Raw genomic sequence first — 54,964 nt, 5'->3', positions numbered from 1 at the left:
GCGCGGCCTGGGCCTCGCCCCTGGCCGTGCGCCGCATGGTGGACAACCTGATCGACAACGCCGCCCGCTACGGCGGCGCGGTGACGGTCGACGCCCGTCCCCTTGGCCGCCGCGTCGAGATCATGGTGTTGGACCACGGGCCGGGCCTCCCGATCGAGATGCTGGAGACGATCACCGCCCCGTTCGAACGCGGCGAGGCCTCGCGCAACCGGCGCACCGGCGGTGCGGGCCTAGGCCTCTCGATAGTCCAGGCCTTGGCCAAGGGCCAGGGCGGCCGCCTGACCCTGGCCAACCGTCCCGAGGGCGGCCTTGCGGCCACGATCGAGCTGCCCTGCGGTCCACCTAGCTCATAAGGGACAAGACGCGCCAGTTGCGGACCTTGACGCGTATGCAGAAAGACGACCTCAAGCGCCGGACTGCTAATTGTTGACCGCCCAGTATTCTGACGTGATTACGACGAGATAGCGCCCGTGGCGTGCGCCCGACCGATCAACGCGTCCAAGGACCAGTCACCGCCTCCGCGGGCGATGAGAGGCACGAGGATCGCCGCCCAGCTGAGATGGGTGGGCCAGGCGTCGGGATAGACGAAGATCTCGATGACCAGGGTCATGCCGAGCAGAGCCGCAGCGGACAGGCGAGTAAACAGCCCTACGACCAGCAGCAGCGAAAAGACGTGTTCGGACACGGTCGCCGCCACGGCGGCCACGGCGGGCGGAACCAGCGGCAGTGCGTATTCGGTCTGGAAGAGCGCGTACGTCCCGTCGGTGATGTGGAAGATACCGTCGACCTTGGTGCGGCCCGAGGTGAAGAAGACGGCGGCCGCGCCCAGGCGGGCGAGCAGCAGGAGCAAGGCGTCGGGCGCCAGCCTGGCGGCGACGCGCGCCAGACGGTCATGGACCGCGATTAGAGAAACCATCGAGAATCTCCGAAAGTGGCGCGACCAGAGCCCGCAGGCTCCGGCCGCCGCAGATCGAGCCGTAGGGTAAGGCTTGCGGGATCAAACCTTGGGCGTCAGGGAGCCGGCGCCTTTGGGCGTCTTGATCTTGGTGCAGGTTCCCGCCTTCACCAGCTTCCAGGCGTCGCCCTGGTAGTTGGCCTTGGCGGTGCCCGCACAGCTGGTGCCAGCGCCGGCCTTGCAATCGTTCTTGCCCGCCAGCGCCACGCCGTAGCACTTCTCCATCGCGGGCTTTGCGTCGGTCGCGGCAGCCTGAGACACGGCGGCGGCGAGGGCGAGGGTGGCGGCCAGGACCGCAGGGGTGGTGCGCATCGGTTTTTCCTTGCGAAGGCCTCGACGCGGGCTCGACGGCGAAGCGTCGGGTCCGGCGTCGACCCGGAACGAGGCTGGAGAAGCCCGGGTCTCACCGTCAGTTCGAAGGAACCGGCCGTCGCGTTACAGCGATCGTAAAATATAGGATCATGCCGCTGTAACTTTCCGATCAGCTTCGCCGAACTCTTGTCGAGGAGCATGAATGCGGGCGGACGAGGACGTTTTGCGCAGCCTGATGATCGATGGGCTGGACGGCGACGCCGCCGCCCACGCCGCGCTGCTGCGCCTGCTCGTTCCCCTGCTGCGAGGCTTCTATCGGCGCCGCGCTCGCGGATCCGAAGACGATATCGAGGACCTTGTGCAGGAAACCCTGATCGCGACGCACACGCGGCGCGCCAGCTACGATCGCAACCGGCCCTTCACCGCCTGGCTGTTCGCCATCGCACGCTACAAGATGATCGATCATTTCCGGCGCGCCGGCCGGCTGCGGCCGATCGAAGGGCTGGAGGAAACACTGCTGGCCGAAGACAGCGAGGACGGCGTGAACGCCCAATTGGACATCGAACGCCTGCTCGCGTTGCTGCCGCCCAAGCAGGCGCGCATGATCCGCGCCACGCGCATCGACGGGCTCAGCATCGCCGAGGCGGCTGCGGCCGACGGCATCGGCGAGTCCGACGCCAAGGTGTCGGTGCACCGGGGCCTGAAGGCCCTGATGGCGCGCATCGTGGGAGATGCGCGGTGAAGACCGACGACCTCATCAACAGCCTCTCCGGAGACGTGCGCCCCGTCCGCCCCGGCGCCATCGGTCGCCGCCTTCTGATCGGGCTTGTCCTGGGCGCGCTTGTTTCGGGCGGCCTGCTGGCGATCTGGAGCGGCCTGCGCCCCGACCTTGGCGCGGCGATGGGCGGCTTCACGTTCTGGATGAAGTGGGGCTACACGCTGTCGCTGTCGGCGGCGGCTCTGGTCCTGACGGCGCAGCTGGCCCGCCCCGACAGCGTCAGGCTGCGCGGACTTTGGCTGCTGGCGATCCCGGTGCTACTGCTGGCGGGCGTAAGCGCCTTCGACATGCTGCGCACGCCACCCGGCGATTGGCTGGCCATGTGGCTGGGCCACAGTTGGAAGAGTTGCCCTTGGCGTGTCCTGGCGCTGTCCGCGCCGATCTTCGCGGGCCTGCTTTGGTCGTTCCGGCGCCTGGCGCCGACGCGGCTGCGCGCGGCGGGCGCGGCGGCCGGGCTTTCGGCCGGCGCCTTCGCCGCCGCCGTCTACTGCCTGCACTGCCCCGAAACCTCGGCGATCTTCGTGCTGACCTGGTACTCGCTTGGCATCCTGCTGACGACGCTCGCAGGCGCCGTCCTGGGGCCGCGCCTGCTGCGCTGGTAATTTCGAGCGTCCTGTAACCGACGCTCCCGCTGCGCCGAATGGATAGGGCCAGCCTGGCTGAACCCTCCATCGGAGACCTCACATGACCATCGCCTACACCGGCCTGAGCCTTGCCGCCGCTGCTGCCGTGGTGGCCGTCGCCGCCGCCTCGACCCCCGTCTTCGCCACCGAGGCGGGCGCCAAGGCCGAAGTCGTGCACTGCTACGGCATCAACAGCTGCAAGGGCACGTCCGACTGCAAGACAGCCAAGAACGACTGCAAGGGCAAGAACACCTGCAAGGGCCAGGGCTTCAAGGCCATGACGCTCAAGGCCTGCAAGGCGGCGGGCGGCGACACCACCGAACCGAAGTGATCGCCCCCGGCCCGGCGCGCCGTCGCCGGGCCGTTCTTCTTTCCGGAGAGCGCCCTGATGTCTGTTGTTCCGTTCGCCGGCTTCGGGCTTGGCCTGCGCAAGCCGCACTATGCCGAGTTCCTGGAGCGCCAGGTCCCCGTCGACTTCGTCGAGGTGATCTCGGAGAACTTCATGGTCGAGGGCGGGCGCCCCAAGCGGATCCTGCGCCAGGTGCGCGCCCGCTATCCGGTGGCGCTGCACGGCGTATCGATGTCGCTCGGATCGGCTGATGGATTGGACCCGTATTATCTGGAGCGCCTGCGGGCTCTTATCGACGAAATCGATCCTCTGTTCGTCTCCGATCACCTGAGCTGGTCGCGTATCGAGGGATTCAATTCCCACGACCTTCTGCCCCTGCCCTATACGCGCGAGGCGCTCGACATCGTCTGCGCCAACATCGATCACGCCCAGGCGGTTCTGGGCCGCGCCCTGCTGATCGAAAACCCGTCGACCTATGTCGACCTGCAGCCGGCCGACATGACCGAGTGGCAGTTCCTGGAGGCGATGTGCGCCCGCTGCGACTGCCAGTTGCTGCTCGACGTCAACAACGTGTTCGTCAGCGCCAGCAACCACGGCTTCGATCCGATCGCCTATCTCGACGGACTGCCGCTCGACAGGGTCCGCCAGATCCACCTGGCCGGCCATAGCCGCGGCCAGGCGATGCTGATCGACACCCACGACCAGCCGGTGCCGGACTCGGTGTGGCGGCTCTACGCGCATGTGGCGCGCAAGCTTGGTCCGGTGGCGACGATGATCGAGCGCGACGACGACATCCCCCCGCTCGCCGAGCTGCTGGCCGAGGTGGAAACCGCGCGGGCGATCGCCGCGGGCGAGATCGTGAGGGCCGCATGAGCCTCCTGGCCCTGCAGCGCGACATGCGCGCCTGGCTCGCGTCCGACGACGAAACGGCCGCCGGCCGGATCGGCCAGGAGGCCGTACGAGGCCTGCAGGTCTATCAGAACAACTATCGCAGCCAGCTGCTGGCTTGCCTGGAAACAACCTTCGCCAAGACCCTCGCCTGGATCGGAGCCGAGGCGTTCACGGCCGCGGCGGCGGCCCATGTCGAGCGCGCCCCGCCCTTGAGCTGGACCCTCGACGCCTATGGACAGGACTTCCCGCAGACCCTGGCCGCCCTCTTCCCCGATGACCCCGAGGTTGCGGAGTTGGCCTGGATCGAACAGGCCCTCGACCGCGCCTTCATCGCGCCCGACAGAGCCGCGCTGTCCGCGACGGATCTGACCAACATCGATTGGGACCACGTCGTGCTGCGCCTGACCCCAAGCCTGGACCTGGCCTTCCCGACGACCAACGCAGCGGCGATCTGGTTCGCCCTGACCGACCAGGCCCAGCCGCCGGCGGTCGAACGCGTGGTCGAGGCCGACGCGACCCTGATCTGGCGACAGGGCGAGGTCCCACGCATGCGGACGATCGACCGGCACGAGCAGCATGCCCTGGCCGCCGCCCGTTCGGGCGTGACCTTCGCAGCGCTGTGCCAGGAGGCAGAGGCCCGCTTCGGAGACGACGGCGTCAACCGCGTCGGAGGCTGGCTGGGCGCATGGATCCGCGACGGCCTGATCGTCGGCGTGACAGCGACCAACGTCAGGCATGATGCCTGACGGCGCTACTCGCGATGAATCTTGCTGGCCTGCCCGGGAGCAGCGGAAACCGCCGCCGACAATTTCCATGCCTGTCGCATAGGCGTCCTAGGACGATCGCCCTAGACATCTAGGTCGCTTGACCTATGGTGACGTTTGATGATGGAGGCTCGGATGTCGGCCGCTGATACGCGTAAACAGATTGTGGAGGCGGCCGATCGCTTGTTTTACGAGCGCGGTTTTGAAGCCACCTCGTTTGGCGACATTGCATCCGCCACAGGCCTTTCGAGAGGCAATTTCTATTATCACTTCAGAACCAAGGACGAGATCCTCGATGCGGTGATCGCGCTACGCTTGATCAACACCTCGGCAATGCTCCAGGCCTGGGAAGGCCAAAGTGCGCACCCCGCCGATCGTATCCGAAGCTTCATTGCGATCCTCGTCGTCAACCAGACCAAGATCATGGCGCACGGTTGTCCCGTCGGTGCGCTTTGCGTTGAGCTTTCCAAGCTGGATCACTCGGCCCTGCCGGCTAGCGCGGGCCTCTTCAGACTCTTTCGGGATTGGCTGAAGCTGCAGTTTGAAGCCCTCGGACAAGCGCAAGAGGCGGACGCGCTAGCCATGCACGTGCTGATGCGCAGCCAAGGCGTGGCCACGCTCGCCACGGCCTTCAAGGACGAGGCCTTCATCCGCCTCGAGGTCGCCAATCTGAACGCCTGGCTCGACGCGCGGATTTCCGCCCCCGTCCAACCTCCTCCCCTTTGCGTGTAGGAAACACGATGTTCGTGATCACTCTGCGTTTCGCCGACAAAAGCCGCGCGCCATCTCTGATGGATAGTCATAACGCCTGGATCAGGCAGGGCTTCGAAGATGGAGTTTTCGTGCTGGTCGGAAGCCTGCAGGCCGGCGTCGGTGGTATGATCCTCGCCCATGGCGCGACGCGGGATGAGGTCGATAGGCGCGTCCAGGAGGACCCGTTCGTTATGGAAGGCGTCGTGACCGCAGAGGTCGTGGAGGTCGTCCCGGCCAGGACGGACGAGCGCCTGACTTTCCTGAAATCACCGCCCGGCTGAGACGCTTCGGTTTGGTCGCCACAATGATGTTGTTCATAGGCGGCGTCCTCACCGCCCAGGCCCGCGAGATTTCGCGGATGAAGGCGCTGGTCGGTGATCTGAAGGATCATCCCAAGCCACGCTCCGGCAAGAATCTGTCGCCTGCCTCAGCCCCGTAAGCTGCGGCTCGCACGGCGGAGCCGGTGCGGCCTGCCCGCGTGTTTTGCCTTTCGCCTTTAAACGGCGATAGCCGGCCGTCAGCAGCAAGGCGACAGCTATCAGGGCGATCACCCCGCTGAGCGCGCCCGTGGCGTGCCCGACGATGAGCCAGGCGTCATGTGTGAGGATGCTGACGGCGAGTCCGCCGATCACGAGCAGCGCGCTGACCGACAGCAGGCGGCGCGCCAGGTCGAGGATCCTCACCGTCCGGGCCCCGGAACCTCGGGCGTTGGTTGCGCCCCCACGCGCCGGCGCGGACGGGTCCAGGCCCTGGCCAGGGCGTGATAGAGCGGCGTTGGTGAAATCGCCTCCGAGCATCGGCGTGCGACGAGGGTGCAAAGCAGCAGCGGGCCAACCAGACCCGGATCGCGTGTCATCTCCATCAGGATCACCGCGCTGGTCAAAGGCGCCTGAACCACGCCGGCCAGATAGCCGGCCATGCCCAGGGTGACGGCCTCACGGCCACCCGCCCACGGCGCCAGGTGCGCAAAAAGCGCGCCCAGGCCCGCGCCGGTCGCCAGAGACGGCGCAAAGACCCCGCCCGGCGCGCCACTGGCCGCGGCGGCCAGGGTCGCCACCCACTTGCCCGCAGCCAGGGTCCCGCCGGACGCAAACCCGCCAAACAGCAGCGACTTGGCCTCACTGTACCCAGCGCCATAGGTCGCCCCGCCGCTGGCCAAGGCCGCCCCCGCCGCCGCCAAGCCGCAAAGCGCGGCGAAACCGACAGGCCTCGCATCCTTCCAGCGTCGTACCGGATTGTCTCCGACCAGCACGGCGGCCATCAGCCGGGAAAAAAGGCCGCCCACCAGGCCCGAGGCCACGCCGATCAGAGCCGCGCTGATCCACGCGTTCCAGCCTGCCGAACCCGACATATTGCCGAAATAGGCATAGTTTCCCCCCAAGGCGAAGGCGGCCACGCCCGCGGAGACCACGGCCAGGATGACGACGGTGTTGGCGCGCTTGTCGAAGCCGCGCGCCAATTCCTCGACGGCGAAGACGATGCCGGCGATGGGGGTGTTGAAGGCGGCCGAGACGCCCGCCGCGCCGCCGGCGATCAGCAAGGTCCGTCGCCCCGGCCCGCCCCGCAGCCATCCGGTCAGGAACACCATCACCGCGGCGACGACCTGCACGGTGGGGCCCTCTCGGCCGATCGAGCCGCCGCAAACCAGCAGCAGGGCGGCCAGGGCGACCTTGACCAGGGCGGTGCGAAGCGAGACCCGGGAGTCGTGGATCTTCTCGCCGTCCAGGCCTCGGCCGCGCCCGATCTCGCCGGCCGCGATCACCTGCGGGATGCCGCTGCCGGCCGCCGCTGGCGCCAGACGGCGCATCAACGCCACGCACAGCGGCAAGCCGACGACGAGCAGGACCGGCCCCAGCCAGGCCCGGCCGGCGATCAGCCGCGCATGGACGTCCATCGCCTCGTCGCAAAGCTTGGCGAACGCCACCGCCGCGCCGCCGGCGACGACGGCGGCGGCGACGACCGCGCCGGTGCGCAGCGAGCGGCGGGCGCGCAGACGCACCAGCTTGCGTTGGCGCTCGAGACGTTCCAGCGGCGAGGACATGGACAGGCGTTCCGTCGGCGGGCGCGAACTGAAGCGAAGGTTCAAATTACATCGTGCCACGATGTATGTTCGCCTACCGGATCGGCCGCCGGTTGGTCAAGCGTCAGGCGCTGCCTCCCCCGGTCCGACGTTGACCGCGTCGATCCCGGCGCTCACGTGCTAGCATCGCTAGGCCGCAAGCCGCGCGGCGCCGGATCGTACGCCTTGCCCGCATCCCCTCTGCCCCACGCTGAAGCCCTTGCCGCCTCCCTTGCGGACGAGGCGGCCCTGCAGCCGCAGGACTATCGAGCCCTGGCGGAGTTTCGCCAGGCGATCCGGCAGTTCCTGGCGTTCAGCGAGGACGGCGCGCGAGCCCACGGCCTGTCGAGCCAGCAGCATCAGGCCCTGCTGGCGATCAAGGCCCACCCAGGTCCGGAGCCGATCTCGATAGGGCAGTTGGCTCAGAGCCTGTTGATCAAGAACCACAGCACTGTCGAGCTCGTGGCCCGGCTCGTCGAGCAAGACCTCGTGACGCGGCGTAGCGCCGAGGCCGATCGCCGCCGCGTGGTGCTGGAACTGCGGCCCCGCGGCGCGCAGATCCTGGAGACCATTTCGCGGCGCAATCTGGCCCGGCTCGACGACGGGGCCGACATCCTGGCCGAAATCATCGCCACGGCGCGACGAGCCGGCGCCCGCCCGGCCTGACGGCTCGCGCTATCCGGCGCTTTATTGGCCGGCCGATCGGGCCGATGCGGCGGACCGACGCCGGGCGACCCAGGTCAGGATGGCCATTCCCGCCAGGGACGAGGCCAGGGATCCGGCCAGCACGCCGATCTTGGTCTCATCGACCAGACGCGGATCCTGGAACGCCAGGCCGCCGATGAACAGGCTCATGGTGAACCCGACGCCGCAGAGCACCGCCACGCCGTAGAGCTGGGCCAGCGAGGCGCCACGTGGCAGGCGGGCCCAGCCCAGCTTGATCAGGCCGAAGGCGACACCGAACACCCCCAGTTGCTTGCCGACGAAGAGGCCCAGGGCCACGCCCAGCGGCACGGGATCGAGCAGAGCTGCAAATCCGACCCCAGCGAACGACAGGCCGGCGTTGGCGAAGCCGAAGATTGGCGTGACTCCGAAGGCGACGGGCTTGTGCAGGGCGTGCTCCAGCCGGTGCAGCGGCGAAGCCTTGCCGCCGCGCAGCGGCAGGGTCAGGGCCAGGGCGACGCCAGCCAGGGTGGCGTGGATTCCCGACTTGAGCACCAGGAACCAGAGGACCGCGCCCAGCAGCAGGTAGGGCCAAAGGCTCATCACCTTCAAGCGGTTGAGCCCGATCAGCGCCACCAGGACGCCGCCCGCCCCGGCCAGGGCCAGCAGGTGCAGTTGGGCGGTGTAGAACAGGGCGATGATCACGATGGCCGCTAGATCGTCCATGATAGCGATGGCGGTCAGGAAGATCTTCAGCGAGGTGGGGACACGCGGCCCCAGCAGGGCCAGGACCCCGAGGGCGAAGGCGATATCCGTGGCCGACGGAATGGCCCATCCGGCAGCGCTGGCGGGGTGCTTGAAATTGAAGGCCAGATAGATCGCGGCCGGCAAGACGACGCCGCCCAGGGCGGCGGCGCCCGGCAAGAGCACATCGGCGGGACGCGACAACTGCCCATCGAGGACCTCACGCTTGATCTCCAGCCCGACGAGCAGGAAGAACAGGGCCATAAGGCCGTCGTTGATCCAGTGCAGGAGGCTCTCCTCCAGACGCACGGGGCCAAGGCCGAAGCCCAGGTGCAGGTCGAGCGCGCGAAAATAGCCGCCAGCCAGCGGCGAGTTGGCCACGACCAGGGCCAGGGCCGCGGCGGCCATCAGTACATACCCGCCGGCGGCCTCATTGGCGATGAACGCCTTGAAACCGGCGAGCGAACGTCGGGCGAACTTGTGGATCATGGCCAGTCCTCGTGACGGCCGAGCCAGGCATGGCGGATGTCGTCGACCGAGATCCGCCGCGCCCCTCGGGGGTTGCGACGCGGCGTCCGGTTATCGACGGACGCCTGACTGGGTTCGCCCGACGGCGCCAGCCCGGCCGCGGCGCGGCCCGATCTCTGCCTTCGAGATAGCAAAACCTCGGACCAAGACAAACCCCTCGCCCGTCTCGGGACGCGAAGACCTCATCGCCCCACGAACGGCCACACCCAGGCGATGAGGCTGGGCGCCGCCAGCAGGATCAGGACGGTCAGCGGCGCGCCGAGCCTGGCGTAGTCGCCGAACCGATAGCCGCCCGGACCCAGCACCAGGGTGTTGCACTGATGGCCGACGGGCGTGAGGAAATCACAGCCGGCCCCCACCGCCACGGCCATCAGGAAGGGATCGGGGCTGAGGCCCAGGTGCTTAGCCAGGCCCAGGCCGATCGGCGCGACAATCAGCACGGTGGCGGCATTGTTCAGGAACGGTGTAGCGGCCATGGCCACCGCCATCATCGCTGTCAAGGTGAGAAGCGGCGGAAGACCGTGGAACGCGCCCGACAGCCAGCCGGCGATCAGGTCAGTGCCGCCGCTGGCCTGCACGGTGTCGCTGACCGGGATCAGGGCGGCGACCAGCACCAGCACCGGCGCATCCAGAGCCGCATAGGCCTCGCGCATCCGCAGCGCGCCGGTGGCGACCACCAGCACGGCGGCGGCGAAGAAGCCGCCGGCCACCGGCAGGACGCCGAACGCCACCAGCAGCATGGCCACGGTCAGGATGGCGGTCGGCAACAGGGCGTGGCGAAAGCCGCCCAGGCGGACCTCGCGTTCGGCCAGGGGCAAGCAGCCCAGCGCCTGCAAGGCCGTCGGCAGCAGCTGTTCGGCGCCCTGCAGCACCAGGATGTCGCCGGCCTTCATCTTCACAGTCGCCAGGCGCCCGGCCATGCGATAGCCCGCCCGGCTGACGCCGAGCAGGTTCACGCCATAGGTGTCGTTGAGGGTCAGTCCCCGGGCGCTCTGGCCGATCAGATCGGACTCCGCCCCGATGACCGCCTCGACCACTCGAACCTCGTCGGTGGGCTCGTCCATGACGACCGGGCGGTCGGCGTCGCTGAGCTTGAGCCTGGCCTTGACGATCAGTTCGTTCAGCGCCTGTTGCTGACCCTCCAGCAACAACACATCGCCGGGCAAGACTTTGCGATTGGGATGGGGAGATGCAATGCGTTTGCGGCCGCGAAGCAGGGCCACGACGACGACCGCCTCCCCCGCCGCCCTCTGCAGGTCGCCCACCCGCGAGCGCTCGAAGCTCCAGCCTTCAGGGATTTCCACCTCGGTGACATAGGCGTTGGCGGCCAGGGCCGCGTCGATGTCGATGGCCGCGGTCCGTCCCTTGGGCAGCAGGCGATAAGCGAAGGCCAGATAGACAATGGCCAGAACCGCCAGGGTCCCGCCCACAGGCATGAAGTCGAACATCCTGAACGGCTTGCCCAGCGCCTCCTGCCGCACCTCAGAGACGATGATGTTGGGCGAGGTGCCGACCAGAACGGCGAGGCCCCCGACCAGCGAGCCGAACGACATCGGCATCAGCAGGCGGCCCGGAGATACGCCGGTGTTTCGGGCGATGCGCAGGGCCGAGGGCATCATCAGGGCCAGGGCTCCGACGTTCTTGGTGGCCATCGACAGCACCGTGGTGACCGACGCCAGCACCGGGACCTGGCTGCGCTCGTCCTTCAGGTGCGGCAGCAGCGGCGCCATCAGGGTGTCGACCAGGCCCGAACGCGCGATGGCGGCGCTCAGAACCAGGGCGCTGGCGATGATCACCACGATGTCGTTGGAAAAGCCGTCGAAGGCCGACTTGATCGGGATCAGCCCGAAGACCACGCCGACAGCCAGGGCGCCCAGGGCGATCAGGTCGTAGCGCCACCGCCCCCAGATGAAGCACAGCACGGTCGCGCCGATCAGGCCAAAGGACAGTCCCTGTTGCACGGTCACGCGTCGTCGCCCCCCCAACTAGGCCACAAGCTTGACCCAAGCAGACAACGGCGCGGCGGCGGTTGCGTTCACGGGAAAACAGTTTGGCTGACGCTGAAGCCCCATTGCGCCAGAAGCGGACTCGCACGTCACGTCAGAAACACGACGTTTCAGGCCGCCTCGCGCCAGTACTCGGCGTCGTGCTCGCGGCACTTGGCGATGTGAGCGCGCAGCACCGCCAGGGGTGGCGGGTTGAGGCGAAGGGTCTGGCTGGCGGCGTCCCACTCCAGAATGCCGGCGTCGCACAGCCGCGCGAGCTCACGCTCGAAATGGGGATGGGCCACTTCATCGCGCAGGTGATCCTCTATAGGTCCGTCGAACGTTAGGACGAAGATCTTCCAGTCGAGCCGCGGTTTCGAAAGCCCGGTGCAGAGTTCGCAGATGATGGCTTGGCGCAGGCGCTGGCCCGCCCCGGAACCGGGGACCAGCAAGGGCGTGCGCGAGCGGTGGAGCACGCCGATCGCGAAGGCGTACTCGTGGACGCGGGCGTACCAGTCGATGTCCTCGCGCTCGGGCGGGTCCCGCCGCGTGCGGGTCGTTAGGTATGAGATCTCTGCCTCGGCCCAGCGGTAGGCGGGGCCTACAGCCTGATCAGGCAGAACCAGGACGAACCGGCGGAGAAATCCGTCAAGCGTGGCGGGGCGCCGGACGCCCTTGACCAGGGCCTGACGTAGATGAACCCAGTCGCGATAGCCGCCGGCGCGGGCCATCGCCTGCTGGCAGACATTCAGCGGGATGGGGACCTCGGCGTCGCGCAGGAAGCCGGCGAGGGTCTGGGCGCGGCGCTTGGCACCGTCATAGGTGGAGTACATGCAATCGTTCCTCAGCGGCCTGACGAAACGTGCTGCTCGTTTCTACGGCCGTTGGTGAGGGACGGTCGCGAAAGGTCGAAACACCCCTTGGACCTTGGATCCTTCGCTATGGCAGCGGCCGAGCCCTGGGGTCGGGCTCAGACTTCACCATAACTCCAATTTCTCCGAATTCCAGTCCCCGATGCGCGCGTCGGCGCACAAGCCGCCGCGTCCAGGTAAAGCGCGGCGAGGCGCGCCACTCCCATTGAGCCAGGTGCCGTGCAGAAAAACCTTTGGTCGATCGGCTCTTTAGTTCCGTAGCCATTAGGTTGACGACGGGGGGAATTGCCGCTCGCAGGGTTCGCCAAGCTCTACCAGGAGATACCGATACGCCGTCAGGTAGCCCTGAAGGCGCTGAGGCATTGCGAGGTCCGCGCGGCGTTGCGCTCCTGGGTTGAAGTCCGTTAAGCTGCGCCATGGGAATATTCGACCGTTCCAGGCCAAAGACCAAGCCCATGGCGGCGCCTGCCTCTCAGGATCAGCCCGCCGGTCCGGGCCTGTCGATCCAGGCCGACCGCCCGATCTCCACGCGGGCCGAGGATCGGTTTGATCGCGCGCCCTTCGCCGGCCAGGTGGCCAACATCATCGCCCGGCGCAGCGACCCGTCAAGCCTCGTCGTCGGGATCTACGGTCCCTGGGGCGATGGCAAGACCTCTGTGCTGCAGCTGATCCAGGAGGCGCTGGCCGGCAACGACGATGTCGTGTCGATAACCTATAATCCGTGGTTCTACGGCGCCAGCACCGAGGCCATCACCAAGAGTTTCTTCCAGTCGCTCGGCGAGGCGCTGGAGAAGACCGGATGGTTCACCAAGGAGAACGTCGCCACGTTGGTCTCCCGCTTCGGCAAGGCCATCCCTCATGTCGGCGAGGCCGTCGCCGCCTATGGCGAGGCCATAAGTTCGGAAAGCCTCATCGAAGCGCGCGACAAGATCGGCCAGGTCCTGAAGAAGCACGGTAAGAAGGTCGTGGTCTTCGTCGATGACATAGATCGTCTGGACCGTGCCGACATCCAGACCCTGTTCAAACTGGTGCGCCTGTCGGGCGACTTCGACCACACTACCTATGTCTTGGCCTTCGACGACGTGATCGTCGCCGAGGCGCTGGGCGAGGCCTATGGTTCCGGCGACATCGCCGCAGGGCGCCGTTTCCTGGAAAAGATCGTCCAGGCTCCGCTGCATCTTCCGCCGGCCAAGCCCGAGACTCTGCGCACAATGCTGTTCACCTGCTGCGACCGGGCCGTGCGCGAGAGCGATCTGACACTGGTTGAGGGCGAACAGTACGAGCTGGCCAACAATCTCGTCTCGGCCTTCGGCGAGGTCTTGAGGACGCCCCGCCAAGTCAAGCTCTTCGACAATGCCCTCACCTTCGCCGTGCCGATGCTGAAGGGCGAGGTGCGCATCGTCGACCAGATCCTGATCGAAGGTCTGCGCGTGTTTTATCCAGCCGTCTACCAGGCGATTCGCCAAAACCCCCAAGCGCTGTTGCACGACAATCGCAACCACTTCGGGCCCCCGGCTCCGCCCAGTCCGGTCCAGACGTTGATCGACGCCCTGCCCATCGACGGGCCCCAGAAGTCCGGGATCGAAGACCTGATCACCCACCTGTTTCCCCGGACCGGGACCATGGGTTACGGCAGCGAGTGGGACACGCGGTGGAATATTGAAAAGCGGGTCTGCAGCCGGGACTACTTCCATCGCTATTTCACCTATGCGGTGCCAACCGGCGACCTCTCGGACCAAACGGTCGACGCAATCGTCGAGGATGCGACCCAGGGCGCGGTGGAAGCAGTCGGCCTGGCCTTCGATAAAGCGCTCGAGCGCAGCGCCGCCGAGGTCCTGATCCGTAAGCTGAGACTGCGCGAGGACCTCATACCGGCCGCTGCGGCTCCGGTGCTCGCCTCTGCCCTAGCCGACCGGGGCGGCCGCCTGCCCCGCTCCGGCGAGCCCCTTGTGGGCGATTGGGTCTTCAGGCAAGCGGCGATCCTAGTGGCGCATTTGCTGGGCAGGTTGGATCAGGCGGGTCAGGACGCCGTGCTCGATCCCCTGGCCCGGTCAACACTGGCGATCCCGTTTGTCATCGAGGTTCTGCGGTTCGCTCGGGCCCGGCGTGACGAGGAGGGCCAGTCGCGAGGGTTCATCGAGGCCGATCGCCAGCAACGGCTCCTTAGCCTGGTGGCCGAGGCGGTCGTTGGGCTGGCGGACCCCTTCGAAACCCTGGGAGACAGGTTCTCGCAGGTCATGTTCGCGGTGATTCGGGGCGGCGGCTCGACGGCCGAGACCGCAGTTAAGCATCGTCTCGCCGCCCTCATCGCCCACGACCCGGCCAGCGCCAGCCGGTTTCTGCGCGCGGTGACCGCCGTGGCCTGGGGCATGGAGTCGGGCATACCGAACGTCAGTGATTTCGACCAGGGCGGCTATAACAGCCTGGCGTCGCTGCTAGACCCTGAGGCCCTAGAGGCCCGGCTACGCGAAATCCACGGCCAAGCCCTGGACGCCGATGCCTATGAACGCGACCTCGACATCGATGTGGACCTGCGCCTGGCTCGGCAATTTTCCTGGCTGCATCGTCATCCGCCGTCCGAGGTCGAGACCAGCGGCCCCCCCGAGGACGAAGCCGAGGACTGACATCGTCCTTCCCCACTCTAGTAGGTCCTCGACGTCGCAGGGCGAACCCAAATCGCAAGCGAAAGTAAGCATCATTCGAAAGGCTGCAGCGCCGGCGCCTCGCCATCGAAAATCGGTCGCATCCAAATGTCGTCCAGCATCGGCTGGCCTCTGTCCTTCCTGACGAATTCGCGCCAATTGCTGCGGTTGACACGGATTTTCGAAAGCGCTCCTCCGGTCCGTTCAGGGACGGACATCAGGTCCGGCGGGCTGAGGTCTCGATCTGGCCGGCGGTCTGCATCACGCCAATGAAGTCGTAGGCGTGCCCCGTCTTCGGGAAAAACCAGTAGAGCAGCAGCAAGTTGTCCTGCCCGCCCTGCAAGCCGGCCGAACGTGATGCGTGACCGATGTTCTGCCGGAACTGCTCTGGTGAGTTGGGGGCGCCTATCGCGAAGGCGATCGTGTGTTTGTAGTCGCGGCTCCCGAAGGTGATCCCCGTTGTGAAGAAGTGGTTTGGCTTGCGCTCCACCGCTCGCCATCCTTGCCGCACCAAGCTCTCGAAGGTCTTCTGTCCCTTCAGGTCTGCACACAAAAGGCGGTAGCCGAACCGCGTCCATCCGACAGGCCGAGCATCTTCCAGGGCGTTGAGCAGTCGGCTCCATAAGTTAGAGCGCTCAATTGGGAACGCCAGGGTTCCGGCGGCGCGCCGCTCGCTGTAGCCCGCCGCCAGCGAGATCGAGGCTCCGTAGAGCTCGAATGGTGTACCATCGAACTCGGCCTCACCAACATTGAACTGAGTGTCTAGATAGAAAGCGAGGAGATCGAGTTCGTCGGCCGTGTAGCGCGCGTTCTTCTCGAAATCCGAGCGCCGGTGCAGGTAGTGACAGCGCTCAAGTTCGAGCGTCAGCACCTCGAACACGGTTTCCAGCTCGAAGACGCTCATGGTCGGAGCAATATTGGTGGTGGATGGCAGCAGGCCGGCTTCGACCAGTTGCGGCCAGTGCGCCGACAGCGAGCCCAAGGAATCGAAGACCACGGTGACCCGCGTAATCCGGCGGACCGCTTGCGGGTCCAAGGCCAGGGGCCCATCGGCTGTTGTGAAGGTGACGGGTCCGCTGGCCTTGGCGACGCGGTCCCGGAATCGTTCAGACTGCTCCGAGCCATCGACGACCAGCTTCTTCAGATCGCTCTTCAGGCGCTCGGGTGCGCCCCGGCGCGCCGGGGCGCTGATGCGTCCCGACTTGGCTTCGAACACCAGCACGGTCTTGTCGATGACGGCGACGACATCGGATTCCCATTCCTTGTCCTCGTCGTCGACCCATTTGGCCTTCGACCAAACGTCGGCATGGGGCAGACCAGCCTTCACGACCTGCTTGAGCTTGATCTCCAGCCAATCGCCCTTAGCCCGCTCCCATCGCTCTTTGAGCTTGACGTCATCGGCGCACAGGTCTTCGATCACTTCGACCAGACCAGTCCCCAGGCTGGCAGAATTGGCGGCGAAATAGCTGCCGTCATCCAGCCGCACGAATGGCCGCAGACGGACGGGATTGGCGAGCTGGATGCGGTCCGCCGGCACGTGCGCTAGATCACCGAAGCGATAGGACAGTCTGTCGAGGAAGGCCCGTAGAGCGGTCTCCTCGCCTGTGCGGAAGCGCGCGTCGATGTCCTCGTACCGAAACGTGAAGACGCCGGCCAGCAGGCGCTCTGCGGTGACCCACATGAGACCGAAGAGGTGTTGGTGCGACAGCCCGGGGCGGACCGCCTCTGCGCGGAACCGCTCGGCGGCCTCTTCCGGGAACCGGGTGCAGAACGCGTCCACCTTGTAGGCGCGCGATCCGCGCTCCCATATCCATTTCCGACGCCAGGCCCGATCCGCATTGAAGCGCTGAGACAGCAGATCGAAGAAGCCCTCGATCAACTTGACAACCTCGTCCAAGGTGCAGCCGAACTTCCTATGGAAGGCCACGTCGAGTGAAGGCGCGACGTTTTTGAGAAACCCGAGCGTCTGGTGGATGTGCCGCGCGCCCCGGACTGCCAGCGACCATCGCTGGACCTGATCGACGAGCGCCAACCGGGCGTCTTCGGTCGGATCTTCGGCGACCCGGCCGCTGGAGCGGTCGAGAAAGGCTGCGGCATGGTCGGTGATGAGGGTCATTGCCCGCCCGGCCATGGCCGCGTGATCGGTGTCCGCGTCGGTCGCGGTCCTCGGCTTGGACAGATAGAGCGCCTGCAGCAGCTCCAGGTGAAACACCTGCACCGTTTGTCGCTTTTGGCGCTGCGGATCGCGGCCCAGCGAGTAGAGAAGCGAGAACGCCAACCGCGCCATCACCTCGACACCGTCGCTCTCCTTTACGAGTTGTTCCAGCTCGGCCAAGGTCGCCTTGAAGCTGGACTGCGCCGAAACGCCCTCAGCGGGTGTGGCGGTAGCCACGGTGGCGTTGATTTCACGCAAGGGACTAGTCGGACGGTGCCTCTTGGCCATGGGTCCTCGCTGAAGGGTAACGACCCGCAGGCCGTGGCTCGTCGGCCATTTGCCCTCTGGGGTCCGTTATCGTCACCGACTATTTCTGATTGAACACCTTAGCGCGCCCAATCCGTCGTGCTGGACTCGGCGGCCTAATCCTTGAAAACTATTTCTATCAATCCTGAGCTCGGCTCTGCGACAGGCCCGGTCGTAGGGGCCGATTGCGCCCCTGGTGTCCGGACGCGACGCAGCGCAGGATTTGGTCGTGGCGCGTCTGGATCATGATCATAGCCCATGGCGGCGGGGAACGGTTCGCCTGGCGTTCGGCCAGACGGCCGAGGGCCGCATCGTCTCGATCCACGAGGTGGTCAGCGGACGCGCCTGCGGCTGTATCTGTCCAGCCTGCGAGGAGCCGCTGATCGCCCGCAAATCCGGCGCAAGGCCAAAGCCGCGGGCGGACCATTTCGCCCATGCGCGTGATGGCGCCTGTGTTGGGGCGCTGGAGACGGCCCTGCACAAGTTGGGTAAACAAATGGTCATGGACGAGCTGGGGCTTACTCTGCCGGCCATCTCCGCCGAGCGCGAGGGCGTACGCCGGCAGACGCATGCCGCCAAGCACCAGGTTTTCGAGTCTGGAAAGATGGAAGTGGTCTTTCCGGGTGTGGTGGCCGATGTGGTCCTAAGACGGCGCGCCAGCGACCTGATCATTGAGATTCTGGTCACGCATGCCTCCGACTCCGAGAAGGTCGAAAGAATCCGCGCGCAGAAGACCTCGGCCATCGAGATCGATCTGTCGAAACTGCCGCGCCGCGCCGATCTCGAGACGGTGCGGGAGGCGGTGCTGGTCAGCGCCCCGCGCAAGTGGCTGTTTAATCCGGCCCAGGACGCGGTCGAGGCGCAGGTGACTCAGGTCTTAGCCGACCGGGCCGAGGCCGCGCGCCAGAAGGTTTTGCGCCAGGCCAAGACCCTGGTGGGCCATTGGGCCGCCCTCCCTCGCCCCAAGGATGGGACTTACCTGCCTGCCGTCCGCAGCGCGCTCGCCCAGATCGAGGCCGTGGAACTCTCCGCTTACATCGGCGTCCCGGTCTCACGCGGTGCGAAGGCGTTCAACGTCTCGCCCAAGGCTTGGCAAGCTCTCGTCCTGAAGACGGTGGTGATCGACCAGCAGCCCTGGCACGGGCGTAACGGCCTGTCGGTGGTGGCCTTGCGCGAGCGCCTTGAGCGCCAAGGGTTTTTGCCGCCGCTGTTCGGGGTTTCGCGCGACGCCGAACTGATCGCTGCAGCGCGCGCGCTGGCGCCGGACTTCAACACACCCACCGGTTTGATTCGCGCCTATTTGAGGGGCCTGCAGAAGGCGGGGCTGGTCGTGGCCGACAACGACCTTTGGCGCCCGCCGCTCAAGGTACACCAGCAGATCCTTCAACAGGCCCGCGAGGCCCGCGAAAGCCAGGATCGGATCGACGACCTATGCATGCGCCTAGAGGAGATCCTCAAGCGCGCTGGACCGGAAGGCAACGGTTTCGACCGCGAGGCCTGGCTAGGCCGATCGGGACCCGTCAGCCCTCCGCCCCGGGCGGTGGCGGCGAGCGGTGGCGCGGCCTGGAAAGCGCTCAAAGCGGCGTTTGGGCTGATCGACGGGGCCTTCTGGCGCTACGACGCGTCCGTCGACGTGATGGGCCTTCCCCTGCGGCCCGCACTGGAACGCGCCGAGCAGGCGCGCAAGGACGTGGCTGAACGGCGGCGCCTGGCGGCCGAGGCTGCCGCCTTGGCGGCGGCGGACGATCGGGAGGCCCGGTTCCGGGCAGCTGCCCTAGTCGCGCGCGGTGAAAGCGCGGAGGCCTGGATGGCGGGTCCGGCACCGCCAGAAAATCGCATGACCCGAATGGAGGCGGTACGTTCCAGCCCCGCGCACTTACAGGCGGCCCTGCAGGCCCTGACCGAGCGGCTGGCCAAGCAGCGTCGCGAGGAAGCTCAGAGGATCGTGGCCCAGGACGCCCTGGCGGAGCTTTGGGCCGTGGCGAACACCGAACACGGAGAGGATTGGGCCAACACATTCATCAGCAATCCCGACCCGCGGCTGGGCGGTCGCCGTCCCCGCGAGGTCTGCGTGGATCCCACCGGTTTAAAGATGTGTCTGGAGCTGGTGCGTCCCAAGCGCGCGGTTCGACGGGGGCGATAACGCCGGAGGCTTAGCGATCGGCGGCGTCGCCCCAGCGTTGAGCCTTCGTTCGAGCTCGAACGCCGGCGCCAGCACGGTGTCGAACAGCGGGACCTTGCCAAAGATCATTGCCGCCATCAGCTCATAGTCGCGGGCCAGACATCATGCACCCCGTCCGCCATGGCTCAGGGCGGCGCCGGCCCGCCGCAGATGGACCTGCTAAGCCCATTATGATCGACTCTGGGCCGACGCGACCCGTCAGGCCGCGTTGGTCGGCGCCCAACGGGGCTTGTCCGGACGGGCTCCAAAGGTGAACCGCGTCGTCAGCATGCTGCCCTTAGCCAGGGGAAGATGCTGGAAGTCCGCGATCGGCGAGTGCTCGGCGAAGAGGGCGAGTTTCGGGCCCAGTTCCGCATCGGCGGCGAACACGAAGCGGTAGCCGAACCGGGCGATCAGGCCGTTCAGCCGCTCTATCTCCGCCTGGTCGCGGATTTCCGCCCGGCCGATCTCGTCGCCGGTCTTGAGGATCGGCAGGCCGGTGCGCCCGCGCAGCAGCAACCGGCGCGTCAGCGGCACCAGAAGCACGGCGGGTCGCCCCGGTGGGGTGTCGTACGGGCGCAGCCGGTCGGTCGGCTGCTCCGGGTCATAGTGGATCACCGGGTTGTCGCTGGTGATGAAGTCGATCGGCGTGGCGTTGTGGACGACCTCGAAGCCCAGGCGCTCGATAAGGCTCGCCAGACCCTTGAGCAGGTGCGGCATGGCCTGCAGGCTGCGGTTGGGATCGATCGAGATCACCACCTTCTCCGCGTCCAATCCCGCCGGCCACGGCGGAAGATCGCCTCGGGCGTCCAACTGGCGCAGGGTCATGCGCACGGCCTCGGCGTCGAAGCGCTCGACCGCGTCGCGGGCGGCCGGCACCCGCACACGCAACAGGGCGATGAATTCGAAAAGGACCCCGGCCTTCGCGCCGAGAGGACGGCAGGCCGCCAGATCCGCAACCAGGCCCGGCCAGGTCGTTTCCACGCCGCTGAACAGGTCCTCCAAGGTGTTGTTGTCGGCGTGCCCGTCGGGCGTGACCTGGGAGTAATAGTAGTTCTCGAAGGCGATGCGGTCGGGCTTAGACTTGAAGACCCGCGTCGGCTCGTCCTTGGGATACGCCGCAACCTTCCCGGCCCCATCGGCAAATCCGTTCAGATAGGTGACGGGCACATAATGGTGACGACGCTTGTCCGGCGCTGGCGGCATGGGAGAGCTTTCTCTTGGATCGCAGGAAGGGCGACGATGTTTGGTGTTTGGCTTAGGTCGGCACCGCCTCGCTCGCCTGGTCGTCCACCTCGTCAAACCATTCCAGACGGTCGCGGGCGCGTCGTGGCAGAGCGCGGCAAAGCTCATCGGTGTCCAGGGCTTCCTTGACCAAGTCGAAGGTGCCCGGCCGACGGTGGATGTCGAAAAATGTCACCCCCTGCTGGCGCGTCTCCAGCGCCCGGAACACCGCATATTGAACGGCGGTGGGACAGCGCAGGCCGAAGACGACCTCACTGAGCTCCAGGGGGCTGTCCTGTGCGCCGCGATCGCCGATCAGTCGCCACTCGTCCTCGTACATCCAGTCGGGGGCCTTGCGCAGCAGGACCGCCTGATCGACCCGTTCGCGCGCGCTAGCCACGCCGCGCAACATGGCTTGGACCAGGCTGGCCTTGACGACCGGCGCGCCGCCGTATCGGACTTGGTGGAGGTTGGCGTCCTCCGGCACGGTGTAGCCGATGCACAGGCCGTGGTGCTGGTCGCCGTAGTGGCTCCACATCAACGGGCAGTTGGGGCGAATGCCCAGTGACACCAGGCCCTTGTCGTAACGCCGCATGAGCTCGGTCTCAACGCTGCGGCCCAGGAGGTGCTGCAGCGGGTCTTCGATCTCGTGCTCCGGATCGGTGGCGTTGTACCGGATATTTTCCAGCAGGCGCGTGAAGGTCAGCTGGCTTTGGCGGGCGATGTGGTCGACCGTCTTGGGACCCTTGTAGCGGATGGTCCTGGCGGCGGCGGACAACTCGGCGGTCACCCTCTGGATCACCAACTGCTCGAGGACCTTTTCCAGCGCCGCGGCGTCCAAGTCTGCTTCCAGGCGCGGCTTGGCGTCGAGCGGATCGTTGAAAGTGCTCGGATCGGCGAAGAACAGCGTGTCCTCCACCAGCATCTCCAGCGTCCGTTGGCTGAAGGCGCGGTACTTGTAGACCCGCTCTGGCCGCTTTCGTCGCCGCGTCATGGTCTCTGCTCCCCGGGGGCCCTTCCGGCCCAGGCCTTGGCGATCCGGCCGGATCGCGGCGGCGTCGGGTGGATTTCGTCCAAGCTTGAGCACAATGTCCAGCAGAGCCGTCGTCCGACTCGCAACCTCACGTTCGGGCCCCGCCCGCAGACCCCTGGAGCCGATGCCGAATCCGACCGCTTCAGTCGCCAAACCCGTCCCGTTCGATCCGGCCGCCTACGGTTTTGACCTGAACGGCCGCGAATGGGTTGCGCTGATCTATATCGCCGTCTTTCTGGCGGCCTTGCTGATCTGGCCGACGGGCCGCAGAAGCCTGTGGGGCGTCGTGAAGGCTGCTTTGCAGCCCAAGCTCGTGGCGACCTATCTGGCGGGCAGCGTCTACGTCGCCGTGGTCGTAGTCGGGCTTTCAATGGTGGGGGCCTGGCGGCCGTCCAACCTGAAGACCACCCTGGTGTGGTGGGCGACGGTCGCGCTGGGCAGCGGGTTCTCGGCGATGAAATTGGCGGCGCAGCCGGGCGCGGCGCGTCGGCTGATCGCCGAGGCGATCGCCTGGACCGAAATCGTCGTCTTCCTGTCGGAGGTCCACACCCTGCCGCTTTGGGGCGAGCTGCTGCTGCTGCCAGCCATGACCCTGGTGGCGATGATGCTGGCGGTGGCGCCCCGCGACCCCGACACCGCCATCATCGTCAAGCCATTGAGCGGCCTACAGGTCTATGTCGGCCTGGCCATCATCCTGTTCAGCCTCGTGGGGGTCTTCAAGGAGCCCGAGGACTTCCTGACTTGGAACACGCTGCGCGAGTTCCTCGATCCGATCCTGCTCTCCCTGGCCCTGATTCCGTTCCTGTTCGTGCTGGCGATGCTGATGGAGACTGAGTCCAACTTCACCTCGCTGCGGATCCTGGGCGGCGATCCGGCCCTGGCAAGCTACGCCGAGCGCCGCGCGCTGCTGGCCTTGGGCGTCGACTTCGACGGCGCGCGACGCCTGGCCCGCGACATTCGCGGCCGTGACATCGCCGACCGGGCCGGCGTGCACGCCGCCATCGCCGAGATCAAGCGGCAGAAGCAACGCGAGCGTCATCCGCCGGCCGTGGCGACCCTGGACGGCTGGTAGCCAGTCCCCGCCTGCCTGGCCTTGGCGGGTCTTGGCGTCACGGCCGGCGACTATCACCGTACGACCGGGGAGTGGCGGGTCCAGGCCCCATCGGTGAAGGTGGCAGAGGGCTTGTTCGAGCCCCGCGTCTCCTACTACGTCGCTGGCGTCGAGGACGCAGCCACCCGCCTTCGCTTGCAGGCCGATCTACTGGCTCCTGGCGGCGAGGGCGATCGGGCCTATGCGCGACTGGCCGAGCGCCTTTTGGGATGGGCGTTGGGCGAGGCGGCCGTGCAGGCGGTCTCACCGCACCTTTTAGACGGCGCGGTTCGGATCTTCCGGTTCGAACTGGCGGAGGTGAGCCTGGAACATCACGCCTGGGGCAAGGGCAAGCAGTCGGGCTACAGCCGGGGCGTCGTTATCCGCCATCGCGCTCATTTAGAGCCCGTGTACGGTTAGCGGACGCTATCCTCGACGACAGCTGGCCGTTGGCGTCTGCCGAGCTCGTTTCGGTCGAGGACCCTGATCTCGGCCTTGTCGAGATGGATTGGGGTGGGGAAGATTGGGAGGAGTAGGCGCCAGGTCGTCGCCACCAGCGCCGGAGCGGTCCGTCCCGGATGCCGCCCTGCCAGCCGCAAAACCTTTCCGACTGCCCTGATCGGTTGTGCTTTGCGCAAGGCTCGCCTTTCCGGCCCGGTGGTCGCCATACTGCGAATCGCGCGCCCGGCGGTCGACCGGGAGAGAGTCGGGGAGAAGGGCGTGGATTTGGCCAAGATTCAGTGTTGCCGCGAGCAAGAGCGTGGAGGCCGGGCGCTTCTCGTCGCTGACATGCCGGCTAGGTCCGGGATCCGCCCATGAAGATCGCCAAGGTGAAGATCACCAACTTCAAGTGCTACGAGGAGACGTTCTCCCTGACGCTGAACGACGGGCTGAACGTCATCGTCGGTAACAACGAGTCCGGGAAGACCACGATCCTGGAGGCGATCCATCTGGCGCTGACGGGGATGCTGCACGGGCGCCCGCTGAAGGGCGACCTCACCAGCTACCTGTTCAATCTGGCCGCTCAGGACAGGTACGTGAAGAGCCTGGGCACGGCCACGCCTCTGCCGCCGCCCGCCATCACCATCGAGCTGTTCTTCTCGGGCACCTCGAGCGAACTGGCCGAGCTGGAAGGCGACGGCAACTCCGAGAAGCTCAAGGCCAGCGGCGTGGTCTACCGGATCGAGTTCGACGAGGAGAACTACAAGGGGGCCTACGAGGCGCTGGTGAAGGCCGGCGAGCTGACCTCCATCCCGGTCGAATACTACACCGCGACCATGCGCTCCTTCGCTCGAAAGGGGATCACCGCGCGCAACATCCCGATCAAGTCCGCCCTGATCGATTCCTCCAGCGCTCGGCTGCAGAACGGGTCAGACCTCTATGTTTCACGGATCATCCGCGACGTGCTGGAGGAGGCCGAGCGGGCGTCGATCTCGCAGGCCCACCGAAAGCTCAAGGAGGCGTTCGTCGAGGACAAAAACCTCAAGCTGATCAACGAGCGCATCACCAAGGCCGCCAAGATCAGCCAGAAATCGGTGAGCATCTCGGTCGATCTGTCTTCCCAGACCGCCTGGGAGAGCAGCCTGATGACCTACATCGACCTGATCCCCTTCCAGTACATCGGCAAGGGCGAGCAATGCGTGATCAAGACCAAGCTGGCCCTCAGCGCCAAGAAGAACGCCGAGGCCACCGCCATCCTTCTGGAAGAGCCGGAAAACCACCTGTCGCATGCGCGGCTGAACGAGCTAATCGCCGACCTCACCGACCAGCACGGCCAAAAGCAGATCATCATCTCGACGCACAGCAGCTTCGTTGCCAACAAGCTGGGCCTGGACCACCTCATCGTCCTGCGCGACGGCAAGGTGGTGCGGATCTCCGAGCTGGGGGCCGCCGACTTCTTCAAGAAGCTGGCGGGCTACGACACCCTTCGCCTGGCGCTCGCCGGCAAGGCCATCCTCGTCGAGGGCGACTCCGACGAGCTCGTCGTTCAGCGGGCCTATATGGACGCCCATGGCGGCAAGCTGCCCATCCAGGACGGCATCGACGTCATCTCGGTCGGCACCGCGTTCCTGCGGTTCCTCGAGTTGGCCAGCGCCCTGAAGATCCCTGTCGCCGTCGTCACCGACAATGACGGCGACCCTACCGCAGTCGAGAAGAAGTACGCCGCCTACAAGGGCTCGGAGACGGTCAAGGTTTGCTTCGATCCCGTCGTCGATGAGGGCGACCTGAAGGTCAAGGACAAGCCGTTCAACTACAACACGTTGGAGCCGAAGATCCTGAAGGCCAACGGGCTGGCGGCGCTGAAAGCCGTTCTAGGCGCGTCGGCCACGACCGAGGACGACCTTCGTCTCCACATGCGCGCCAACAAGACCGAGAGCGCCCTGGCCATCTTCAATTCCAAGACCACGATCGCCTATCCCGACTACATCAAGGAGGCCATCGGGCCGTGAAGGGCGAGAACAAGATCGTCATCGCCGCGGCCGGTTCGGGCAAGACGACCTACCTCGTCGACGAGGCGGTGAAGATCAAGGATCAACGGGTCCTGATCACGACCTACACCGAATCCAACGAGGCGGAGATCCGCCAGAAGTTCTTCGAACGCGTCGGCCATGTGCCGGCGAATGTGGTGATCATGACCTGGTTCAGCGTCTTGATCACCCATGGCGTCAAACCCTTCCAGGGCGGCCTGTTCGATTTTCCTGTCACCGGGATGCTCCTGGTTCAGGCCCAGTCGGGGATCCGGTTTCGTAACGCCAAGGGCATCGCCGTCCCCTGGCCGGAAGCCGACATCGACAAGCACTTCTTCGACTCTGCTGGACGGGTTTTCTCAGACAAGCTCTCCAAGCTGGCGATCCGCTGCAACGACAAGAGCGCCGGCGCCGTGATCGACAGGATCAGTCGAGTCTTCCCCCACATCTTCGTCGACGAGGTCCAGGACCTGGCCGGTTACGACCTCGACATCCTGGCCGCGCTCGCCCGCAGCCCGGCCCGATTGCTCATGGTCGGCGACCCTCGCCAGGTCACCTACCTCACCCACAATGAAAGGCGTTACGGCAAGTATGCCGACGGCGGGATCGTCGCCTTCCTGCAGCAGGAGCTTCCCAAGAAGGTCGTGGTGGAGATCGACGAGGCGACCCTGAACCAATCGCACCGCAACAGCGCGGCCATCTGCGCGGTGTCGTCCCGGCTGTTTCCGGCCCTGGCCGCCAGCCAGGCCTGCGCCTGCGGGCCTTGTCGGGCGGGTCCGCCAGCCGGCTCGGGGGTGTTTATCGTGCGGCCCGCAGACCACGGGCGCTACCTGGCCAGCGTCAGGCCCATGCAACTGCGCGACAAGATCACCAGCGTCGGCGTCGATACGCGATTGCCGGTGATGAATTTCGGCGAGTCCAAGGGCCGAGGTTTTGACCATGTCGTCATCCTGCCGACGGGTCCGATGCAAGACTGGCTCGCCGATCCCCTGTTCGACCTCAAGCCCCAGAGCCGAGCCAAATTCTACGTGGCCTTGACCCGGGGTCGCCATAGCGTCGCCGTCGCAATGGATTGGGGCCCAGGGCCGCTACCGGCCGGCTTTTCGCTGTACGCGCCCGCCGCTGCCACTTGAGGCCGCTGACCTAACCAGCGTCGCCCGGGAACGACGGCGATCCATCCGCGAAGCCGGCGGCCAGCCAGAGGTCGTCGAAAGCGTCGCGCAACAGGTCGGCCGATAGGGTGGTTCCGGCGGGGAAAAGGATCGGCGCCGTTCCCAGGCTGGGCTGCCGGAAGCGTCCGACCCGGCCTGGTCCCGCGAACCGGACGGGTTCGAGGTCGTGGAGGCTCAAGGCCACCAGCACCGGACCCGCCAGCCCGATCTTGCCAAGCAGCTTGAGGCCGCGATCGACCGTGTCGACGATACGCTGTTCGAGCGCGAGACCATCGACGAGGATCTCCTCGTCATCCTCGACGGGTCGCCCAAGCGTAAAAAGCTGCTCAATCACCCCAGGCCGCAACAGGCGTCCGCTCCAGTCCGCTTCGGGATTGGGCCGTTTACCGATGGGTCGGGTCGGGCCATGGGCCCACCACTGGGTGTTGTCTTGGTTGGCCACGACGTGGGGCGCGCTTTCTGGCGCCAGGAGTCCACGGTGGGCCTGGATCCTGGCCAGGTCGAGGCGCGGAGCTTCCAGCGCCTGAGCGGCGATGAGGTAGATGTAGGCCGACGGCTGCGAGACAAGACAGGGCGGGTTGTTGGCTACCCGATTGTTCTGCGTGTTTATCCAGAGATCGCGCAGCCGTTGGCTCAGCTCCGGCGTGGCCGCTTCGGGTCCACGCGGATCATACTGCTTCAGCGATGCGGCCGCCTCCCAACCTGCATGGACGAGCCGGAAGATCTCGCGCTTGTACGATGTCGCCTCCACCAGGCCGTAGGCGTCCAACTCCTCGATGGCGGCGAACCATCGCGCCGAGGCGCGGGGGCTGCGATCCTCGCCGAGCATGTCGACCCGACCCGCCTTGATCGTTGCGCCGCTGTGGCTGCGGTGGGTCATGATCGTGCCCTCTTTGGTTTCCGCGGCCGCAACCAGGAGCTTGACCGCTTCGTCGCTGAGGGTGACGCGCCGCTCCCCCGCCGCAGGAGCCGCCTCTTCGGCGCTGGCCGGCGCGAGCTCGCGGGCAAGATGGACGTTGTCGCGAAGGTTCAGTTCGAGGCCGCGTCGGAACTTGTCGCGGAAGTCGTCGGGACTGTCGAATTCGGCGACCAGCCCCTTGGGCATCGCCCAGGCCTTGAATTCCTTAAGCTTGGCGTACTGCTCCTGGTCGAGGTTGTCGGGCATGATGGGCGCGCGTGAGAAGTACAGCATTGCCGGCTTGCCGGCCTTGATGTGCTCATCAATTTCCTCGACGGTGCCGCTGGCCGCCACGCCCGTGGGACTGCCCAGGCGCGTCCAGAAGATCCCGACCAACAGGTCGCAGTGCGCCAGCAATCGATCATTGATCATCTGCTGGGGGCGACCGCTCAGTTCCGGGGCCGAGTGGGTCTCCCAACCCACCGGCACCAGCATCGTCTTCCGGGTCCGGCCGTGCAGGATGTTCCAGTCGTTGAGAACCTCGCGGATCACCTGTCGCTCAGCAACGACGTCGCCTGGTGACGCGATCATCACTTCCAACACCTTGGCCGCGTACGCCATTCGCCATTTTCTCCCCTGCGCCGCACCGGGACGCGAAATCCTACGTAGCTTTGCTGAGGCGATATCGACAGCGCCAATGTGGCGCCGGCAACCACACCGTCTAGCTCCCGGCCCTGGGCGACAGGCTTTGACTTGGCCGGTTCAATGGCCAAGGCTGGGTCCCGCGTTCAATCCCGACAGCACACAAGGCGTCGGGTGTCCTCACTCTCCGAAAGCTTGATCCGTGGGGGGCCATCTCGGGGGGCGTAGCCGTAGTTGGCCGGTGTCTTGGCCCCACCAGAAAGGAGACCCTCTCAAGTTCAGCGATGAGTCAAAAACGGACCCTTGGCGCTGGCCGCATCGGACATTGAACGAGACGGCTACTAGGCCCCGCCGCAATGCGATGCCCCCTCTCCCCGCCCGGAAGTTGACGACCGCCCCACACGGGCGCAGCCTCGGCGTCAAACAGACGTTCGGGAGGAGGACGCCAATGGCCGACGGCGAGGAGCATCCGCGGGCGCGGTTTCACGCCATGACCGAAGGCACGGCCGAGGACTGGGGGATCATCGCCCGGGCGGCCGGCGACTACGGGCGCGAGCTGCCCGACCGGCTGATCGGGCACCTCAAGCTCCTGCAAGGCGACTGCGGCGGCTTCGCGGTCGATCGGCTGGAGCACAGCCTGCAGACCGCCACCCGCGCCCACCTGGCCGGCGAGGACGAGGAGTACGTGGTCTGCGCCCTGCTCCACGACATCGGCGACATCCTGGGGCCGCGCAACCACGCCGACATCGCCGCGGCGATCGTCCAGCCCTTCGTGTCGGAGGCCAACCACTGGATGGTGGCCAACCACGCGATCTTCCAGGGCTACTACTTCTTCCACCACCTGGGCCTGGACCGCGACATGCGCGAGGCGTTCCGGGGCCATCCGCATTTCGAGCGGACGGCCAAGTTCTGCCACCAGTACGACCAGCCGGCCTTCGACCCTGCCTATGAGACGATGCCGCTGGAGGCGTTCGAGCCGATGCTGCGGCGGGTGATGAGCACGCCCAAGCGCTCGATCTACCTGCGCCCGGAATGAGCACCCGCCCAGGTTGCTCCGGACCCGGCCTCGCCTAAACTGCGCCGGACGATCTGGCGGGGGAGAACATGGTCGACATCCAGGGGACCGCGATCCATGGCGCCGCGTGTCCGCACTGCGGAACGCACAACAACTTCCATGCCGACGCCGCCGCCATCGCCGCGCAGTGCGGACGGTGCGACCGCAGGCTGTTCGAGGGCAAGGCCCATGAGGTCGGCGGCGACGCGTTCCTCGCGCACAGCCTGGCGAGCGATCCGCCGCCGGGCAAGATACCGCTGCTGCTGGTCTGTTTCGGGGTCGGCTTCGGCGTGACCCGTATCGACGCCGACCGCTACGCCAAGCTCTACGAGCCCAACCTGCGCGTCCTTAAGATCAACGCCTTCGAGCACCACGAAGCCCTGGCCGGCTATGCGGTCAGAGCCGTGCCGACCGGCCTGCTGTTCCAGGCAGGAACCGTCGTCGCCAGGGCGCTCGGCGCGCCGATCCCCACGGGGGACCCGTTCGCGCGCATGCTGGACGAGCATGGCGTGAAGCGGGCCGTCCCGTTGCGCGGGGCGCCGGCGGCCGAGGCCTGAGCGGACTTTACTGAACCCGCTGGGCCTTGATCCCGAGCTTGGCCAGTTCGACCTGGACGCTGTCGGGGCCGACCAGGTGGCCGGCGCCGACGGCGACGAAGCTGACGCCCTTGCCGTTCAGCTTCGTCTTCAGCTCGCCGGCCCAGGCGGTGTTGCGGGCGATGATCAGGCTTTTGTAGAGCGGCGGATACTTGTCGCGCATCTCGGTGACGAACTCGGCTTCCAGCGCCCCGAGGTCGCCGCCGGCCCAGGCGGTGACCAGGGCGTCGAGCTTGGCCGGACCTTCATCGACTTCTTCGAGGGTCGACTCCAGCAGGTCGATCTCGTCCTTGGCCGGCAGGTCGGCGAAGAAGCGGATCTGCTGCTCGGGGGTCTCCAGCCCGCTCAGGGGCTTGCCGGCGGCCTTGGCCTGGGCGGTCAGCACCTGCTCGACGCCCTTCTGCGGGTCGAAGCCGGCTTTGAGCATCGGGCCCAGCGCCAGGGTGACCGAGGCCATCCAGGGACGCATGGAGTCGAAGGCCGCGGCGGGCATGCCCATCTCGGCCGCATAGGCCTTGGCCTTGTCCCAGTCGGCGGGCGACAGCTTCTTCGACAGCGGCGTGGCGCGATCAATGCCGTACTGCATGATCAGCGGCTGCATCACGGCCACGTCGTCGGCGCCGACCACCTCGGTGACCAGCTCGCCCGAGGCTTTGAGGGCCTCGTCCAGCTTCGGCGTGCGCCACTGGGTCTGCGGACGCAGCACGTGGACGGTGCCGAAGAGATAGATCGTCGAGTCCTTGTCCTTGACGACCCACAGGGCCGGATCGGCCAGGGACGGCGTCGCCGCGCCGAGGGCGATGACGGAGGCGAGGCCGACGACGGCGCGGCGAAGGGTCTTGATGGACGACTGGAACATGCAGCTCCCCTGCTGGACGGTCGATCTGAAGGCAAAAGCGGACGGGCGGCTAGTCGACGATCCCGCGTCGCCAGCCCACCAGCATGGAAATGACCAGATAGCCGATCATGGTGACGTTGAAGGCGTCCCACAGCGTCATGGCCGGCAACAGGGCCAGCTTCTCGCCCGCCGCCCACAGGAACAGCAGGCCCTGCAGCAGCACGAAGGAGACGGCGGCCGTCTCGGCCATGATCCGGCGCAGCAGCTCGTCGCTGCGCATCCACAGGCCGATGTTGGCGACGGTCTGCAGCAGGAACAGGGCGATCAGGCCGGTCATGACGGCCGAGGCCAGCAGCGGCGACAGCGGGTCGAACAGGGTCACGGCCAGCGGCGGCGCGGCCAGCATCACGCCGGCCAGGATCAGCACCAGGCCCTGGCCGGCGTAGAACCGGACTTGAGCGGGGGTGGCGGCGCGGGCGTCGTCGCCGTTGATCCGCCGGCCCAGCGCCTTGCGGCTGCCGGCGAGGCCGGCGGTGAACAGTCCCCCGAAGATAAGGAACGCCGCCAGGAGAAAGGCCAGCATGTCGCCGCCCGACGGGTCGAACCTGCCCCAATGTCCGTCGCGCTTGAGGCCAAGCAGCCAGCGCCCGGCGAAGAAGCCGACGGGCAGGCCGGCGACCATCAGGATCAGCGCCCGGCGGGCGCGCGGCGAAACTTTCGAAACTTGCGGCTCGGCGCTCATGTCAGGCCTCGTCCTGGAAGATGGCTTCGATGGGTTGGCCGAAGAGACGGGCGATCCGGAAGGCCAGCGGCAGGCTGGGATCGTACTTGCCCGTCTCCAGGGCGTTGATGGTCTGGCGCGAGACGTCGAGCCGCTGGGCCAGGTCGGCCTGGCTCCAGTCGCGTTCGGCGCGCAGCACCTTGAGGCGGTTCTTCATCGGGGGATCAGCGGTAGCGCCAGGAGACCAGGCCGTGGGCCAGGCCGAACAGCACGGCGAACACCGGCGCGACCACCCACAGCTGGAGATGCGGCGCCAGGCCGAAGCCCTCCAGGATCCCCCAGGCGGTCGCCAGGGTCAGCACGCCGCCCAGGGCCCACAGCAGGCTCTCGACCGCCACCCGCCGCAACAGTTCGTCGGTCTCGCGATGGAGGTAGATCCCAAGGCTGGCGAAGGCGCCGACGAGGGCCAGCGCCGGGGCCAGGGCGGCGGCGTAGCCCAGCGCGCCTTCGGCCAGTCCGGCCGCGTGCAGCCTGATCGCGCCGAACAACAGCAGGGCGTAGGCGGTGATGGACGCCAGGAAGCCGATGAGGAAGCCGCGCAGCGGCGGGCGCACCGGGTCGCCGCCGTAGAGCCGGCCCGCGGTCGTGCTGAAGGCGACGGCGGCGAGTATCATGCCCACCGCGCCGATATAGCTGGGCCATTCGCCGTCGCCGGTCAGGAGCAGGGCCATGGAACCGCCGATTCCGCTAACGGCGATGATGGCCAGGGCGGCCGGCTTGGCCTCGGCGGGACGGGTCTTCTTCTTGAAGGCGTTCATCGTGCTTCCCCCTCAGCGCCGCGCCAGCCACCAGCCGGCCCAGGCCAGGACGTAGCCGGCCGCCTGCATCAGCAGCATCGCGAGCATGCCGAGCGCGAGCCAGATCGCGGCCTTCTGTTGGCCCAGGACGGCCTCCAGGGCCGGGCTCTGCGCGAACAGCACGGCCAGCAGGCAGGCCACGCCGCCGAGCGAGCCGCCCCACCACCAGGCGAACTTGTGGGCCTCGCGGGCGGCCTCGTCGAGAACCCGCCAGTAGACGATCGACGCGGTGATCGCCGCCACGACCGTCAACGCCACGACGCCCAGGAAGATCGCGACGGTCGCATCCTCCGACAGCTGGACGCCGCTGCGGCGCATGATCACCTGCGCCAGGCCGATCACGCCGCCGAGGGCGAAGCTGAACAGCGCGGTGGCCTTCAGCACGCCCTGCGCCGAAACCCTGCGGCGAACCCCTTCCGACATGCCAAGCACCCCCGTCAAAATGACAAGGAACATTGACATGAAAAGTCAGAGCCGTGTCAAGGACACTGTACAGAAATCGCGTTTAAGCCGCGTCGCGCTCCCCGCGCCAGTGGAGCGGCATCGGCGGGGTGACGCCCAGGGCTTTGGCCAGCCAGTGGGCCCTGGGGTCGGCGTGCAGCAGCCAGCCGTATTGCGAGAAGCGGTCGCCGTAGTCGTCCCAGCGGATCACCCGGCCCTCGGCGTCGCAGCGCCAGACGGCCTTGTCGCAGCCGGGAATGCGCTCGGCCCGCTCCCAGGCGGAGACGCGCTGGCTATGGGTCGAGAACGGGCCGGAAAAGAGGCGGTTCATGACGCGATGGCTCCTGTCGATGCGTGCGGATCCGAAACCGAATCTGCGTGTAATCGCAACAACTGGACACTAGCACTTGATGACCATTAACGTGACCAACACCATATGTAGTGCGACGCCGTGTCGCGCGACAGCTTGAGCAGGTCGCCCGTCTTGCCTTTTAGGCGACTCGCGGCGGGGTAGGCGGCCGTCGGTTCGCATCCAGCCGCACGTGCATGTCGCCCCGCCCCGGCAGGTCCTGGGCGCACCAGGCCGTCAGCCGCTCGTAGTGGTCGAGGAAGCGCTCCAGGGCCGCGGGATCCAGCCCCCCTCGCCTGCCCTCGGCGGCGAGCCGCGCCTGAAGCTTCGCCTCCTGCTCGCGCCGCCAGGTCCGAACAGTGGCGAAGTCGGGCGCGGTCAGCACGGCCAGCCAGTCGAGGAGGCCGAAGAGCTCGCGATAGGGTCCGGCCAGGGCGGCGTCGATATAGCCGCGCCAGGCGCCGCCTGCGTCCTCGTCGCGCTCCAGGGCGTTGACCGGCTCGGCCAGGGCCGCCGGCCCCTGCGGTCGCGCGCCCAGGCACCAGCCTTCCAGCAGAACCACGTCGGCGGGACCGTCGAACACCGGCCAGGCCGCGCGCGGCGCGCGGTCGTCGGCGGCCTTGTCGAAGCGCGGCAGGGCCGTGCTCCCCTCCCCGGCCAGGCTGTCGAGGGTCGAAAGCCCCAGCGCCACGTCGTGCGTGCCCGGCGGACCGCGCGTCGCCAGCAGCGGATGGACCTCGGCGGCCAGCGCCTGGCGCTCGGCGCGGGTCAGATAGAGGTCGTCCAGCGACAGGACCGCGACCTTCAGCCCCTCGCCTTCCAGCAGCCGGGCGACCACCGCCACCAGGGTGGACTTGCCCGCGCCTTGCGGCCCCGACAGGCCGGCGACGAAGCCCGGGCGGCCATGGGCGCGCGCGGCGACGGACAGGCGCTCGGCCAGCGGCCGGTGCAGCGCGTGGAAGGTCTCGACGAAGTCCGGACCGAGCCGCTCGTCGCGCATGAAATCGGAAAGCCAGGACGGGTCGGGCGCGCTCATGCCCCGACCATGCACCGCTTCGCGCGGTTACTGCACCCGCCGCACGCGATAGCCGCGCGCCTTCATCAGGGCCGGCAGGCCGTCGGGTCCGGCCATGTGCAGGGCCCCGACCGTGACCAGTTCGACGCCGGAGCCGGCCATCTCGCGGTCGAGGACTTCGGCCCAGGCCAGGTTACGGCGCCTGAGCAGGGCTTCGTACAATTCGGGTCGGTCGCGGCGCATGCCGGCGACCAGGATCGCGCCCAGGCGGTCGACGTCGCCCTTCAGCCAGGCCTTCTGCAAATCCACGCCCCGGCGCGGCGGCGCGTTCTGCTCGGCGGCGACGTCGTCGAGGTATTGCACCTCGACCGCCTCGGGCAGGTCGGCGAACAGGCGAAGCTGCTGCTCGAAGCTCTCGAAGGCCAGGACAGGCTTTTCGGCCTTCACGGCCTGGCGGGTGACGGCCGCGTCGGCGCCGCTGGCCACCGAGCCGCCGGCCTGCGTCATCGGCAGGACGGACAGCATCATGGCCGCCGCCCAGGGCCGCAGGTGATCGACGCGGTCGAGGCTGGCCCCTCGCTGGTCCAGCGCCGCGCGCAGGCTGGCGACGGTGCGCGGCGGCAGTTTCTCAGTGAGGGAGCGGTCGACATCGACGCCGTAGCGATCGACCAGGGCCTTCACGGCGGCGGGGTCGGCGTCGACGCGGGTCTCGAACCACAGCTTGCCGGCCTGGGCGTAGGCGCGGTCGAAGGCAGGCGTGCGCCAGCGGAGGTCCGGCGACAGCACGTGCATCGAACCGAACAGATAGATGCGGGAGTCGCCGTCGCTGACCTCCCACATGGCCGGGGCGGCATGGGCGACGCCAGACAGCCCCGCCGCGGCGGTCATGACCGCCAGCAGGCGCCGCACGCCCTTCACCCACGCTGAAACCATCGCTTCCCCCGACAGGAATACGATCTCAGCCTAGAGCGAAGGGGGTTAATCGCGCGAGCGCGGAGCGCTGCGGCCTAACGCCACGGTTTGAAGTGCTTCGAAAGCTTCAGCCCCTGCCGCTGATAGTGCGAACCGCCCTCGCCGTAGAGGCGGGCCGGACGGGCGGTCAGGGGTTCGTAGACCAGGCGGGCGACGGTCTGGCCGTCCTCCAGCAGGAACGGGGTCTCGTGGCTGCGCACCTCGAGCACGCCCTTGGAGCCGACGGCTCCGGCCTCTTCCGTGCCGAAGCCCGGATCGAAGAAGCCGGCGTAGTGGACGCGGAACTCGCCGACCGACGGGTCGATCGGGGTCATTTCGGCCGCTTCCATGACCGGGATCTCGACGTCGTCCTTGGACGCGAGGATGTAGAACTCGCCCGGATCGAGCAGCAGCTCGCCGTGGCGGGTTTCCAGCGGCTCCCAGAAGTCGCGCGGGTCGTGGCCGTCCTCGTGGTCGAGGTCGACGACGCCGGCGTGGCGGCGGCCGCGGAAGCCGACGATGCCGGTCTCGCCCGGGGTCAGGTCGACGCCGACGCTGCGGATCGCCAGCTTGGCCGGCTCGCCGCGCTTGAGGCGCAGCTGGTTCAGGCGCGTACCGGCCCGGACCAGCACCGAGAAGGTCTGGGGCGCGATCTCGATGTAGAGCGGCCCTTCGTAGCCGGCCTCGATATCGTCGAAGGCCTTGGAGCGGTCGCTGAGCAGGCGCACGAAGACGTCGACCCGGCCGGTCGAGCTCTTCGGGTTGCCGCGCGCGGCGACGTTGGCCGGCAGGGCCAGGCGCTCCTGGATTTCGGCGATGTAGACGCAGCCCTTCTCCAGCACCGCGCCCTTCGACAGGTCCAGCTCGTGCATGGCCACGTCCTTGAGGCGGTCGGGCACGCGCCGCGCGACGCCCGGCAGGAACGAGGCCCGCACCCGCCAGCAGCGCACGCCCAGGCGCAGGTCGAGGCTGGCCGGCTGAACCTGGTCACGGTCGAACGGCGTCTGCGAGGTGATCGCCTCCTGGGCGATCAGGTCCTCGATGGTCTGGCAGGGCAGAATCCCCGCGAAATGGGCGTCGGTCATCGGCGGCACACTCTCTAAAGCGCCGCCGCGAGGCAAGGGCGCTATGGGAGCCGCCGCGAGAATCTGGACGGCGTCAGGCCCGCTTGAGCAGCCCGTCGAGATAAAGCGCGCCGGCCATGGCGCCGTCCTCGGCCTGGATGACCGGCGCAAGGGCCTCTGCGGCGGCCGCATAGGCGGGCCGCTCCAGCAAGATCCGCAGAGCCTCTGTGGCGCCGCCGCGCTCGTAACGGTCCGGCCGAAGCCTGCGCCCCACGCCCAGTCGCTTCACCCGCCGGGCGTTGTCGGGCTGGTCGCCCAGGAACGGCGTCACCAGTTGCGGGCGTCCCGATCGGAGGGCCTGGGCGGTCGTGCCGATCCCGCCGTGATGGACGATGGCCGCGGCGCGCGGAAAGACCAGCGAATGGGGGGCGTAGGCGGCCACGAACACGTCCCCTCCCCGCTCGCCCTGAAGGCGCTGCGCCTCCTCCGCCCCGGCCAGCAGCACCGCTCGGCGTCCCAGGGCGCGCGCCGCTTCCAGGCTCACGCGATAGAAGTCGCCCGGCGCGTGGACCGCGAAGCTGCCCAGCGAGAACACGATCGGGGCCGGACCGGCGTCGAGGAAGGCCGCCAGGGCCGGATCCAGCGCCTGCGTCCCGCCCGACTCGCTGTCGTAGGACGGAAAGCCGACCAGGGTCAGGCCGGCGGGATGGTCGGGCTGGACCGGCGCGAAGCACGACGAATAGAGGCCGAGCATGGGCGCGCCGTCGCCGTGGCCGCAGTCGAACAGGGCGTCGGCGCCGGCGTGGGCGACCCCGAGAGTCCGGCCCAGACGGCGCAGGGGCTTCAGGGACGAGGCGATCCGGCCGCGCACCAGCGCCCGGACGAACCGGTTCCAGCCGACCGCCCCGGCCGAGCGCGGCGAGAAGACGTAGGGCGCCGGCCCGGTCTCGGACGGGTCGGTCGCCGACTGCAGGAAGATCGGCGCCAGGGCGACGCGGACCAGCGGCAGGCCCAGCGCCCGCGCCGCCAACGGCGCGCCGAAGACGATGTTGTGGGTCACGACCATGTCCGCGCCCTGAGCCGCGGCCCGGACGTCCTCATAGGTCTCGGACAAAAAGGGCATCTGCAGGTCGCGCAGCAGGAAGTCGGGATCGCGCGACATCCGCTCGAACACGTCGGCGATATCCAGGCCCAGGCGCGCCCGGATCTCCTCGGTGCTGGGCCGCAGCGGGCGAAACTCCAGCCCCTCGGCCTCGGCCTTGGCCCGGTGGTCCTCGTGGGTCGCCAGAACGGGAACATGGCCCAGGCGCCGCAGCGCCAGGGCGAGGGCCAGGAAGGGATGCAGGTCGCCGAGCGACCCCGTGGCCGCCAGCACGATCCTTCGTCCGGCCGCCATCCACGCCCCCTCTAAACCGCCCGTCTGGATGGGAACCGCAACGGCTCGCCATGGCAAGGCTTGCGACGCCCGTCAGGCGACCGAGACGATCCTCTCGCTCGCCTGGCGCGCTCTGACCGTGACGAAGCGGTGAAAGATCGCCTATACCCACCGCGATTGCGCCCGTCGAAGCGGCGGGCGTGGGCCTTTTCGTCATCGGGAGTATCGCGTGTCCGAAGATCCGAAGAACTGGGACGTCGCCACCAAGCTGATCCGCGGGGGTCTGGCGCGTTCGCCGTTCATGGAGACCGCCGAGGCCCTCTACCTGACGCAAGGCTTCACCTACGACAGCGCCGAGGGCGCCGATCGCCGCTTCTCGGGCGAGGAGCCGGGCTTCGTCTATTCGCGGTTCAACAATCCGACCGTGAAGATGTTCGAAGACCGCCTGGCCCTGCTGGAAGGCGCCGAGGTCTGCCGCGCCACGGCCACCGGTATGGCCGCCGTCCACTCCTCGCTGATGGGCCTGGTGCGGGCCGGCGACCACGTGGTGGCCGGCAACGCCCTGTTCGGCTCGTGCCGCTGGCTGATCGCCGAATGGCTGCCCCGCTTCGGCGTCGAGACCACCTTCGTCGACGCCACCGACATCAAGGCCTGGGAAGCGGCCATCCGCCCCAACACCAAGGCCGTGCTGATCGAGACGCCGTCGAACCCGGTGCTGGCGATCACCGACATCCGCGCGGTGTCGGAACTGGCCCACGCCGTCGGCGCCAAGGTCATCGTCGACAACGTCTTCGCCACCCCGATCTTCCAGCAGCCGCTGGAGCTGGGCGCCGACGTCGTCGTCTATTCGGCCACCAAGCACATCGACGGCCAGGGCCGGGTGCTGGGCGGGGCGATCCTGACCACCGAGGCGATCAACGAGGAATTCTACCGCGACAGCATGCGTCACACCGGCCCGTCGCTGTCGCCGTTCAACGCCTGGGTGATGCTCAAGGGCCTGGAGACCCTGGACCTGCGCGTGCGCCGCCAGACCGACAGCGCCCTGGCCCTGGCCAACACCATGGCCGAGCACAGGAAGGTGACGCAGGTGCTGTATCCCTTCCGCCCCGACCACCCGGGCTACGCGGTGGCCAAGCAACAGATGAGCGGCGGCGGCACGGTGATCGCGCTTGACCTCGGCACGCGCGAGGCGGCCTTCAAGTTCCTGAACGCGCTGGAGATCGTCGACATCTCCAACAATCTGGGCGACGCCAAGTCGATGGCCACCCACCCGCCGACCACCACCCACCGCTCGGTGCCCGAGGAGATGCGCCCGCTGCTGGGCGTGACCGAGGGCGGCGTGCGCCTTTCGGTGGGCCTGGAAAGCCTCGACGACCTGACCCGGGATGTGATCCGTGCGCTCGATCAGGCGTGAATCCAGTCCGCCCCTGAAGCGGATCCGTCGGCGCCGCGGCGCCGACACCGGCATCTACGAGGCCCGCACGCGCGACATCGTCGTGCGGGTCGCGCCCTGCTACCTGCCCGAGGAATCCTCGCCCGAGCAGAGCCTCTACCTGTGGGCCTACACCGTCGAGATCGAGAACCATGGCGTCGAGACCGTTCATCTCGTCGCACGCTGGTGGAAGGTCACCGACGCCATGAACCGCAGCAACGAGGTCGAGGGCTCGGGCGTGGTCGGCGAGCAGCCGGAGCTTCGCCCGCGCGAGGCCTTCCGCTACGTGTCCAACTGCCCGCTGCCGACGCCCTCGGGCACGATGGTCGGCCGCTACCAGATGGTCACCGAGGCCGGCGAGCCGTTCACCGCCGAGATCCCCGAGTTCTCGCTGCACCTGCCGGGCGCCGCGCGTCGGGCCAACTGACGCGCGGGACGGCGAGCTGCGCCGTTGCCAAGTAACGGCGTTACGCGTTTACTTCCTTTTGCGGCGTCAGACCGCGAAACATAGGGAGGTTGCGGCGTGGCCGACTACGAGCTGACCCTCATCAACCGAAGCGACGACACCCAGAACTCGACGGTCCTGGTGTTTTCCAAGGCCGCGACCAGGCCCGTCAGCCTGGCGCGCACGATCCCGCCGGGCGGCTCGTCGAAGATCAGCTTCAACAACCTCGAGCCCAACGCCCAGGCCTATCTGGTGCTGGGCGAGCCGCCGCACCTGGACGGCGACGCGCCGCCGGCCGGCTCGGTGCGGCTGGATCTCGACCTGACGCATGAGTACGTGATCGGGCGGGCGTAAGGGGGCGGCGCTAAAACCCCCTCAGTCGCTCCGCGACAGCTCCCCCAGAGGGGGAGCATCTTCTTGGTGCGGCGCTCCTAGATCCTCCCCCTCTGGGGGAGGTGGCCCGGAGGGCCGGAGGGGGCTTTAAGCCTCGCCGTTCGGCTCCAGCGCGTAGACCCGCGAGCAGTATTCGCAGGTCACGTGGATCTTGCCGTCCGGCTCGATCATCTCGGCCTTCTCCTCGGGCGAGAAGGACTGCAGCACCACGCCGATGCGCTCTTCCGAGCAGCGGCAGAAGGCGCGCAGCGGCTTTTCCTCGATCAGGCGCACGCCGTCCTCGTTGAACAGGCGCCACAGCAGGGTGGTGGTCGGCACGGTCGGGTCGACCAGTTCGTCCTCGCCCGTGGTCTCGAACAGCGCCTGGGCGTGGTTCCAGGCTTCCTTGGTCTCGCCGCGCGTCTCGTCGCCGGCGATGGTCTGGATCAGCACGCCGCCGGCGCGCCAGGTCGGGCCCTCGCCGGTGTCCACCTGGCCGACGGCCAGGCGCACGCGGGTCGGGATCTGCTCGGACTGCATGAAGTACTGCTCGGCGCACAAAGCCAGGCTCTCGCCCTCAATGGCGGTGACGCCCTGGTAGCGCTCCATGTCCGGCCCCTGGTCGAGGGTCATGATGAACACGCCGCCGCCCAGCAGGGTCTTGGCGCCCGGACGCGCGAAGCCTTCCGAGACGGCCGCCACCTCGGCCTCGTCGAACCGGCAATAGCCGCGCAGGCCGCCGGTGGTGTCGTAGTCGACCACGACATAGCGCACCGGGCCGTCGCCCTGGGCCTGGACGATAAGCCGGCCCTCGAACTTCAGGCTCGAGCCGACCAGGGCGGCCAGCGCGCAGGCCTCGCCCAGCAGGTTGGCCACCGGCTCGGGATAGGCGTGACGGGTCAGCACCTCGTTGACCGCCTCGCCCAGCCGCACGACGCGGCCGCGCACGGGCAGGCCTTCGATCTGGAAGGCGGAGACGAGGTCGTCGGGAACGGTGATCTGGGGGGCGGCGTCGCTCATGGGGCGGTTAGATAGGCGCTTTCCCAAAAAATGCGAGGGGGCGCCGCAAAACCCCCTCCGGCCCTCCGGGCCACCTCCCCCAGAGGGGGAGGATCTATCGGCGCCGGCTCCAAGATGCTCCCCCTTTGGGGGAGCTGTCGCGGAGCGACTGAGGGGGTCGCCGGAGGCGCTACTTCTTCGCCAAATAATCCAGCGCCATGAACACCTCGGCCTTCACGCCGGTCTCCAGCACCGCCTCGTCGATGTCGAAATACGGCGAGTGGTTGGCGGGCGCGCCGGCGGCGGGGACGTCGGCCTTGCGGCCGCCGAGCTGGACGAACACGGCCGGGACCTTCTGGCCGTAGAGGGAGAAGTCCTCGGCCCCGGTGACCAGGGCGGCCTGGTCGTCGACCTTGCCGGGCGAGGCCTTTTCCAGCGGGGCCTTGACCCACTTCGACAGGGCCGCGTCGTTCCAGGTGACCGGATAGGGCTGGGTGAACACCGCCTCGGCCTTGGCGCCGTAGCGGTCGCCGATGGCGGCCACGGCCTTCTGGGTCTTGGCGATCACTTCGGCCTTACGCTCGGCGGTGAAGGTGCGCAGGGTGCCGCTCATCACCAGGTCTTCGGGGATGATGTTGTTGCGCACGCCCATGTTGATGGTGGCGATGGTCAGGACGGTGGGCGAGGTCCCGACGTCGATCTGGCGGGCGGCGATCTGGTTCAGGGCCTGGACGATGTCGGCCGAGACGCTGGCCATGTCGATGCCGGCCCACGGACGCGCGCCGTGGGTCTGCTTGCCCTTCACCGTGATCGTGAGGCGGTCGGCGCCCGCGTAGAAGCCTTCGGGGCGGTAGTTCAGGGCGTGGGCGTCGCCGGGGCCGATATGGACGCCGAAGATGGCGTCGACCTTCGGGTTGTCGAGCGCCCCGTCGGCGATCATCAGCTTGGCGCCGCCCTCGTCGCCGGCCTGGGGGCCTTCCTCGGCGGGCTGGAAGATGAAGACGACCGTGCCGGCGATGTCGGCCTTCATGCCGGCCAGCACCGTGGCCGCGCCAAGCAGCATGGCCACGTGGGTGTCGTGGCCGCAGGCGTGCATGACGGGGACGGTCTTGCCTTCCCAGGTGGCCGTGGCCTTGGAGGCGAACGGCAGGCCGGTCTTTTCCAGCACCGGCAGGGCGTCCATGTCGGCGCGCAGGGCGACGACCTTGCCGGGCTTGCCGCCCTTCAGGATCCCGACCACGCCGGTCTTGCCGACGCCTTCGCGGACCTCCAGGCCCAGGGCCTTCAGCTCCTTGGCCACCAGGGCGGCGGTGCGGACCTCCTGGTTGCCCAGCTCGGGATGCTCGTGGACGTCGCGCCGCCAGGCCACGACCTTGGGCTGGGCCGCCTTGGCCGCGGCCTCGACCTTGGCCGTGGAGGGGGCCGCAAAGGCCGGAGCTGCCGCCATGACCGCCAGGGCCAGAACCGAAACCGTCGTACGCGCGCCCATTCCCGACTCCTTGAGAAGACTTTGCGGGCGAGCTTGGCGGTTCCGGCCGCCGGGTCAAGGCCGGCCATGCTTTCCCTAAGGAACGGCTTTGCAGAACTGTCGCGGAGACTAAGCTCCATCCATGACCGAGCCTGCTTTCGACTCCAAGGACGACGGCGAGGCGCTGGACCCCAGTTCCGGCGTCATCCGACCGCGCCACGCCGCCACCGTGATCGTGGTGCGCGACGACGGCCCCGCGCCGCGCGTGCTGATGGGCCGGCGCAATCGCGGCCACGCCTTCATGGCCAGCAAGTGGGTGTTCCCGGGCGGCCGCGTCGATCGCGGCGACTTCGACGCGCCGTCCGCGAGCGAGCTTTCTCCGGAGGTGGCCGAACGCCTGGCCAAGCATCCCAGGCACGCCTCCCCCGCCCGGCTGGCCCGCGCCCTGGCCCTGGCGGCGGTGCGCGAGACTTTTGAGGAGACGGGCCTGCTGCTGGCCAGGGCCGCTCCGGCGCGGCCCGGAGCCGGCGCCTGGCGGCCGTTCCTGGCCCAGGGCGCCCTGCCGGACCTGGCGCCGCTGAGCTTCGTGGCCCGCGCCATCACCCCGCCCTATCGCCCGCGCCGCTTCGACGCCCGCTTCTTCATGGCCCCGGCCAGCGCCCTCTTGAGCCTGGAGCGCCAGCCAGACTGCGGCGAGCTGGACGAGATCGCCTGGGTCAGCTTCGACGAGACCCGCGACCTCGACCTGCCCAGCATCACCCGCATGGTGCTGCGCGAGACCGCCCTGCAGATGAAGGACCCCGGCCGCCCGGCGCCGTTCATGCGCTTCCTGCGGGGCAATGCGGTGATGACGGAGCTGTAGCTCCCCCAATTCGTCATCCCGGGCGAAGGCGCGCAGCGCCGCAGACCCGGGACCCAGGGGTAACCGCACTGCGCCGGCCCCTGGGTCCCGGCTCTCCGCTTCGCTGCGGCCGGGATGACGAGCGTTGTTGCGGCGTGGCGGAAACTACGGCTCAGAATAACGCCCGCTCCTGGAGCCGCCGCCATGCTCGCCCTCCTCCTCGCCTTACAAACCGCCCCCATCGACCAGGCCGCCTTCCTGGCCGGCTGCTGGAAGCAGGCGCTGCCCAACGGCGTGATCGAGGAACAATGGCTCGCGCCCGGCGGCGGGATGATGCTGGGGATGAGCCGCACGGTGCGTGACGGCGAGGCGCGCGGATACGAATTCACCCGAATCCAGGTCGTCGACGGACGACTCACCTTCATCGCCCTGCCCTCGGGCCAGGCCCAAGGCGCCTTTCCGCTGAAGAGCGCCGCCGCGGGCGAGCTGGTGTTCGAGAACCTCGCCCACGACTTTCCGCAAAGAGTGATCTATCGCAGCCAAGGCCCGGACGGGCTTTTGGGCCGGATCGAGGGGCAAATCGACGGTAAGGCGCGGTCGGTGAATTTCCCTTACAAGCGATGCGCCGCCGGCAATTGACTTTGCCCCGTTCATGAGTATGTTCCGCGCCTCTCATTTCGACCGCGCGGGGACCTGCGCGATTACCGCAGGGATTCGACCATGGCCAAACCGGCTTCGATCAAGATCCGCCTGAACTCGACGGCGGACACCGGCTTCTTCTACGTCACCAAGAAGAACGCCCGCACCAAGACCGAAAAGATGGTGCTGAAGAAGTACGACCCGGTCGTGCGCAAGCACGTCGAATTCCGCGAAGGCAAGATCAAGTAAGATCGCCTCGTCGCACCGACGATTCTCGAAAACGCCCGGCGGCAACGTCGGGCGTTTTTGTTTTTCCGGCCTTGGTTCTAGGATCCCAGCGTGATCGTTCGCCTCGCCCTCGCCTTCAGCGTCCTCGCCGTCCTGCCCGCCTGCGCCCAGCCGGCGCCGGTGCAGAGCTACGAGGTGGTCCGCACCTATCCGCACGACCGTCAGGCCTTCACCGAGGGCCTGCTGTTCCGGGACGGCCAGCTCTACGAGAGCACGGGCCTCGAAGGCCGCTCGTGGGTGCGCCGGGTGACGTTGGAAACCGGGGCCGTGCAGCAGCAGGCCGACATGGACCCCAAATATTTCGGCGAGGGCATCGTCGATTGGGGCGACAAGCTGGTGCAGCTGACCTGGAAGGACGGGATCGGCTTCGTGCGCGACCGCGCGACCTTCGCCGTGAAATCGACCTTCAACTACACCGGCGAGGGCTGGGCGCTGACCCGCGACGACCGCCGGATCATCATGAGCGACGGCACCGACGAGCTGCGGTTCCTCGATCCGGCGACCCTGAAGGAGACCGGCCGGGTCAAGGTCACCGACGACGGCAAGCCGGTGGACCAGATCAACGAGCTGGAATTCATCAAGGGCGAGGTCTGGGCCAACATCTGGCAGACCGACGAGATCGTCCGCATCGATCCCAAGACCGGCAAGGTGGTCGGCCGCCTGGACCTTTCGGGCCTGCTGACGCCCGGCGAGGCCCTCCGCGCCGACGTGCTGAACGGCATCGCCTATGACGCCAAGGGCGACCGGATCTTCGTGACCGGGAAATTCTGGCCGTGGCTGTTCGAGATCAAGGTTGGGAAGTAGCTCCACCCTTTCTCCCGCCTCTTTCAATGCTTCCCTGGGCCTTGCGCCCAGGGCCCATGTTTCAGCCGCCGAGATTTGAGCAGCACATCCGCGATCTGAGCGGCGGCGCGATAGACCCTGGGCACAAGGCCCAGGGAGGCATGCTGGGGATGGAAGATGAAGAGGCGAAGCCGCCTCAGGCCGCCTTGCCCACCACGGCGTTGCGCCCCGAGGCCTTGGCCTCGTAGACGCCGCTGTCGGCGCGCTTGAGCAGGGCTTCGGGGGTGTCGCCCGGGCCGGTGGTGGCCGAGACGCCGACCGAGATGGTCACCGTCAGCAGTTCCTGGCCGCCGGCCACGCGGAACGGCGAGCCGGCCACGTGCATGCGGATGCGCTCGGCGATGCGCACGGCGTCGACCAGCTGGGTGTCGGGCATGATCACCGTGAACTCCTCGCCGCCGAAGCGGCAAGGCAGGTCGATGGCGCGGACGTTCGAGGCCAGGCGCAGGGCGAACTCGCGCAGCACCTCGTCGCCGACGTCGTGGCCGAAGCCGTCGTTGATCTTCTTGAAGTAGTCGATGTCGATCATCAGCGCCGACACCGGGTCGCCGCCCATGGTGGCGCGGTTGACCAGGGCCGACAGCTGGCCGGTCATGTAGCGACGGTTGTGCAGGCCGGTCAGCGGATCGGTGACGGCCAACTCCAGCGAGTGGTCGAGATTGTTGCGCAGATAATCGGTGTAGCGCTTGAGCCGCACCTGGGTGCGGGCGCGGGCGGCCAGCTCCTGCGGGTCGATCGGGCGCGGCAGCACGTCGTTGACGCCCAGGTCCAGCGCCTTGACCATCCGGGGGCGATCGTCGGGATCGACGACGGCCAGGATCGGCAGGTGCCGGGTGCGCTCGTTCGAGCGCAGGGTGGCGGCGAAGCGCAGGCCGTCGAAGCTGCGGGCCGCGGCGTTGACGATGACCAGGTCGACCGGTCCGCCGGCGCTGACCTCGGCCTTGGCCGGATCGATCTCGACCACCGGACGGTGCTCGACCGCCAGTTCGGCGGCCACGCGCTGGGCCTGACGGTCGTTGTCGTCGACGATCAGCACCCGGCCGCCGACGCCGTCGAGGCGGGTGGCGGCGCCGGCGATCACGCCGATGCGGCGGCCCGAGGCCTCACGCTGGCGCAGTTCGTCGATGACCATCTTCAGGCGGGTCGAGCTGCGCACCCGGGCGAACAGCATGACGTCGTCGATGGGTTTCGTAAGAAAGTCGGCGGCGCCGGCCTCCAGCCCCTGGATGCGGTCGGCGCGGCCGTCCAGCGCCGTGACCAGCACCACGGGGATGTGGCGGGTCGTGGGGTCTTCCTTGAGCCTGCGGCAGACGGTGAAGCCGTCCATGCCGGGCATCATCACGTCGAGCAGGATGATGTCGGGCAGTTCCTCGGCCGCCTTGGCCAAGGCGGTCGGGCCGTCATAGGCGCAGGAGACCTGATAATACTCGGCCGAAAGCTTGGCCTCGAGCAGGCGCACATTGGCCTCGATGTCGTCGACGACGAGGATTCGCGCGCTCACGGCCTGTTACCTCTCCAGCAGTCGGCGAATGGTTTCGAGGAAGTGCGTCACCGAGATGGGCTTCGAGATGTAAGCCTCGCAGCCGCCCTCGCGAATCCGCTCCTCGTCGCCCTTCATCGCAAATGCCGTAACGGCGACGACTGGGATATGTGACAGATCGTCGTCCTCCTTGAGCCACTTGGTCACTTCCAGGCCCGAAATCTCGGGCAACTGGATGTCCATGAGGATCAAATTGGGGCGATGCTCACGGGCGATCGACAACGCCTGCAGGCCCTCACGGGTCTGCAGGGTCTCATAGCCCTGGGCTTCGAGCAGATCATGAAAGAGCTTCATGTTCAGCTCGTTATCCTCGACGATGAGGACCTTCTTCGTCATCCTGACCCCGACCATACGGTCCGTGGCGACACGTGAGGGATTCGCGTCGCTTCTTCATCCTCAGATCGCACGAATATCCTTAAGCCCGCGCTAATCGCGTTTCCAACGCCCGATTGCAGATCATGGACCCCTGCTCCCTAGACCTTAAGGCCTGCACGCTCGATACGCACCGTCCGCTCGTCATCGTGGATGTCGACGAGGTGCTGGCCCAGTTCATGGCCGGCTTCGGCGCGTTCATCGGCCGGCACGGCTTCGAGCTGCGCGTCGACCGCTTCGCCCTGTTCCAGAACATCTATCGCCCCGGCGAGACCGAGCACCTGGACCTGATCGCCGGCCGGGCGCTGTTCGACGACTTCTTCCGCGACGGCGGCGAGGATCTGGAGCCGGCCGAGGGGGCGGCCGACGCCCTGGCCGACCTGTCGCTGGACGCCAATGTGGTGATCCTGACCAACGCCCCCGAGCATGGCCGCCAGACCCGGGCCAAATGGCTGAAGACCCACGGCTTCGACTATCCGCTGGTGATCAATTCAGGCCCCAAGGGTCCGTCGGCCGCGCAGCTGGCCGGACGGGTCGAGGCGCCGGCGGTGTTCATCGACGACCTGCTGCCGCAACTCGAATCGGTGGCCGCCAGCGCGCCCCGCGTGGGCCGCTTCCAGATGGTGGCCGACGAGCGCCTGCGCCCGCTGGCCCCCAGCGCTCCCGACCGTCACGCCCGCATCGACCTGTGGCCCGACCTGAAGGTCGCCATTCGCGAGGCGCTGGCGCTCGAAGGCCGATGAAAGCGCTTTGCCGCGATTGCCTGTGGAGCGGCGAGCGCAAGGCGCCGCGCTGCCCGTCGTGCGGCTCGCCGCGCACGGTCTTCCACGAGGAGCTCGGCCGGCTGTCGATGGCCCACCTGGACTGCGACGCCTTCTACGCCTCGGTGGAAAAGCGCGACGATCCGTCGCTGCGCGACAAGCCGGTGATCGTCGGCGGCGGCAAGCGCGGGGTCGTGACCACGGCCTGCTACATCGCCCGGATGAGCGGCGCGCGCTCGGCCATGCCGATGTACAAGGCGCTGCAGCTGTGCCCCGATGCCGTGGTCATCAAGCCCAACTTCGCCAAGTACAAGCACGAGAGCGCGCTGATCATGGCCCGCCTCTCCAACCTGACGCCGCTGGTCCAGCCGCTGTCGCTGGACGAGGCCTGGATCGATCTTTCCGGCACCGAGCGCCTGCACGGCGCGCCGCCGGCGGTGATGCTGGCCAAGGTGCAGAAGGAGATCGAGGCCGAGCAGAACCTGACGGTCTCGGTGGGCCTGGCCCCCAACAAGTTCCTGGCCAAGATCGCCTCGGAGCTGGACAAGCCGCGCGGCTTCTCGGCGATCGGCGCGGCCGAGGCGGTGGCGTTCCTGGCGCCCAAGCCGGTGTCGATCCTGCCGGGCGTGGGCCCGGCCACCGTGACCAGCCTGGCCGGCCTTGGCCTGCGCACGGTCGGCGACATCGCCAATGCCGACCTCAAGATGCTGGCCAAGGAGCTGGGCGCGGGCGGGCTGCGGCTGCACCGGCTGGCCCAGGGCGAGGACGCCCGCGTCGTCGATCCCGACGGCGTGCGCAAGACGATCAGCGCCGAGACCACCTTCAACGACGACCTCTTCCGTCGCGAGGACCTGGAGGACCAGCTCTGGCCCCTGTGCGAGAAGGTCGCCCGCCAGGTGCGCCGCGAGGAAGTGGCCGGCCGGGTGGCGACGCTGAAGCTGCGCACCCCCGACTTCAAGATCCACACCCGCCGCCGCACCCTGCCCGTCCCCACCCAGACGGCCCAGACCCTGTTCCAGGTGGCGCGCGAGCTTCTGGCGGCCGAGCCGGCCGGCCGGTCCTATCGCTTGATCGGGGCGGGCCTGACCGAGTTCGTCCCCGCCGCCGGCGCGGCCGACGACTTCTTCGCCGGCGACGAGCGCCGGGCGCTGAAGAGCGAGACCGCCATCGACGCCCTGCGCGGCAAGTTCGGCCTTGGCGCCGTCGTCACCGGCCGGGCGCTGAAGAACCGCTAGGCGGCCGCAAGGGCCTCTCCCGCCGTCGTCCGCACCGCCAGGGTCAGCTGGTCGAGCAGCCGCGCGGACAGCCGCGTGCGCTGCCAGTACAGCGCCACGGCGATGGAGCGCTTGGGCGGCAGTTCCACCAGGCGTCCGGCGTCCAGATGCGGCTTGGCAAGAACGCGCGGCGTCATCGCCCAACCCAGGCCGGCCAGGTTCATGTCCAGCATGCCTTGGGTGGCCGGGGTGAAGTGGACGGGACCGGTCGGCTTCACGCCGAGCGCCTCCTGCGCCCAGCGGGCCTGCAGGCCGTCGCGGCGGTCGAAACGCAGCATCGGGGCCGTGCGCAGGCTGTCGCCGTTCACCCCGCCCGCGAAGAACCGGGCGACGAAGTCGGGGCTGGCGGTGGCGACATAGTCGATCGCGCCCAGCGGATAGGTGCGGCAGCCCTGGACCGGTGCGGGATCGGCGGTGACGGCCGCCAGCACCTGGCCGTCGCGCAGGCGCTCGGCGGTATGGGCCTCGTCGTCCATGACCAGATCCAGCATGGCCCCGGTCTGCACCGCGAACCGGGCGGCCGCCTGCGGGAACCAGGTGCTGACGCTGTCGGCGTTGACCGCGATCCGCAGCACGGCCGGGCCGGCGTCCGGGGTGGCCAGGCGCGGCAGGTCGGCGACGAGGTCGCTTTCCAGCAGCCGAACCTGCTCGACATGGGCGCACAGCCTGGCGCCGACCGCCGTGGGTCGACAGGGCTGGCCCCGTGTCAGCAGCACCGCGCCCAGGCGCTCCTCCAGGCCCTTCACCCGCTGCGAGACCGCCGAGGGGGTGACACCCAGCGCCGCGGCGGCCTTGTCGAAGGCGCCCTCGCGGGCCACGGCCGCCAGGGCGGCCAGGGACGCATAGTCCAGCATTAGACAACCTAAATTCGATTTAGCATCCTTAGTTAGACTACAGCGGCGGCGGGCGGCATCAAGCCGCCATGACCAGCGCCCTCCTCCCTGCTTTCATCAAGGGCTTCGCCCTCTCCGCCGGCCTGATCGTCGCCATCGGCGCCCAGAACATGTTCGTGCTGCGCCAGGGGCTGAAGCGCGAGCACGTGCTGCCGATCGTGCTGTTCTGCGCCCTGGCCGACGCCAGCCTCATCGTGGCCGGGGTCAGCGGCCTTGGCCAGGTGCTGGCCCTGGTTCCCGCGCTGTCGCTGATCCTCAGCCTGGGCGGGGCGGCGTTCCTGGCCTGGTACGGGGTGAGCGCCCTGCGCCGCGCCGCCAGCCCCGCCGCCCTGGTGGTCGCCGACCAGGCGGGCCTGACCCTGGGGGCGGCCCTGGCCGGGACGGCGGCCTTCACCTTCCTGAACCCGCACGTCTACATCGACACCGTCATGCTGATGGGGGCGGTGGGGGCCAGCCTGCCGACGGGCGAGCGGCCGCTGTTCATGGCCGGCGCGGCCCTGGCCAGTCTGGCGTGGTTCTCGGGACTAGGCTTCGGCGCCCGCTTCCTGACGCCGCTGTTCGCGCGGCCCGCGGCCTGGCGCGTGCTCGACCTCTGCATCGGCGTGGTGATGCTGGTTCTGGCGGCCAGCCTCCTGGTCGGCGCGGCCGGCGGCTGACCAACCTCAGAGAACTCTGCTTGACAGAGTAATTGATCGACATCACTCTGCACCACAGAGGGCCTGAGCGCCCCATGGAGGATGTGATGGTGCTGACCAAGGACGAAGCCGCCGCCGCGCTGGCCGAGATAGACACGACCACCCGCCGCAGCGGCATGCTCAAGGGCTATCGCATCGGCGGGCCGATCCTGATGCTGTGGAGCGTGATCTGGGCCCTGGGCTATCTGAACATGGGCCTGCTGGCGCCGGCGTTCTGGAGCTGGACCTGGTTCGGGCTGGACGCCGTCGGCGTCATCGGCAGCGTGCTCCTGGCCCAGCGGCTCAAGGGCCAGGCGGGCGTGGCCGGCAAGAACGGCGGGGCCGACGTCACCAGCCTGCGCATGCTGGGCGGCATGGGCGTGGTGATGCTGTTCGTCCTGGCGGTGTTCTCGGTGCTGAGGCCGACCGACCCGGCCGGCTATCTCGCCTTCCCCGGCCTGCTGGTCGGCACGATCTACGCCGGGGTCGGGGTGTTCCTGGCCCGCCGCTACCTGCTGGTCGGCGCGGTGATGTTCGCCCTCACCCTGATCGGCTTCTACGCCTTCAAGGAATACCTGGCCTTCTGGATGGCCAGCGCCAGCGCGGCGCTGTTCGTCAGCGGCGTCTGGCTGGCGAGGGCCTGACCATGGCGCAAGCAGACGACCTGATCCACCAGCCCCTGCGCCTGAAGATCATGGCCGCCCTCTATGCCGAACGGCAGGGCGAGCCGCTGGAGTTCTCGCGGCTGAAGACCATCACCGAGGCCACCGACGGCAACCTCGGCAGCCACCTGACGGCCCTGGAAAAGGCCGGCTATGTCGAGATCCTGAAGGACCATGTCGGCAAGCGCCCCCGCACCCGCGTCAAGGCGACCCAGACCGGCTCCAAGGCCTTCCGCGGCCACGTCGCCTATCTGCGCGAACTGGTCGAGGGCGTTCAGGACTAGAGCAAGACGCGGCGGGGCCCATGGCCCCGCCGTCGTCCTACATCAGCGAGCCCTTGCCGCTGGTGACTTCGGTGTAGCGGTGCACGCGCACGGCCTGCACGAGGCCGAAGCCGATCATCACCGTCATCATCACGGTGCCGCCGTAGGACAGCATCGGCATGGGCACGCCCACCACCGGCGCCAGGCCCATGACCATGGCCCCGTTGATCAGCACGTAGAGGGCGAAGGTCGCCGTCACGCCCGAGGCCGCCAGGCGTCCGAAGTGGCTGTGGCTGATCGAAGCGATGCGCAGGGCCATGAAGATCACCACGCCGTAGAGCGCCAGCACCCACAGGCAGCCGACGAAGCCGAACTCCTCTGCCAGGGTGGCGAAGATGAAGTCGGTCTGCTTTTCCGGCAGGAAGTTCAGCTGGCTCTGCGAGCCCAGGCCGAAGCCCTTGCCCAGCAGGCCGCCCGAGCCCAGGGCGATCTTCGACTGGTAGATGTGGTAGCCCGAGCCCGACTGGTCGGCCTCGGGGTTGAGGAAGGTCAGCACCCGCTTGCGCTGGTAGTCGTGCAGCACGAACAGCACGAACGGCGGGATGGCCACCAGGGCGCCGATGACGCCGGCGGCGATCACTCGCCAGGACAGGCCCGCAAGGATGACGATGGCCAGGCCCGTCAGGGCGATCAGCATGGCGGTGCCGAGGTCGGGCTGGTGGGCCACCAGCAGCACCGGCGCGCCGATCATCGCCGCGGGGACCAGCAGCCGCCACGAGAACCGGGCGCTGTCGGCCGACAGGCCGTGATAATAGCGGGCCAGGGCCAGCACGACGCCCAGCTTCATGATCTCGGACGGCTGGAAGCGGAAGCCGCCGATCGACAGCCAGCGCTGGGCCCCCAGCGACACGTCGCCGATCGCCTCCACCGCCACCAGCAGCAGCAGGCCGATGATGTAGACGGGATAGGCCAGCGAGAACCAGACCCGCAGGTCGATCATCGCCAGCACGATCATCATCACGAAGTAGAGGCCAAAGCGCAGCAGGTGCTTGTCGGCCCAGGGCTCCCACGAGGCCCCGGCGATCGAGAACAGCATCAGCGCCCCCGAGCCCGCGATCAGGCACAGGAGCAGGCAGAAGGTCCAGTCGATCTCCATGAACTTGATGATCGGCCGGTCGCGTTCGCCGGGCCGGGAGAGGCCGCCGCTGAGGGTCATATGTGGCCTCCTGGCGCGCCGGCGGGCGGGGTCGTCGCCTCGGGCGGGGGCGGCGCGCCCTCCTCCGGCTCTTCGGGAGCCGCGCCTTCGACGACGCCGTCGACGGTTTCGACCGGAGCCTCGGGCAGAGGCATCGGCTTTTCGATGCGGGCGCGGATCTCGGGGTCCTTCAGCAGGGCCACGCGCATCACCTCGCGCGCGCGCGGGGCGCCGGCGGTGGCGCCGCCCATGCCGCCGTGCTCGACGATGACCACCACCACGTAGCGCGGCGCGTCATAGGGCGCGAAGGCCACGAACAGGTTGTGGTCCTTGAGCTTCCACGTGTAGCTGGCGTTGTTGCGGGTCTTGACCTTGTCGTAGCTGCGCACCTGCGCCGTGCCGGTCTTGCCGGCCATCTGCACGTCGCCCAGACCCAGCTGGCTCTGGCGATAGGCCGTGCCGCGCACGTCGTTGGCCACGGCCGCCATGCCGCCGCGGACATATTCCAGGTGCTCCTTGGAGAACGGCAGGTCGGGCACGGCCGCGCCGCTGGGCTGCTCGACCCCGCCCACCGACTTCACCAGGCGCGGCACCAGGGCCTTCTGGCCGTTGGCCAGGCGCGCGGTCATGACGGCCAGTTGCAGGGCGTTGACGTTCAGCGCCCCCTGCCCGATCCCGTAGCTGGGGGTCTCGCCCGGAAACCAGATCTGGTTGGCCGGATTGCGCTTGAAGGCCCGCTTCTTCCATTCGCGGTCGGGCACCAGGCCCTTCTTCTGGCCGGGAATGCCGATGTCGAAGGTCTGGCCGAAGCCGACGGCGCGCGCGGCGTTGGCGATGGCGTCGGGGCCGATCTTCAGCGCCGTCTGGTAGAAGTAGATGTCGCACGAGTTCTTGATGGCGTCGTGCATGTTCTGGGCGCCGTGGCCGCCCTTCTGCCAGCAGCGCCAGGTGCGGCCGCCATAGTACCAGCTGCCGCCGCAGTTGACGCGGACCTCCGGATCGATGCCGGCCGCCAGGGCCGCCAGGCCCACGGTCGGCTTGAAGGTCGAGCCGGGCGGATAGGTGCCGCTCAGCGCCTTGTCGAGCAGCGGCTTGCGCTCGTACTCCGACAGCGCCTTGTACTCGGCCCCCGACAGGCCCTTGACGAAGCGGTTGGCGTCGAAGCTGGGGGCCGAGACCATGGCCAGCAGGTCGCCGTTGCGGCAATCCATCACCACGATGGCGCCGCTCTCCTCGCCCATCACCTCGAGGGCGCGGTTCTGGATGTCGGCGTCGAGGGTGAGGCGCACTTCCTTGCCGGGCGTCGGCGGAATATCGCCGGCCGGATCCAGGCTGACCACGCGGCCTTGCGCGTCGACCTCGGCCTTGATGGCCCCCGCGCGGCCCCGCAGGTCCAGGTCGAAAGCCTTCTCCACGCCCTGGCGACCGATGCGGAAGCCGGGATTGTGCAGCAGTTCCTGGTCCTGCGTCGGATCCTTGCGGGCCGCGTCGACATCCTTGTCGGAGACCTTGGCGACATAGCCGATCACGTGGGCGAAGGCGCCGCCGAACGGATAGACCCGCACCTCGCCCATGTCGGCGCTGATGTTGGGCAGCTCGGGCGCGCGGATGTTGATCCGGGAGAACTCCTCCCAGCTCATGTCCTCCATCACCACCACCGGCGCCTTGCGCGGGGCGTTGTTGACTTCCCTGAGCAGGCGGGCGCGGCGCGTGCCGTCGATGGGCACCAAGGTCGCCAGGTCGTCGAGGGTCGCCTCGACGTCCATGCCCTTCTCCTTGATCACCATCAGGCGGAAGTTGGGACGGTTCGAAGCCAGGGCCACGCCGTTGCGGTCGAGGATCAGGCCGCGCGGCGGCGGCACCAGGCGGTAGTTGAACTGGTTGCCGGCCGAAAGCTTCTGGTAGCGCTGGGCTTCCACCAGCTGCAGCTGGGCCAGGCGTCCGGTCAGGGCCAGCAGGCCCAGGCCCGCGAAGCCGCCCAGCAGGAAGGCCCGGCGGTGGAAGACACCCTGCCGCTCGTTGACCTCGAAGAAGAAGATCGACGGTTCGCTCATCGCCTCACCGGAACCGGACGTCGGCGTCTTCGAAGCGATCGATCAGCCGGTGCGCGAACGGGAACAGCAGCGCCGTGACCAGGAACTGCCAGAACACCGCCACCAGGCTGGGCATGGCCAGGCTGTCCATCATCGTGAACAGGAAGCCGGCGCTCATCGAGACGGCGCAGGCCCCGGCGTACCAGGCCCACATCATCGGACGGCTCTGGCCGGTCAGCATGTTGCGCGCCGCCAGCACCGAGGCGTAGGCGACCAGCAGCGACAGGCCCCAAAGGCCGGTCGGCCCGCCCCAGAAGGTGTCGAGGAACAGGCCCAGCACCAGCAGGGCGAACGGGGCCAGGATCGAGGGCCGGATCACGGCCCAGGCGAAGGCCGGGACCATGGCGAACACCGGCTCGGGCAGTTGCAGGCCCCACATGCGGATCGGCGCGGCGAAAGCCAGCGTCGCCAGGATCACGAACAGCATGGGAACGCCCAGCCAGCGCCCCGGATTGAGGGGCCGGGCGCCGGTCATTGCGGCGTCCTGGCCGGAGCGGCCGGAGGCGTCGTCGTCGCGGCGGGCGGCCTGGCCGGCGTGGCGGCGCCGGCCGTCGCGGGCTTGGGCGCGGCGGGCTTCGGAGC

General features: G+C 68.0%; 56 protein-coding genes and 2 pseudogenes (1 of these 58 cut by a window edge). 29 read left to right on the top strand and 29 right to left on the bottom strand.

Annotation, left to right across the window (positions count from 1 at the left end):
* A protein-coding gene (locus AC07N1_RS17270) for a sensor histidine kinase (RefSeq protein ID WP_494672921.1) crosses the window boundary here: on the top strand, positions 1 to 353 show its final stretch. It extends 997 nt beyond the left edge of the window; 353 of the gene's 1,350 nt are visible here — the last part of the coding sequence; its start codon lies beyond the left edge, outside the window; its stop codon occupies positions 351 to 353.
* 98 nt (positions 354 to 451) lie between these two features.
* Here the strand turns inward: AC07N1_RS17270 and AC07N1_RS17265 are convergent, their stop codons facing one another.
* Positions 452 to 916, bottom strand: coding sequence for a DoxX family protein (locus AC07N1_RS17265; protein ID WP_494672920.1), 465 nt, complete (start codon positions 914 to 916; stop codon positions 452 to 454).
* Positions 917 to 997: 81 nt separating this feature from the next.
* Complete coding sequence (locus AC07N1_RS17260) at positions 998 to 1,267, bottom strand: BufA1 family periplasmic bufferin-type metallophore (protein ID WP_487290324.1); 270 nt, start codon at positions 1,265 to 1,267, stop codon at positions 998 to 1,000.
* A 202-nt stretch (positions 1,268 to 1,469) separates the two neighbouring features.
* Between AC07N1_RS17260 and AC07N1_RS17255 the strand changes: the two genes are divergently transcribed.
* The 7 genes from AC07N1_RS17255 to AC07N1_RS17225 all read left to right on the top strand — a co-directional run bounded on the left by AC07N1_RS17255 (position 1,470) and on the right by AC07N1_RS17225 (position 5,706).
* On the top strand, positions 1,470 to 2,009 hold the full coding sequence (locus tag AC07N1_RS17255; protein WP_494672919.1) for a sigma-70 family RNA polymerase sigma factor: 540 nt from the start codon (positions 1,470 to 1,472) through the stop codon (positions 2,007 to 2,009).
* Complete coding sequence (locus tag AC07N1_RS17250; protein WP_494672918.1) at positions 2,006 to 2,647, top strand: DUF1109 domain-containing protein; 642 nt, start codon at positions 2,006 to 2,008, stop codon at positions 2,645 to 2,647. The genes AC07N1_RS17255 and AC07N1_RS17250 overlap by 4 nt, the downstream gene beginning before the upstream one ends.
* 82 nt (positions 2,648 to 2,729) lie before the next feature.
* On the top strand, positions 2,730 to 2,999 hold the full coding sequence (gene bufA2 / locus AC07N1_RS17245; RefSeq protein ID WP_494672917.1) for a BufA2 family periplasmic bufferin-type metallophore: 270 nt from the start codon (positions 2,730 to 2,732) through the stop codon (positions 2,997 to 2,999).
* A 57-nt stretch (positions 3,000 to 3,056) separates the two neighbouring features.
* Complete coding sequence (gene bufB / locus AC07N1_RS17240; RefSeq protein ID WP_494672916.1) at positions 3,057 to 3,890, top strand: MNIO family bufferin maturase; 834 nt, start codon at positions 3,057 to 3,059, stop codon at positions 3,888 to 3,890.
* Positions 3,887 to 4,654: an HvfC/BufC N-terminal domain-containing protein gene (locus AC07N1_RS17235; protein ID WP_494672915.1), complete on the top strand. Its 768-nt coding sequence runs from the start codon at positions 3,887 to 3,889 to the stop codon at positions 4,652 to 4,654. The genes bufB and AC07N1_RS17235 overlap by 4 nt, the downstream gene beginning before the upstream one ends.
* Positions 4,655 to 4,807: 153 nt before the next feature.
* Positions 4,808 to 5,404, top strand: coding sequence for a TetR/AcrR family transcriptional regulator (locus AC07N1_RS17230; RefSeq protein ID WP_494672914.1), 597 nt, complete (start codon positions 4,808 to 4,810; stop codon positions 5,402 to 5,404).
* An 8-nt stretch (positions 5,405 to 5,412) separates the two neighbouring features.
* Positions 5,413 to 5,706 carry a YciI family protein gene (locus tag AC07N1_RS17225; protein WP_494672913.1) on the top strand — a complete coding sequence of 98 codons (294 nt, stop codon included), beginning with the start codon at positions 5,413 to 5,415 and terminating at the stop codon, positions 5,704 to 5,706.
* 398 nt (positions 5,707 to 6,104) lie between these two features.
* Here AC07N1_RS17225 and AC07N1_RS17220 read toward each other — a convergent pair whose 3' ends face one another.
* On the bottom strand, positions 6,105 to 7,466 hold the full coding sequence (locus AC07N1_RS17220; protein WP_494672912.1) for a chloride channel protein: 1,362 nt from the start codon (positions 7,464 to 7,466) through the stop codon (positions 6,105 to 6,107).
* A gap of 204 nt (positions 7,467 to 7,670) precedes the next feature.
* Here AC07N1_RS17220 and AC07N1_RS17215 point away from each other — a divergent pair, with 204 nt between their 5' ends.
* Positions 7,671 to 8,150, top strand: coding sequence for a MarR family winged helix-turn-helix transcriptional regulator (locus AC07N1_RS17215; protein WP_494672911.1), 480 nt, complete (start codon positions 7,671 to 7,673; stop codon positions 8,148 to 8,150).
* On the opposite strand, the pseudogene nhaA reads toward AC07N1_RS17215, so the two are convergent.
* The 3 genes and pseudogenes from nhaA to AC07N1_RS17200 form a co-directional block, all read right to left on the bottom strand.
* Positions 8,126 to 9,380: pseudogene (gene nhaA, locus AC07N1_RS17210) on the bottom strand (Na+/H+ antiporter NhaA); the annotation flags it as partial. The gene AC07N1_RS17215 and the pseudogene nhaA overlap by 25 nt on opposite strands.
* A 221-nt stretch (positions 9,381 to 9,601) precedes the next feature.
* Positions 9,602 to 11,386 (bottom strand): SLC13 family permease, encoded by a 1,785-nt coding sequence (locus AC07N1_RS17205; protein WP_494672910.1) that lies wholly within the window; start codon positions 11,384 to 11,386, stop codon positions 9,602 to 9,604.
* A gap of 149 nt (positions 11,387 to 11,535) precedes the next feature.
* Positions 11,536 to 12,237, bottom strand: a complete 702-nt coding sequence (locus AC07N1_RS17200; RefSeq protein WP_494672909.1) for a hypothetical protein — start codon at positions 12,235 to 12,237, stop codon at positions 11,536 to 11,538.
* 494 nt (positions 12,238 to 12,731) lie between these two features.
* Here AC07N1_RS17200 and AC07N1_RS17195 point away from each other — a divergent pair, with 494 nt between their 5' ends.
* A complete protein-coding gene (locus AC07N1_RS17195) occupies positions 12,732 to 14,900 on the top strand; it encodes a KAP family P-loop NTPase fold protein (RefSeq protein WP_494672908.1) in 2,169 nt (722 codons plus the stop codon).
* A gap of 235 nt (positions 14,901 to 15,135) precedes the next feature.
* Here AC07N1_RS17195 and AC07N1_RS17190 read toward each other — a convergent pair whose 3' ends face one another.
* Positions 15,136 to 17,331 carry a hypothetical protein gene (locus AC07N1_RS17190; RefSeq protein ID WP_494672907.1) on the bottom strand — a complete coding sequence of 732 codons (2,196 nt, stop codon included), beginning with the start codon at positions 17,329 to 17,331 and terminating at the stop codon, positions 15,136 to 15,138.
* Positions 17,332 to 17,608: 277 nt separating this feature from the next.
* Between AC07N1_RS17190 and AC07N1_RS17185 the strand changes: the two genes are divergently transcribed.
* Positions 17,609 to 19,522 (top strand): hypothetical protein, encoded by a 1,914-nt coding sequence (locus tag AC07N1_RS17185; RefSeq protein ID WP_494672906.1) that lies wholly within the window; start codon positions 17,609 to 17,611, stop codon positions 19,520 to 19,522.
* A gap of 237 nt (positions 19,523 to 19,759) precedes the next feature.
* On the opposite strand, the gene AC07N1_RS17180 is transcribed toward AC07N1_RS17185, so the two are convergent.
* Positions 19,760 to 20,746, bottom strand: coding sequence for a DUF4238 domain-containing protein (locus AC07N1_RS17180; RefSeq protein ID WP_494672905.1), 987 nt, complete (start codon positions 20,744 to 20,746; stop codon positions 19,760 to 19,762).
* A gap of 52 nt (positions 20,747 to 20,798) precedes the next feature.
* The gene (locus AC07N1_RS17175; protein WP_494672904.1) at positions 20,799 to 21,758 is read right to left on the bottom strand and encodes a DUF2971 domain-containing protein; all 960 of its coding nucleotides are present in this window, start codon (positions 21,756 to 21,758) and stop codon (positions 20,799 to 20,801) included.
* 163 nt (positions 21,759 to 21,921) lie between these two features.
* On the opposite strand from AC07N1_RS17175, the gene AC07N1_RS17170 reads away from it, so the two are divergent.
* From AC07N1_RS17170 to AC07N1_RS17155, 4 genes are all read left to right on the top strand, one after another.
* Complete coding sequence (locus tag AC07N1_RS17170; protein ID WP_494672903.1) at positions 21,922 to 22,869, top strand: hypothetical protein; 948 nt, start codon at positions 21,922 to 21,924, stop codon at positions 22,867 to 22,869.
* Positions 22,870 to 22,980: 111 nt separating this feature from the next.
* Complete coding sequence (locus AC07N1_RS17165) at positions 22,981 to 23,307, top strand: hypothetical protein (protein WP_494672902.1); 327 nt, start codon at positions 22,981 to 22,983, stop codon at positions 23,305 to 23,307.
* Between the two features lie 395 nt (positions 23,308 to 23,702).
* Complete coding sequence (locus AC07N1_RS17160) at positions 23,703 to 25,337, top strand: ATP-dependent nuclease (RefSeq protein WP_494672901.1); 1,635 nt, start codon at positions 23,703 to 23,705, stop codon at positions 25,335 to 25,337.
* Complete coding sequence (locus AC07N1_RS17155) at positions 25,334 to 26,488, top strand: UvrD-helicase domain-containing protein (RefSeq protein ID WP_494672900.1); 1,155 nt, start codon at positions 25,334 to 25,336, stop codon at positions 26,486 to 26,488. Before AC07N1_RS17160 ends, AC07N1_RS17155 begins: the two co-directional genes overlap by 4 nt.
* A 10-nt stretch (positions 26,489 to 26,498) precedes the next feature.
* Here AC07N1_RS17155 and AC07N1_RS17150 read toward each other — a convergent pair whose 3' ends face one another.
* Entirely contained in the window at positions 26,499 to 28,046 is a 1,548-nt protein-coding gene (locus AC07N1_RS17150; RefSeq protein ID WP_494672899.1) for a DUF4062 domain-containing protein, read from the bottom strand.
* 469 nt (positions 28,047 to 28,515) lie between these two features.
* Here AC07N1_RS17150 and AC07N1_RS17145 point away from each other — a divergent pair, with 469 nt between their 5' ends.
* On the top strand, positions 28,516 to 29,103 hold the full coding sequence (locus tag AC07N1_RS17145; protein ID WP_110119981.1) for an HD domain-containing protein: 588 nt from the start codon (positions 28,516 to 28,518) through the stop codon (positions 29,101 to 29,103).
* 68 nt (positions 29,104 to 29,171) lie between these two features.
* Positions 29,172 to 29,678: a hypothetical protein gene (locus AC07N1_RS17140; protein WP_494672898.1), complete on the top strand. Its 507-nt coding sequence runs from the start codon at positions 29,172 to 29,174 to the stop codon at positions 29,676 to 29,678.
* A gap of 7 nt (positions 29,679 to 29,685) precedes the next feature.
* On the opposite strand, the gene AC07N1_RS17135 is transcribed toward AC07N1_RS17140, so the two are convergent.
* From AC07N1_RS17135 to AC07N1_RS17090, 10 genes are all read right to left on the bottom strand, one after another.
* A complete protein-coding gene (locus tag AC07N1_RS17135; protein WP_494672897.1) occupies positions 29,686 to 30,576 on the bottom strand; it encodes a TraB/GumN family protein in 891 nt (296 codons plus the stop codon).
* Positions 30,577 to 30,625: 49 nt separating this feature from the next.
* Positions 30,626 to 31,297: a hypothetical protein gene (locus AC07N1_RS17130; RefSeq protein WP_494672896.1), complete on the bottom strand. Its 672-nt coding sequence runs from the start codon at positions 31,295 to 31,297 to the stop codon at positions 30,626 to 30,628.
* 1 nt (position 31,298) lies between these two features.
* Positions 31,299 to 31,493: a helix-turn-helix transcriptional regulator gene (locus AC07N1_RS17125; protein WP_110119977.1), complete on the bottom strand. Its 195-nt coding sequence runs from the start codon at positions 31,491 to 31,493 to the stop codon at positions 31,299 to 31,301.
* A 7-nt stretch (positions 31,494 to 31,500) separates the two neighbouring features.
* A complete protein-coding gene (locus tag AC07N1_RS17120; protein WP_494672895.1) occupies positions 31,501 to 32,094 on the bottom strand; it encodes a hypothetical protein in 594 nt (197 codons plus the stop codon).
* A 12-nt stretch (positions 32,095 to 32,106) separates the two neighbouring features.
* Positions 32,107 to 32,556: a hypothetical protein gene (locus tag AC07N1_RS17115; protein WP_494672894.1), complete on the bottom strand. Its 450-nt coding sequence runs from the start codon at positions 32,554 to 32,556 to the stop codon at positions 32,107 to 32,109.
* An 82-nt stretch (positions 32,557 to 32,638) separates the two neighbouring features.
* Positions 32,639 to 32,905: a hypothetical protein gene (locus AC07N1_RS17110; protein ID WP_494672893.1), complete on the bottom strand. Its 267-nt coding sequence runs from the start codon at positions 32,903 to 32,905 to the stop codon at positions 32,639 to 32,641.
* A gap of 160 nt (positions 32,906 to 33,065) precedes the next feature.
* Positions 33,066 to 33,959, bottom strand: a complete 894-nt coding sequence (locus AC07N1_RS17105; protein WP_494672892.1) for a kinase — start codon at positions 33,957 to 33,959, stop codon at positions 33,066 to 33,068.
* Positions 33,960 to 33,986: 27 nt separating this feature from the next.
* Complete coding sequence (locus tag AC07N1_RS17100) at positions 33,987 to 34,871, bottom strand: TraB/GumN family protein (RefSeq protein ID WP_494672891.1); 885 nt, start codon at positions 34,869 to 34,871, stop codon at positions 33,987 to 33,989.
* Between the two features lie 74 nt (positions 34,872 to 34,945).
* On the bottom strand, positions 34,946 to 35,974 hold the full coding sequence (locus AC07N1_RS17095; protein WP_494672890.1) for a 2'-deoxycytidine 5'-triphosphate deaminase: 1,029 nt from the start codon (positions 35,972 to 35,974) through the stop codon (positions 34,946 to 34,948).
* A gap of 73 nt (positions 35,975 to 36,047) precedes the next feature.
* Positions 36,048 to 37,349 (bottom strand): nucleotide disphospho-sugar-binding domain-containing protein, encoded by a 1,302-nt coding sequence (locus AC07N1_RS17090; protein WP_494672889.1) that lies wholly within the window; start codon positions 37,347 to 37,349, stop codon positions 36,048 to 36,050.
* A 208-nt stretch (positions 37,350 to 37,557) separates the two neighbouring features.
* On the opposite strand from AC07N1_RS17090, the gene metZ reads away from it, so the two are divergent.
* From metZ to AC07N1_RS17075, 3 genes are all read left to right on the top strand, one after another.
* The gene (gene metZ / locus AC07N1_RS17085; protein WP_494672888.1) at positions 37,558 to 38,742 is read left to right on the top strand and encodes an O-succinylhomoserine sulfhydrylase; all 1,185 of its coding nucleotides are present in this window, start codon (positions 37,558 to 37,560) and stop codon (positions 38,740 to 38,742) included.
* Positions 38,723 to 39,187 carry a Co2+/Mg2+ efflux facilitator ApaG/CorD gene (apaG, locus tag AC07N1_RS17080; protein WP_494672887.1) on the top strand — a complete coding sequence of 155 codons (465 nt, stop codon included), beginning with the start codon at positions 38,723 to 38,725 and terminating at the stop codon, positions 39,185 to 39,187. Before metZ ends, apaG begins: the two co-directional genes overlap by 20 nt.
* Before the next feature lie 96 nt (positions 39,188 to 39,283).
* Positions 39,284 to 39,559: a hypothetical protein gene (locus tag AC07N1_RS17075; RefSeq protein ID WP_494672886.1), complete on the top strand. Its 276-nt coding sequence runs from the start codon at positions 39,284 to 39,286 to the stop codon at positions 39,557 to 39,559.
* Positions 39,560 to 39,685: 126 nt separating this feature from the next.
* Here AC07N1_RS17075 and AC07N1_RS17070 read toward each other — a convergent pair whose 3' ends face one another.
* Together AC07N1_RS17070 and AC07N1_RS17065 are read right to left on the bottom strand one after the other, a co-directional pair.
* The gene (locus AC07N1_RS17070) at positions 39,686 to 40,597 is read right to left on the bottom strand and encodes an Hsp33 family molecular chaperone (protein ID WP_494672885.1); all 912 of its coding nucleotides are present in this window, start codon (positions 40,595 to 40,597) and stop codon (positions 39,686 to 39,688) included.
* A 169-nt stretch (positions 40,598 to 40,766) separates the two neighbouring features.
* Complete coding sequence (locus tag AC07N1_RS17065) at positions 40,767 to 42,065, bottom strand: amidohydrolase (RefSeq protein WP_494672884.1); 1,299 nt, start codon at positions 42,063 to 42,065, stop codon at positions 40,767 to 40,769.
* Between the two features lie 121 nt (positions 42,066 to 42,186).
* On the opposite strand from AC07N1_RS17065, the gene AC07N1_RS17060 reads away from it, so the two are divergent.
* Positions 42,187 to 42,906, top strand: a complete 720-nt coding sequence (locus AC07N1_RS17060; RefSeq protein ID WP_494672883.1) for an NUDIX hydrolase — start codon at positions 42,187 to 42,189, stop codon at positions 42,904 to 42,906.
* Between the two features lie 12 nt (positions 42,907 to 42,918).
* Here the strand turns inward: AC07N1_RS17060 and AC07N1_RS17055 are convergent.
* A pseudogene (locus AC07N1_RS17055) lies at positions 42,919 to 43,038 on the bottom strand (hypothetical protein); the annotation flags it as partial.
* A gap of 51 nt (positions 43,039 to 43,089) precedes the next feature.
* On the opposite strand from AC07N1_RS17055, the gene AC07N1_RS17050 reads away from it, so the two are divergent.
* The 3 genes from AC07N1_RS17050 to AC07N1_RS17040 all read left to right on the top strand — a co-directional run bounded on the left by AC07N1_RS17050 (position 43,090) and on the right by AC07N1_RS17040 (position 44,616).
* Positions 43,090 to 43,524 (top strand): DUF6265 family protein, encoded by a 435-nt coding sequence (locus AC07N1_RS17050; RefSeq protein WP_494672882.1) that lies wholly within the window; start codon positions 43,090 to 43,092, stop codon positions 43,522 to 43,524.
* 81 nt (positions 43,525 to 43,605) lie between these two features.
* Positions 43,606 to 43,773 (top strand): 50S ribosomal protein L33, encoded by a 168-nt coding sequence (rpmG, locus tag AC07N1_RS17045; protein WP_004620056.1) that lies wholly within the window; start codon positions 43,606 to 43,608, stop codon positions 43,771 to 43,773.
* 90 nt (positions 43,774 to 43,863) lie between these two features.
* Entirely contained in the window at positions 43,864 to 44,616 is a 753-nt protein-coding gene (locus tag AC07N1_RS17040; protein WP_494672881.1) for a glutaminyl-peptide cyclotransferase, read from the top strand.
* A 175-nt stretch (positions 44,617 to 44,791) separates the two neighbouring features.
* Here the strand turns inward: AC07N1_RS17040 and AC07N1_RS17035 are convergent, their stop codons facing one another.
* Positions 44,792 to 46,156, bottom strand: a complete 1,365-nt coding sequence (locus AC07N1_RS17035) for a PleD family two-component system response regulator (RefSeq protein ID WP_494672880.1) — start codon at positions 46,154 to 46,156, stop codon at positions 44,792 to 44,794.
* 6 nt (positions 46,157 to 46,162) lie between these two features.
* Positions 46,163 to 46,531, bottom strand: a complete 369-nt coding sequence (gene divK / locus AC07N1_RS17030; protein WP_487288354.1) for a cell-cycle response regulator DivK — start codon at positions 46,529 to 46,531, stop codon at positions 46,163 to 46,165.
* A gap of 122 nt (positions 46,532 to 46,653) precedes the next feature.
* Between divK and AC07N1_RS17025 the strand changes: the two genes are divergently transcribed.
* Both AC07N1_RS17025 and AC07N1_RS17020 read left to right on the top strand, forming a co-directional pair.
* Positions 46,654 to 47,310 carry a hypothetical protein gene (locus AC07N1_RS17025; RefSeq protein ID WP_494672879.1) on the top strand — a complete coding sequence of 219 codons (657 nt, stop codon included), beginning with the start codon at positions 46,654 to 46,656 and terminating at the stop codon, positions 47,308 to 47,310.
* On the top strand, positions 47,307 to 48,563 hold the full coding sequence (locus AC07N1_RS17020) for a DNA polymerase IV (RefSeq protein ID WP_494672878.1): 1,257 nt from the start codon (positions 47,307 to 47,309) through the stop codon (positions 48,561 to 48,563). Before AC07N1_RS17025 ends, AC07N1_RS17020 begins: the two co-directional genes overlap by 4 nt.
* On the opposite strand, the gene AC07N1_RS17015 is transcribed toward AC07N1_RS17020, so the two are convergent.
* Positions 48,560 to 49,456 carry a LysR family transcriptional regulator ArgP gene (locus tag AC07N1_RS17015; protein ID WP_494672877.1) on the bottom strand — a complete coding sequence of 299 codons (897 nt, stop codon included), beginning with the start codon at positions 49,454 to 49,456 and terminating at the stop codon, positions 48,560 to 48,562. The genes AC07N1_RS17020 and AC07N1_RS17015 overlap by 4 nt on opposite strands.
* Positions 49,457 to 49,524: 68 nt before the next feature.
* Between AC07N1_RS17015 and AC07N1_RS17010 the strand changes: the two genes are divergently transcribed.
* The 3 genes from AC07N1_RS17010 to AC07N1_RS17000 all read left to right on the top strand — a co-directional run bounded on the left by AC07N1_RS17010 (position 49,525) and on the right by AC07N1_RS17000 (position 51,115).
* Positions 49,525 to 50,151, top strand: coding sequence for a LysE/ArgO family amino acid transporter (locus tag AC07N1_RS17010; protein WP_494672876.1), 627 nt, complete (start codon positions 49,525 to 49,527; stop codon positions 50,149 to 50,151).
* A gap of 86 nt (positions 50,152 to 50,237) precedes the next feature.
* Positions 50,238 to 50,813, top strand: coding sequence for a hypothetical protein (locus tag AC07N1_RS17005; RefSeq protein ID WP_494672875.1), 576 nt, complete (start codon positions 50,238 to 50,240; stop codon positions 50,811 to 50,813).
* 2 nt (positions 50,814 to 50,815) lie between these two features.
* Entirely contained in the window at positions 50,816 to 51,115 is a 300-nt protein-coding gene (locus AC07N1_RS17000) for a winged helix-turn-helix domain-containing protein (protein WP_494672874.1), read from the top strand.
* A 37-nt stretch (positions 51,116 to 51,152) separates the two neighbouring features.
* Here the strand turns inward: AC07N1_RS17000 and rodA are convergent, their stop codons facing one another.
* Genes rodA through AC07N1_RS16985 form a run of 3 tightly spaced genes read right to left on the bottom strand, consistent with a single transcriptional unit; the run spans position 51,153 to position 54,857 of the window.
* Positions 51,153 to 52,310: a rod shape-determining protein RodA gene (gene rodA, locus AC07N1_RS16995; RefSeq protein WP_494672873.1), complete on the bottom strand. Its 1,158-nt coding sequence runs from the start codon at positions 52,308 to 52,310 to the stop codon at positions 51,153 to 51,155.
* A complete protein-coding gene (mrdA, locus tag AC07N1_RS16990; protein ID WP_494672872.1) occupies positions 52,307 to 54,343 on the bottom strand; it encodes a penicillin-binding protein 2 in 2,037 nt (678 codons plus the stop codon). The genes rodA and mrdA overlap by 4 nt, the downstream gene beginning before the upstream one ends.
* Positions 54,344 to 54,347: 4 nt before the next feature.
* Positions 54,348 to 54,857 carry a hypothetical protein gene (locus AC07N1_RS16985; RefSeq protein WP_487288365.1) on the bottom strand — a complete coding sequence of 170 codons (510 nt, stop codon included), beginning with the start codon at positions 54,855 to 54,857 and terminating at the stop codon, positions 54,348 to 54,350.
* Positions 54,858 to 54,964: the final 107 nt, after the last annotated feature.

The sequence above is a fragment of the Caulobacter sp. GW821-FHT09B11 genome, from assembly GCF_059418205.1.
This window is presented reverse-complemented; position numbering and strand designations above follow the sequence as displayed.

Coding starts and splice junctions, on each gene's coding strand:
- AC07N1_RS17050 (WP_494672882.1), top strand. CDS start 43,090: ATGCTCGCCCTCCTCCTCGCCTTACAAACCGCCCCCATCGACCAGGCC.
- AC07N1_RS17010 (WP_494672876.1), top strand. CDS start 49,525: ATGACCAGCGCCCTCCTCCCTGCTTTCATCAAGGGCTTCGCCCTCTCC.
- AC07N1_RS17020 (WP_494672878.1), top strand. CDS start 47,307: ATGAAAGCGCTTTGCCGCGATTGCCTGTGGAGCGGCGAGCGCAAGGCG.
- AC07N1_RS17025 (WP_494672879.1), top strand. CDS start 46,654: ATGGACCCCTGCTCCCTAGACCTTAAGGCCTGCACGCTCGATACGCAC.
- AC07N1_RS17255 (WP_494672919.1), top strand. CDS start 1,470: ATGCGGGCGGACGAGGACGTTTTGCGCAGCCTGATGATCGATGGGCTG.
- AC07N1_RS17220 (WP_494672912.1), bottom strand. CDS start 7,466: ATGTCCTCGCCGCTGGAACGTCTCGAGCGCCAACGCAAGCTGGTGCGT.
- AC07N1_RS17260 (WP_487290324.1), bottom strand. CDS start 1,267: ATGCGCACCACCCCTGCGGTCCTGGCCGCCACCCTCGCCCTCGCCGCC.
- AC07N1_RS17175 (WP_494672904.1), bottom strand. CDS start 21,758: ATGACGCGGCGACGAAAGCGGCCAGAGCGGGTCTACAAGTACCGCGCC.
- AC07N1_RS17070 (WP_494672885.1), bottom strand. CDS start 40,597: ATGAGCGACGCCGCCCCCCAGATCACCGTTCCCGACGACCTCGTCTCC.
- AC07N1_RS17180 (WP_494672905.1), bottom strand. CDS start 20,746: ATGCCGCCAGCGCCGGACAAGCGTCGTCACCATTATGTGCCCGTCACC.
- AC07N1_RS17115 (WP_494672894.1), bottom strand. CDS start 32,556: ATGTCGGAAGGGGTTCGCCGCAGGGTTTCGGCGCAGGGCGTGCTGAAG.
- AC07N1_RS17060 (WP_494672883.1), top strand. CDS start 42,187: ATGACCGAGCCTGCTTTCGACTCCAAGGACGACGGCGAGGCGCTGGAC.
- AC07N1_RS17195 (WP_494672908.1), top strand. CDS start 12,732: ATGGCGGCGCCTGCCTCTCAGGATCAGCCCGCCGGTCCGGGCCTGTCG.
- AC07N1_RS17005 (WP_494672875.1), top strand. CDS start 50,238: ATGGTGCTGACCAAGGACGAAGCCGCCGCCGCGCTGGCCGAGATAGAC.
- AC07N1_RS17090 (WP_494672889.1), bottom strand. CDS start 37,349: ATGGCGGCCGGACGAAGGATCGTGCTGGCGGCCACGGGGTCGCTCGGC.
- bufA2 (WP_494672917.1), top strand. CDS start 2,730: ATGACCATCGCCTACACCGGCCTGAGCCTTGCCGCCGCTGCTGCCGTG.
- AC07N1_RS17140 (WP_494672898.1), top strand. CDS start 29,172: ATGGTCGACATCCAGGGGACCGCGATCCATGGCGCCGCGTGTCCGCAC.
- AC07N1_RS17105 (WP_494672892.1), bottom strand. CDS start 33,959: ATGAGCGCGCCCGACCCGTCCTGGCTTTCCGATTTCATGCGCGACGAG.
- rodA (WP_494672873.1), bottom strand. CDS start 52,310: ATGACCCTCAGCGGCGGCCTCTCCCGGCCCGGCGAACGCGACCGGCCG.
- AC07N1_RS17265 (WP_494672920.1), bottom strand. CDS start 916: ATGGTTTCTCTAATCGCGGTCCATGACCGTCTGGCGCGCGTCGCCGCC.
- AC07N1_RS17095 (WP_494672890.1), bottom strand. CDS start 35,974: ATGACCGACGCCCATTTCGCGGGGATTCTGCCCTGCCAGACCATCGAG.
- AC07N1_RS17110 (WP_494672893.1), bottom strand. CDS start 32,905: ATGAACCGCCTCTTTTCCGGCCCGTTCTCGACCCATAGCCAGCGCGTC.
- AC07N1_RS17100 (WP_494672891.1), bottom strand. CDS start 34,871: ATGGTTTCAGCGTGGGTGAAGGGCGTGCGGCGCCTGCTGGCGGTCATG.
- AC07N1_RS17125 (WP_110119977.1), bottom strand. CDS start 31,493: ATGAAGAACCGCCTCAAGGTGCTGCGCGCCGAACGCGACTGGAGCCAG.
- divK (WP_487288354.1), bottom strand. CDS start 46,531: ATGACGAAGAAGGTCCTCATCGTCGAGGATAACGAGCTGAACATGAAG.
- AC07N1_RS17235 (WP_494672915.1), top strand. CDS start 3,887: ATGAGCCTCCTGGCCCTGCAGCGCGACATGCGCGCCTGGCTCGCGTCC.
- bufB (WP_494672916.1), top strand. CDS start 3,057: ATGTCTGTTGTTCCGTTCGCCGGCTTCGGGCTTGGCCTGCGCAAGCCG.
- AC07N1_RS17065 (WP_494672884.1), bottom strand. CDS start 42,065: ATGGGCGCGCGTACGACGGTTTCGGTTCTGGCCCTGGCGGTCATGGCG.
- AC07N1_RS17015 (WP_494672877.1), bottom strand. CDS start 49,456: ATGCTGGACTATGCGTCCCTGGCCGCCCTGGCGGCCGTGGCCCGCGAG.
- AC07N1_RS17145 (WP_110119981.1), top strand. CDS start 28,516: ATGGCCGACGGCGAGGAGCATCCGCGGGCGCGGTTTCACGCCATGACC.
- AC07N1_RS16985 (WP_487288365.1), bottom strand. CDS start 54,857: ATGACCGGCGCCCGGCCCCTCAATCCGGGGCGCTGGCTGGGCGTTCCC.
- AC07N1_RS17230 (WP_494672914.1), top strand. CDS start 4,808: ATGTCGGCCGCTGATACGCGTAAACAGATTGTGGAGGCGGCCGATCGC.
- AC07N1_RS17150 (WP_494672899.1), bottom strand. CDS start 28,046: ATGGCGTACGCGGCCAAGGTGTTGGAAGTGATGATCGCGTCACCAGGC.
- AC07N1_RS17200 (WP_494672909.1), bottom strand. CDS start 12,237: ATGTACTCCACCTATGACGGTGCCAAGCGCCGCGCCCAGACCCTCGCC.
- AC07N1_RS17160 (WP_494672901.1), top strand. CDS start 23,703: ATGAAGATCGCCAAGGTGAAGATCACCAACTTCAAGTGCTACGAGGAG.
- AC07N1_RS17135 (WP_494672897.1), bottom strand. CDS start 30,576: ATGTTCCAGTCGTCCATCAAGACCCTTCGCCGCGCCGTCGTCGGCCTC.
- AC07N1_RS17225 (WP_494672913.1), top strand. CDS start 5,413: ATGTTCGTGATCACTCTGCGTTTCGCCGACAAAAGCCGCGCGCCATCT.
- AC07N1_RS17130 (WP_494672896.1), bottom strand. CDS start 31,297: ATGAGCGCCGAGCCGCAAGTTTCGAAAGTTTCGCCGCGCGCCCGCCGG.
- rpmG (WP_004620056.1), top strand. CDS start 43,606: ATGGCCAAACCGGCTTCGATCAAGATCCGCCTGAACTCGACGGCGGAC.
- mrdA (WP_494672872.1), bottom strand. CDS start 54,343: ATGAGCGAACCGTCGATCTTCTTCTTCGAGGTCAACGAGCGGCAGGGT.
- AC07N1_RS17170 (WP_494672903.1), top strand. CDS start 21,922: ATGCCGAATCCGACCGCTTCAGTCGCCAAACCCGTCCCGTTCGATCCG.
- AC07N1_RS17120 (WP_494672895.1), bottom strand. CDS start 32,094: ATGAACGCCTTCAAGAAGAAGACCCGTCCCGCCGAGGCCAAGCCGGCC.
- AC07N1_RS17000 (WP_494672874.1), top strand. CDS start 50,816: ATGGCGCAAGCAGACGACCTGATCCACCAGCCCCTGCGCCTGAAGATC.